This window comes from Campylobacter sp. RM16704, from assembly GCF_000816245.1.
GTDB lineage: Bacteria > Campylobacterota > Campylobacteria > Campylobacterales > Campylobacteraceae > Campylobacter_D.
In genome coordinates, this window is record NZ_CP007769.1 from 571,855 (window position 1) to 629,525 (window position 57,671).

The window sequence follows — 57,671 nt, forward strand, 5'->3', positions numbered from 1 at the left end:
AAGAGTTCATAGTGTATTGGGGTTTTTGCTATAGAATTTAAAAATAAAAATTGTAAATAATATTTAATAGATGGATCAAAACCTATAATTTTTTGAGGATTAAATTCAAGCATTTTAAACATATAATAACCATTATTACATCCAATATCTGCCACTACTTTGTTTTCAATATGGGACATGTGATCTTTTAAAATATTGAATTTGACAAAACTTTGCCATTCTGTATCTATAAATAAATCATTAATTTTAAAAGGTCCTTTACGCCAAGGTTTTAATTCTAAGGCGATATTTTTAATTTCGCTATCTAAATTTTTATTGCAAAAAATATCAAAACTTTCATTTATAGTATAATCTGAGTTTTGAACTTTTGCACTAAGTTTTTGAATTTTTTCATATAAGGGGTGTTTTAAAATTTGCTTTAATAAAGCATTATTTTGCATATTTTTCCTTGAAAAACTCCCTTATTTGGGAGTTTTTATTATTGAAGTAGGCTTGCTAGTTTAGTTTGTAATATTATATTTGAGTGAGCATTTGCAAATAAAAATGCATTTTCTTTGAGATAGTTAGCATTAAAGTCATTAATGTTTTGTGCTATGTCGTTATTTTGTAATTTACTTTCAGCATCTTTAACATTAATACTAGTTTGCATAGATGAATTAATATTAGAGTGGATTGCATTAATTCCAGCACCAATATCTGCACGTAAAGAGCCTATTTGATCTTGAAAATCACGAATTCCATCTTGATTTTCAAGGTTTAAATTTGCTGTACTTGGCTGATTTAAATTGATGTTTTCAACACCAGTACCAACGACAAAATCCATACTTTGAAAAACATTTTTCCCATTAAAAGTAGCATTGGAAAATGCATCATTGATAGAAGTCACAAGTTTATTTGCTTCAGCATTTAGCATACTTTTTTGTCTATCATTTAAGGCAGCATTATTTGAACGTATCGATAGTTCATTAAGTCTATCTGCTGTAGCTGAGATGTTATTTAAAGCTGAATCAGCAATTTGTAAAACACCTATTGCATCATAAGCATTTAAAACACCTTGATCTATAGTGCTATATTGATTTCTTAAAGAATCAGCTATAGCTAAATTTGCCCCATCGGTTCCATCTATAGCACGCATAGCAGCTATATTTTCTAAAGCTTTTTCTTGATTTTTTTGAGCTTGATTTAAATAATGATTTTGTTGAGTTGTTCCTATATCACCTATTTTCATCTTTGACTCCTTTTAAAGACTTTATTAATTATATCATTTTTTTTTGTTTAAAATTTAAAAAAAATAAAATAACTTGTGATAGCATAATAATTTTCATCACAACTTCACTTGCATCATGAATTTTTATAAATTCTTGAGTTTTAGTCGCTTTTTCTCCTAAGTTTTGTGCTTCTAAAACATAAGCAGTGAAGTAAAATACAAAAAGCAAGCTTAATACCAAAATAATTGAAGAAAGCATAAATTTTGAAAAATTTATTTTAAAAGTTAAATTTTTATCTTTAAATGAAAAAATTTCCATTAAAATAGACAAAGTACTCACACCTAGTAAAACATAACCAAATTGCACAAAAATATGTGTCATCAAAAGCCCACTTTGAAAATGGCTTAAAATCCCTTCACCTATAAATTTAGCAGGATAAAATATAGTTGGAGCTAAAAATACACCTATGCTAATTTCAATCCCTACTAAACTTGCTAGCAAAAATAAATATATTGATTTCATTGTCTTCTCCTAATAAAATAATTATAATTTAATTTTTTAAATTCCATGCAATAAAGGCTCTATCAAAACCATTGTAATCCTGATAAAAAGTGACCTTAAAGCCATTTTCTTCTAAAATTTTATTTAAAATCACTTTTTGATCATAGCCAAACTCACATGCTAAGACTTTTGTTTTTTGATTTTTAGCAAAAAGAATAATTTCATGTAAAATTTCCCAGCCATTATTTCCACCAAATAAAGCATTGTGTGGTTCATTTTGTACCCATTTATCTATAGGATAATCATTTTTAATATATGGAGGATTAGAAAAAATAAAGTCAAAATTTCCTTGCATGTTTTTAAAATCACAAAGTTGAAAATGGATTAAATTTGAAACATTATGAAAATCTGCATTTTTTTTAGCAAGTTCTAATGCCTTTGGATTAATATCACAAGCTTGTATAAAAGTTTGTTTTAGCTTTGCTAGACAAATACTTAAAATTCCACTTCCAAAGCCAATTTCAAGTATATTTTTAAAAGAATGATGATCTAAAATTTCTAAGCATTTTTCAAGTAATATCTCACTATCAAAACGCGGTATCAAAACCCCTTTTTCAATAAAAAAATCTAAGCCATAAAATTGTGTTTTTTTAAATAAATATTCAAAAGGCTCACCGTTTAAAAATCTATCTATATAATCAAAAAAAATTTTTTCATCAATTTGAAATTCAGGATTTAAAAAAATCCAAGCCTTATCTTTTTGCAATAACTCACAAAGAATAAAAAGTATATATTCTTTTTGAGCAGGACCTTTTGTATAAGCTTGCTTTAAAGCTTGTTTGATTGAAATCATTGCAAAGCTTTGATTCTATCATAAATACAAGGATGGCTTAGGTGAAAGAAAGTATAAATTTTACTTGTTTTAACAAAGGCTTTATTTTCTTTTGCTAAGGCTATGAGGGCATTTTTCATATCTTCTTTAGAGCTTAGTTTTGCTCCATGTAAATCAGCATTAAATTCATTTTTTTGACTCATTTTATTAAGCAGTGGAGAAATAATAAAAGTAAAAATATTTCCAAAAATCAATAAAAGTGCAAAAACTCCAGCATTCACTCCATCTAAATGACTTTCAGTGTAAAAAAAGCTTGGTAAATGTGCGAAAATAAAAAATAAAGCAAAAAGCATCAAAGCACTAGTAAATAACATTTTTAGCAAATCTTTATGCACAAAATGTCCTAATTCATGACCCAAAACAGCAATGAGTTCTTTTTCTTTTAAGGCATTTAAGAGCGTGTCAAAAAGCACCACTCTTTTGCTTTTAAATAAGCCGCCAAAATAAGCATTTAATCTTTTATCCCTTTTGCTTGCATCAATAACATAAACACCATTTGCACTAAAACCACATTTTTGCATTAAATTAGTAATCTTTTCTAATAAATTTTCATCTTCAAGTTTTTTCATTTTGTTAAACATTGGTGCTATGAGGGTAGGGTAGATGAGGTTTATAATAAGTATGATTATAAAGCTTAGAGCAAAAGCTACCATCCACCAGTATGTGCTAAAAAATTCAAAGCAAAAAACCAAAGCATAGATAATTAAAAAACCAAAAATAAGCATTAGAGCTAAAGATTTGATACTATCTTTAACAAAAAGTGCTAAAGTCATATTTGAAAAGCCGTGTTTTTTATCTTTTACAAAGCTTTCATAATAACTAAGTGGTAAATTTAAAATACTAATAATTAATAAAAATACAAGTAAAAATAAAGTATTTTCCAAGATAGAATTTTCTTTTATAAAAATTTCTTTTAAATATAAAAAGCCAAAGCTAATCCAAGAAATGTTAATTATCAGATTATAAAGATTAGAAAAGATTTTGTATTTTTCATTTTCTATGGCGATATTTGCAGCATTTTTATAATCATGCTCATTTAAAATAATTGCTTGTTTTTCTCTTTCTTTTTTTAAAAAAGAAATTTGCATATAAGATATGAAAATCAAAAAAGCTGTGTATATACATAAAATAGTTATTAAAGTCATAGTTTTTCCATATTTTTTTTAAAAGTATGCAATAAGAAAGTAAATAAGCATAGGTAATTACCTATGCTACTTAAGAAGAATTCTTGATGATATTAATTTTAGAATGAATATTTAACACCAATATTGCCAGTTATATAAGTTTCGTCGGTATTGTCATCTTTGTTATCTAGGATTTGTTTAGCACCTATACTAAGATCAACAGAAGGTTATCTGTTACACTAATGTTACTTCCAATAAGAATTCTACCAAAAGTTTTATCTTTTTCGACACCAGCTACATGATAATTCATATCACTTCCTATAAAGTGGTCTTTAAAATCATTTCCACTTGTAGCAAAGAATTGTTCAATTTTTGGAGTAATATAGAAATAGCTACCACCATCAAATCCTTTTCTAAACTCTGCTCCAATTTCAGCATCTTGCATTGAGCCATCTATATTAAAATACTTTTACATTTATATTTAAGTTATTGATGAGTTAATTTGTTTTACCATCGAAGCTAGATCTGATGACAGAAGAGGTATTGTAAGTAGAACCTGTATCTTTTTCTAATGCAAAAAAGTAGCTTCCGTTTTTATTTGTATCTTTTAGGTCATTATCACTAAATGCAATCTCCCCCCCCCCTATAACAGCATGAGTTGAGTTAGCTACCATAGTAGCAACGCAAGCTGATAGAAAAATTTTTCTTGAATTTTTCATCATTTAACTCCTCAATAAAATTAAGATTTGAGATAATGTTATATCTTTATATATATTAAAAAATAATAAATATTATAATAAATAAATATTTTTTATATGTACTATAAAAATAAACAATATTAAGTAAATTTATTTATAGTACAAACAAAGATTAACTTTTTTAAATATCTTATTCTTCAAATTTTTCAAGAATTTTAAAATACTCTTCTTCCAAGATAATTAATTTTTCTTCTTTTTCTTTTAATTCTTCATAAAGCTTATTAATTCCAATTTTCTGATAAAGCTCAGGATCGGATAGAGAATTTTTAATTTCTTTGATTTCTTCTTCTAATTTGTGAATTTTATCAGGATATGAGTTTAAAATTTCATTTTCCTTGTAGCTTAGTTTTTTGTTTGATTTTTCTTTTGTTTTTACACTTGTTGTAGTGTTTATTTCTAGGTTTTTAGAAAATTCTTCAAAGTCTTTGTATTCTTTTTCATTTTCTAAATATTCGCTATAGGAAAGAACTTCTATATTGATATTTGCATTATCTTCAAAAGCATAAAGTTTAGTTGCTATTTTATCAACAAAATATCTATCATGCGAGACAAGTAAAATTGCACCTTCAAAAGAAAGCAAATATTCTTCTAAGATGTTAATTGTGGCTATGTCTAAATCATTTGTTGGTTCATCTAAAATCAATATATCATATTCTTTAGTAAAAAGCAAGGCTAGGGCAACTCTATTTTTTTCGCCCCCACTTAAAACACTCACACTTTGTTCTAAAAATTCTTTTGGAAATAAAAATTGTTTTAAATACCCATAAACATGCATATTTTTACCACGCACTTGTATATGATCACCACCATTTGGACAAAAAATTTCTAAAAGTTTTTTATCAGTATTGAGCAAGCTTCTGCTTTGATCAAAATAGCCTATTTTAATTTCACCTCTTTTAATCTCTCCGCTATCAAGTGGAATTTTATCAAGTAAAATTTTTAAAAAAGTGGATTTCCCACAGCCATTTTTACCTACTATAGCTATGCGCTCACCTTGTAAAATTCTTGCGTTAAAGTCTTTAAAAAGTGTTTTATCTGCTATGGATTTTGAGATATTTTTAAGCTCAAAAAGCATTTTTTTGCGGTTTTGACTTTGGGTTTGGTTGAAATTTTTACTAGCTCTTTTGATTTCAAGTTGTAAGCGTTTGATAGCTCCTGGATTTTTTTTAGCTTCTTCGCGCATTTTAAAAATTCGCTCTTTACGCCCTTCGTTGCGTTTTAGTCTAGCTTTTACACCTCTTCTTAGCCATTCTTCCTCGCTTTTTAGTTGTTTAAGCAAGGTTTCATGGCTTTTTGCTAAAGAAGCTAAAATGGCTGCTTTTTTTTCTAAATACTGGGTATATCCACCTTCAAAAACACTTAATTTTCCCGCTTCTATTTCTACGCATTTTTGTGCTATAGCATCGATAAAATATCTATCATGAGAGATAAAAATAACACACATCTTAGAAGCTTTTAATCTTTCTTCTAAAAAGCTACTCATATATACATCTAAATGGTTGGTTGGTTCATCAAGTAATAATATATCAGGATTTTTAAGCAAAAGCGTGCAAAGTCCTACGCGTCTTATCTCGCCACCACTTAAAGAGCAAAGTGGTCTGTCTTTGTATTCTAGTAGTTTAAACTCTTCTAATATTCTTTGTATTTTTTGGTCTAAATTCCATGCGTCTTTTGAGTCTATAAATAAACTTAATTCATCTACTTTTTTTAAATATTCTTTGTTTTCTGGATCAAGTGCTAATTTTTCATTATAAATTTCAAATTCTTTTAAGGCTTGATAAATTTCTTCAAGTTCTTTTTTGACGGCTTCGCTTACGCTTAAGGTGCTTTCAAAGCTTACTTGTTGGCTTAGCATACCTATACTAGCGTTATTTTGCTTAATCATCCTACCACTATCTAATTTTAAAGTTCCTACAAGAGCTTTTAAAAAGCTTGATTTTCCTTCGCCATTTTTGCCTATAATGGCAATTTTTTCTCCTAAATTTGCACTAAAATTTGCATTTTCTAAAACTATTTTTGTGTTAAATTTTTTATTTGCATCAATTAAATCTATTAAAGCCAAATTTCTTTCCCAAATATTTTTTTGCGATTTTACTTTAAAAAGTATTAATTTTGCTTAAATAAAATTACGCCATGAGAGTGTTTGTTTTTTTTATTTTGCTAGTTTTATTTTTTGCTTTGGCAAATTGGTATATTTATAAAAGATTTTTAAGTAGAGTTGTTTTTTTAAAGTCTTATAAAAAAATAATATTAATTTTTATTTTTTTAGTTTTAATACTTGAAATTATTTTTTTTATAAATATGCGTGGGGATTTTTTGCATGAAAAATTTTATTATATTTTAGCGATTTTTCCTACTATCACTTGTTTTTTCTTACTTTTTGGATTGATTTTTGAGTTTGGAACTTGGATTTTTTTTAATGAAAATAAAAAAGAACAAATTTTTAGCTCCCAAAGAAGAAAATTTTTAAAATTAATTTTTGATTCTTGGCTTATTATACTTAGTGTTAGTATGGTGTTTAGGGGTTTTGCAAATGCTATTAGTACGCCCAAGGTTAATGAAATAGATATTAAAATTAAAAATTTAAAAAAGAATTTAGATATAGCTTTATTGACAGATGTACATTTGGGTAAAAATTTAGGAGAAGATTTTTTAAAAACCTTAATTGATGAGGTTAATGCTTTAAATGTGGATATGGTTATCATAGCTGGAGATTTAATTGATGCAGATATTGCTAGTATGCCTTATGTTGATTTATTGGAGAATTTTAAGTCAAAATATGGTACTTATTATGTTTATGGAAATCATGAATATTATAATAATATAAATGCAATAGGACAAAAACTCAAAACACTTAAAAATTTTAAAGTTTTAGAAGATGAAAGTATAGATTTTGGAGATTTTACTTTAAGTGGGACTTTGGATTTAAGTGCAAAGCGTTTGGGTTTTAAAGAAAGCAATATAGAAAAAATAAAAACCCAAATCAATCAAGAAAAGGCTAATATTTTAATCACTCATCAGCCAAAATATGTAAAAACTTATGATGTGAGTGGATTTGATTTGATTTTATCAGGACATACGCATGCAGGACAAATTTTCCCTTTTTCTTTGTTGGTATATTTAGAGCAGGGTTTTGTGTATGGACTTTATAAATTAAATAAAGATAGTTTGCTTTATGTAAGTAGTGGGGCTGGATTTTGGGGGCCTGCTGTGAGATTTTTAGCTCCTAGTGAGATAGCTTTGATTAGATTAAAAGGAGAATAAATGGGATTTAGTAATAGTGCATCAAAAATGTTTGGAATCATAGCAAAATATAAATTTCCAAAAATCATACAAAAAAATATTAATAAAGCTTATGTTAATGCTTTTAATATCAATATGAGTGAATTTAAGCCTTTAGAAGAGTATGAGAGTTTAAATGCCTTATTTACAAGAAGCTTATTAAAAGAGCGAGAGCTAGAAGATGGGTTTATAAGTCCAAGTGATGGTAAAATTTTAGAACTCGGAAGTAGTTTTCAAAATGATATAAAAGAAAATTTAGCTTTTAGTATTAAAGGTTCAAGTTATAGTATAGAAGAGCTTTTAAAAAATTCAGCTAGCAAAGAAGAATTGGAAAATGGAATAGACTATGCAAACATTTATTTATCTCCAAAAGATTATCATCACTATCATGCACCTTGTAATATGCAAATTTTAAGTGCTACTTATATGAGTGGTGCTTTATTTAGTGTGAGCGAGGCTAAACTTGCAAAGATTGTAAATCTTTATACTAAAAATGAAAGAGTAGTTTTAAAGTGCTTAGTAAATGGAAAATTTATACTTTGGATTGTATTTGTGGGCGCGTTAAATGTAGGTAAAATGCATTTTATATTTGATACTAGTATACAAACTAATGCTGCAAATTTTGATTTTACTCATACTTATGAAGATCTTTTTGTAGAAAAAGGACAAAGATTAGGCAATTTTGAACTAGGTTCGACTATAGTATTAATCACTCAAAAAGGTTTTTTAAAATTTAGTAAAAATGCCTATGAGCAAGTTGAATTTTCTAAGAAGATTGCGGACTTTGTTTAGTTTCATCTTCATTAGCAACTTTATATAAAAAGGCAAAAATTTCAGCCACTGCTTTATACATATTAGGTGGGATTTCATCACCTAAATCAAGCTTACTAAGTACTTCTACTAAGTCTTTATCTTCTTTTATGGGTATGCCATTTTCTTTAGCCAAAGAGATGATTTTGGTAGCGTTTTCACCTTTTGCATTGGCTAAAATTTTTGGAGCGTTTTGCTCTTCTTTATTGTAGCCTAGAGCTACGGCTTTTTTTGCTTTTTTAGCCATTTTTAAGCCCTTGTATCAAAACCCATGTTAAAATCATTATATTCTTCTTGATTTTGAAATTTACTTTTTACTATATCACTGATGAAAAAATTAGAGCTCAAAAGTCCTACTTTTACTAAAGCTTTTTTTAATTCATGGGATCTTTCATAAAGATTTTTTCTAAAATTTACATTTTCTATCATCATATTTATATCAATATATTTATCATTGCTTAGTGATAAAAATACATTAATTTTTCCTAGTTTTTCAAATTCAAGATTAATTTGTGCGTAGAATTTATCTTTTTTTCCACGTTTAAAAATTACATTAGATTTTTCCAAATCATCCCAAAAAAATGGTAAAAAAGTATGGATGCTGTTATTTGCTAAAGATAAAAGTTGATTAAATTCAAGTTGAACTATAAAACGATTTGCTTGACTTAAAATATTTTCATTATCTAAATTTTTAGCTAAATTAGAAATTTGCAAAAGAGTTGATTTTAAATCTTGTTGCAGATCCGAATTAATTTCATTAATATTCTTTTGGGTGATTTTTCCAATATCTTTTATGGAAAATTCTAGTTTTCTTTCTATATTTTTTATATCATCTAAAGAATTTTTTGCTTCATGGGTTTTAGGATCTAGGATTTTGAGAATTTCATTTAATTTACGTCCAATATTTCCCAATTCTTTGTTGAGATTATTTAATAATTCTTCTTGCATATTTTGACTAAAATTGAGATTTTTACCTATATTTTGTCTAAAAATATCTTCCAATTTTATATTAGGTTGTAAATTTTGTATTTTATTATCATTTTTTTTGGACTCATCTAATATTTTTGATGAATGCTTTTCATCTTTTATATTCTTATTTTGTGATATTGTATCATCTTTTAAATTTTCCGATACTTTATCTTTATGTTGAATTTCTTGTTTGTTTTGATCTTGTTTGGTATTTTCTTGTTTATCTAAAATAGGTTTTTCATCTTTTATATTCTTATTTTGTGATATTGTATCATCTTTTAAATTTTCCGATACTTTATCTTTATGTTGAATTTCTTGTTTGTTTTGATCTTGTTTGGTATTTTCTTGTTTATCTAAAATAGGTTTTTCATCTTTTATATTCTTATTTTGTGATATTGTATCATCTTTTAAATTTTCCGATACTTTATCTTTATGTTGAATTTCTTGTTTGTTTTGATCTTGTTTGGTATTTTCTTGTTTATCTAAAATAGGTTTTTCATCTTTTATATTCTTATTTTGTGATATTGTATCATCTTTTAAATTTTCCGATACTTTATCTTTATGTTGAATTTCTTGTTTGTTTTGATCTTGTATAAAATTATTCGTATTTCCATGTGTAGATTCTGATGTATTTTTATAATTTTTAATATTTTTTAAAAATACAATTAGATCTTTTATATTTTGACTAAGTTCTTTCAATATATGTGTATTTTGTATTTTGATATTTTCAGGTTTGGCTAGTTCTTTATTGATAAGTGTAAGATTTTTATTAAGGTTTTTAATGAAATTGTTTGCAATGTATTGAAGTTTTTCTTGATTTATGATATTAGGATTTTTGTTGATGTAATTTTTAAAATTTTCTATCTTATCAAAAAGCTTAAAAAGTGTTTTATAATTAGTATTTTCTAAAGAATTTTTATTGTTTTTTTTGTGATCTTGTAAAATGTAAATAAGTTCTTTTAAAGTGCTTATAGTATCAAGATTTTTTAAATCTAAATTACTTATATCTTGTTTTAAATTTTTGTTGTTTGCTCCTTTAATAGTACTTAAAAGATTGAAAAAACTTTGCGGTAAATTTTGTTCTTTCAATGAGTGGTTAAGTTTTGCTTCTAAAAACACTCCTGAATTTTTTACCAAAGAAGAGAGGTTTTTATTATTAATTTCTTTGGCGGGTTTGATAAATTCTTCTAAATTTTTGAATAAACCTTCAAAATCTGAGTGTTTAGAAAGTTCAGTTTGGAATTTTTTTAATTCATTAGCAAAATTTGGTGCAAAATTTAAATTTTTGTGATTTTTTAATACTGCAAGATCTGGATTTTTATTTGCTTTGATTTGGTCTAAAAGTTTATTAAGAAGCTCTTGTAGTTTTTGATCAATTTTACTAACATAGTCTTTAGCTAACTTAGCTTCTGTATCTGTTTTAGATAATAAAGGATTTTTTAAAGCTTCGTTGAGTGAAGTTTTTTTATCTGTTTTTTCGTTTTTATTTTCTTTATTAGTTTCGTTTTTTGTAGATTGATTTTGATTATTGGAGATATTAGTTATCATCTAGCATTACCATATTACCAGGTTTTCTTTTGAATTTGGTAAGATTTTTAAATTTCGGTTTATCTATAGCAAAGAGAACCAAAATGCTAAGTAAGCATATGTAAAAATACATAAAGCCATTAGCTTCTAAATAATACATTAAAATTCCGAGTACAGCAGGAGCAAATAAAGCTCCAAAAGAATATGTAAAAAGAACAGCTCTACCAAGTTCTACTCTTTTGCTAGAATCATCGAGCATATCATTAGCCCTTGCCAAAGAAAGGGCATATAAACAGCACATTCCCATACCAAGTAAAAACCCAAAGAAGTATTTTAAATAAATACTATAGTTTAATAATAAAATACAAAGCATAGCACTTAAAGCGGTTAATGCACATAAAATAATTGCAAATTTTCGACTTATTTTGTCTGAAAGCGTACCAATAAAAAGTTGGGATATAAATCCACCAAGCATAGTGCAAAAAATAAAAAATGAAGCCTCTTTTGCACCAAATCCTTGTATGAGTATAAATAAAGATGCCATGGAAAAAAATCCATTCAAAAGCATTCCAGCTATAAAACTTGTTACTAAAGCTAATGGAACTATATCAAAAATTTTAGGGATAGAAATTTTAGTTTTTTGCGGTAGAATTGGCTCTTTGATGCGAATTAAAAATAAAGGAATAGAGGCAAACATAATAAAGCTTGCACTTAGTATAAATAAAGTATTACTTGGAAAATCAAACGACATTAGTAAAATTCCAAAGCCAGATGATGAATAAAATACAACCTCATAAAAGGCTATTACTCTCGAACGAATTGAATTTTTAGCTTTTTCATTAAGCCATGACTCTATAACCATTAATAACGCGTAATAACAAAATCCCAACAAAAATCTCAAAAACATCCAAAAATAAAGATTAAAATTTATACTATGAAGCATAGTAGCAATACCAAAAATAATAGCAAAAATTCCAAAAGATCTTATATGTCCTACTTTTGATACTATTCTATGAGCACTTATTGTACTTATCATAGCACCTAAAAAATAACAACTTCCTATTATTCCTATGTAAAAATTGCTAACATTATTTTGTTTTAATATAATTGCTATAGAATTAACAGTTAATGCACTACCTATAAAAACAAATATCATGCCTAAAAATAACGCTGTTAATGATTTAATTGTTCTTTTTGAGCTTAACATTTTCTTATTAAAAAATTATAAATCAATACCGCTATGGGTGTGACAAACATTGCACAAAACAAGGCAAAAATACTCATTAAGCCTTGAAACTCTAAAAATAAAAACCCTGCTATTAAAAACACATAAGCAAAAATTTTAAATAAAGAAAAAAAAGCTAATGCGTTTTTAAAAATACTTTTAAATTTTGGTTTTAAATCGTCATCTATGTTAATAAATTTTATAATTTTCGGAAAAGAATATTGTTTTTTTACAAAAATTTGCAAAGGTCTTTGTGTAAAGCTATAATTTATACTTGCTTTACGAATAAAATTTTTATAATTAAAAAAAGAAATAAAAATAATTAAATTTTGGGCAAAAAAACCAAATTCAAAACTAAGAAATATTTTAAAATTTATTTCTTTATAAAAAAAAACTCCTGCTAGAAAAAGTAAATTTAACCCTAGTAAGAGTTTTAGTAAAATTTTAGGTTTTAAAATCATTGTTTTAAATCTTTATAACGGTTTTCATCTTTAAATTCTTCATAGCTTTTTACTTGTGCTTTATAGGCTTTGTATACATTTAAAATTGCTGCAGCCACTCCTATAAATACCCCTATCCAAAAAAGCCAAGCTATATCCGTCAAATTTTTTAAAAAATATCCTATACCCACACCGATTAAAACAGCCACAACCATAGATACACCAAGACTTAATCCATCAGCTGCTTCTATACCTTTACGTATGATTTTTTGTCTTTTGCTCATAGGGTTTTAAAGCTTTCTTGTGCTGCTTGTATGGTTTTGTCAATTATCTTTTTATCCATACATTCACATATAAAACCTGTTTCAAATTGAGAAGGTGCTAAGTACACGCCTTTGTTAAGCATCTGTGCGTGAAATTTAGCAAATAACTTGGTATCTGATTTTAATGCATCTTGATAATTATTAACAGGGTTTTCACAAAAGAAAAATCCAAACATAGAGCCTATATAGTTAACTTGTAAAGGAATATTACAATTATTTGCAACTTCTTTAAAACCATCTGTAAGTCTTTTAGCTAGTTTTTCTAATTTTTCATATAAACCTTCATAACTTCTTGCTTTTTTTAAACTTGCATAACCTGCAGCCATAGCAAGAGGATTGCCACTTAGCGTTCCTGCCTGATATACTCCACCTAAAGGACTCAATAAATCCATAATCTCAGCTCTTGCAGCAAAAGCAGCTGCTGGTATACCACCACCTATAACCTTACCAAAAGTTACTATATCAGCTTTTATATGATTGATTCCAAAGGAACCTAAATAAGAAGCTCTAAAGCCACTCATAACTTCATCAAAAATCAAAAGAATTTGATGCTCATCACATAGTTTTCTTAGTTCTTGTAAAAATTCTATTTTAGCAGGTACTAAGCCCATATTTCCTGCTATTGGTTCTATAATGATACATGCTATATTATCATCATTGCTGATTAGATTTTTAACACTATCAATGTCATTATAAATGGCCACTAGGGTATTTTTAGCTACATCGGTTAATACTCCTAGCGAGCTTGGAGTGTTAAAAGTAGCTGCGCCACTTCCAGCACTTACTAATAAAGAATCAGAATGTCCATGATAACATCCTTCAAATTTGATAATTTTATCTTTTTTACTAAAGCCTCGTGCAAGACGAATGGCACTCATAGTAGCTTCAGTTCCACTGCTTACAAAACGAATTTTATCTAAATGTGGCCAATCTTTTAGAATAAATTTGGCTAATTTGGTTTCAGCTAGGGTTGGTGCACCAAAACTTGAGCCATGTTCTAAAGCTTTTTTACAAGCCTTTTCGATATTTTCATCACAATGTCCAAAAAGTAAAGGTCCCCAGCTTTGAACATAATCTATATAAATATTATCTTCTATATCATTGATATAAGCACCTTTTCCTTGCTTTATAAATAAAGGATTGTTTCCTACATTTGCAAATGCACGTACTGGGGAATCCACCCCTCCTGCAATAAATTCACAAGCTTCTTTAAAGGCTTTTTTATTGTTTTTCATATTTACTCCTTTTTATTGTTTGTTACATAATCATACAGTGATTTGATTTCTTGTTCGGTTAAAGAATAAGTTGGCATAATACTTTTTGATTCTTGAGGCTGGAACAAAATTTCTCTAAAGCGTTTATAATTTGTGTTTTTAATACTTGGAATAATAAAAGGAATTTTTTCTCCATTCTTGGTGTAAAAACCAAGTGTTTGTTGATTTCCATTACCATGGCATTTAGCACAACTTATACCTCTTGGATTTTGATAAAGGGATTCTTGGTATTCTTTAGGAGAAATAAAATCTTCAGCCCAAACACCATAAAAAATTAAAAATAAAAATAATATAATTTTCATTTATTACCTTTAACAAAAAAGAAGTTTTATTATGATACAATTTTTTAAGTTAAATAAAGCTATAAATCAAGGAAAGAAATGATACTTTTAGATGGCAAAAAGTTAAGTGATGAGATTAAAAACAACCTAAAACAAGAAGTTCTAGTACTTAAATCTCAAAGTATAGAACCGTGTTTAGCTGTGATTTTAGTAGGTGAAGATTCAGCGAGTAGTACTTATGTAAATTCTAAAGCAAGAGCTTGCGAACAATGTGGAATAAAATCTTTGGTTTATAGATTGGATGTAAATACAACTCAAAATGAACTTTTAGCTTTAATTAATACTTTAAACTATGATGATAGTGTAGATGGAATTTTAGTACAACTTCCTTTGCCATTGCATATTAATAAAGATATAGTTTTAGAAAGTATTAATTTTAATAAAGATGTAGATGGTTTTCATCCTTTTAATGTAGGAATTTTAAATCTGAATTTAAAAGGTGGATTTTTACCTTGTACTCCTTTAGGTGTAATGAAAATTTTAAATCATTATGGTATAGCATTGCAAGGGGCAAATGTAGTTATAATAGGTGCTTCTAATATAGTTGGTCGTCCTATGGCAACTCTTTTACTTAATGCCAATGCTAGTGTAAGTATTTGTCATATTTACACAAGAGATTTAAAAGCCTATACAAAAAATGCGGATATTATTATTGTAGCAGCAGGTTGTCCAAATCTCTTAAAAGAAGATATGGTAAAAGATGGTGTAGTTGTGGTTGATGTGGGGATTAATAGGGTAGATGGTAAGATAGTGGGTGATGTAGATTATGAAAATGTTAGTAAAAAAGCTAGCTTTATCACACCAGTTCCTGGTGGAGTAGGTCCTATGACTATTGCAGTGCTTTTAGAAAATACAATTAAATCAGCTAAAAATAGGATTAAAAAATGAATTTTTTAAAGAAATTTTATAAATTTACGCAATCTTGGACAGGAACTTTAGTTATTGTTCTATTGGTTATATTTTTCTTTATTCAAGCTTTTACTATACCAAGTGGCTCTATGAAAAATACTTTATTAGTAGGTGATTTTTTATTTGTAAAGAAATTTTCTTATGGTATACCAACTCCACATATTCCTTGGGTAGAAATTCCTATTTTACCTGATTTTAATAAAAACGGACATTTAGTAAGCGGAGAAGGTCCAAAAAGAGGGGATATTGTTGTATTTAGATACCCTCATGAGCCAAAAATTCATTATGTAAAAAGATGTGTAGCTAAGGGTGGTGATGAGATAGTTTTTGCAAATAAAACTTTATATGTGCGTATGATTGAAGGTGATGAATATATGAAGGATTATTATCCTAATAAAACAAAAATCATAGGTGGGAAACTTTTTGTAAAAGAACCTTTTGTGGAAAAAGGAATTCATTATGATTCTAGGGTAGATATTGAAAGTGTATTTTTTCGCTACTTGAATTTAGGGCAGTTTGCAATGAAGCCTATTTCTTTTGATGAGCTGGGCATAAATAATATTTATGGATTTAATGCATATTATTATAAAGTACCTGAAAATGAATATTTTATGATGGGTGATAATCGTGATCATTCCAGTGATAGTAGATTTTGGGGAAGTGTAGATTATAAATATATAGTTGGTCAACCTTGGTTTATTTATTTTTCATGGGATGATAATAAAAAAGTAAGATGGGAAAGAGTTGGTCGTTTAGTTGAAACAATAGAAAAAGATGGTCGTTTTATTCACCATAATGAAAGTGATATAGAAGCTTTGGAATAATTACCCAAAGAAACAATATAAAATTTTTTATGTGTAAAAAATGTATATTTTTTACACAAATTTTTAAAAATATATATTCTTAATTTTATTCGTAGAACTTTTTAAGCTCCAAATTGTAACAATAATCAAAAGTAAAATTTGATGAGAATAATAAAAGGATATAAAATGTTAAGCCAAAGATCTCAAAATTTAGGAGAATCCCTAACTTTAGTAATGACTGATATAGCTAAGACATTGAAAGCAAACGGAGAAAAGGTTATTAGTTTTTCAGCAGGAGAGCCTGATTTTGATACTCCAGAAATCATTAAAAAAGCAGCAATTGAGGCTATTGAAAAAGGCTGTGGGGCTTATACACCTGTTGTGGGTATAAAAGAAGTTATAGAAGCCATACAATATAAATTTAAAAATGATAATAATTTAGAATATAAAGCAAGCGAGATTATTACTAATGTTGGTGCTAAGCATTCATTGTTTATGGCAATTGAATGTTTGGTTGAAGAGGGAGATGAAGTCATTATACCAAGCCCTTATTGGGTGAGTTATCCTGAAATGGTAAAATTTGCAGGTGGAACTCCTGTATTTATTGAAGGTAAAGCAAAAAATGGCTTTAAAATCACTCCTGATCAATTAAAACAAGCTATTACTCCAAAAACAAAAGTTTTTATGTTTAATTCTCCATCAAATCCTACAGGAGCTATATATTCTAAAGAAGAAATAACTGCTTTAGCTAGGGTTTTAGAAGGAACTAAAATCGTAGTTTTAAGTGATGAAATTTATGAAAAATTAGTCTATGATGGAGAATTTTGTGCTTTTGCACAAGTTAGTGAAGATGCTTTAAATAAAACTGTAAGTATTAATGGTCTTAGTAAATGTGGTGCTATGCCAGGATGGCGTTTTGGCTATATGGCAAGTAAAATGAGCGAGTTTAATAATGCTGTTAAAAAATTACAAGGCCAAAGTACTTCAAACATTTGCTCAATCATCCAACATGCAGCTTTACCAGCTTTGCTTGGAAAAGCAGATGGTGATATTGAAATGATGAGACAAGCCTTTTTAAAGCGTAGAGAATTAGCTTGTGAAATTTTAGCCAAAAGTGATAAATTAAAATTAGAACAAATTCCACAAGGAGCTTTTTATTTATTTATCTCTTGTAAAGAAGTTGATAGTGATTCTATGAGATTTTGTAAAAGATTATTAGAGGAGCAAAAAGTAGCTTTGGTACCAGGTGTTGGTTTTGGCATGGAAGGGTACTTTAGACTTTCTTATGCAACTAATGAAAAAGATATCATTGAAGGTTGTGAGAAAATCGTTGAATTTGTAAAAAACTACTAATTTTTTAAATCTGCTAAAAACAGGCTTTCTTTCAAAAAACTTATAAGTAAGTCTTTGGTATGATTATGCAAAAAATATAGGAAAATCAATGGAATTTGAAGTTCAATATAAAAGTGCAAATGCTAGGGCTTGCCGTATAAAAACTACACATAGTGAAATTTTAACTCCTATTTTTATGCCAGTTGGAACTTTGGCTGCGATTAAAAGCTTAGATGCTATTGATATGAGTGAAATTTTAAATGCAAAAATCATTTTAGCAAATACTTATCATTTGTATTTAAGACCAGGTTCTAAAGTGGTTAAACAAATGGGTGGCTTGCATGGTTTTAGCAAATTTAATGGTTCTTTTTTGACAGATAGTGGAGGCTTTCAAGCTTTTTCTTTAAGTAAAAATTCAAAACCTGATAAAAAAGGCATACAATTTAAAAGTCATATTGATGGGAGTTTGCATTATTTTACTCCGCAAAGTGTTTTAGATGCACAATATGATTTTAATTCAGATATTATGATGATTTTGGATGATTTAGTGGCCTTACCTGCAAGTAAAGAAAGGATAGAGCTTTCTTTAAAACGCACTATAAAATGGGCAAAAGAAGCCATTGATTATCATAAATTAAAACAAAGTCAAGGAGTGGGAATAGGGCAAAATATTTTTGGTATTATCCAAGGTGGGACTGATTTTGAAGCTAGAAAAATTTGTTCTCAAGCACTTTGCGAGATGGATTTTGATGGACTTGCTATAGGTGGATTAAGCGTAGGAGAAGAAAACAAGGCAATGTATGATACGGTTGAAGCTATGATGCCTTATATAGATAACAATCGTCCTAGATACTTAATGGGGGTTGGTACACCTGAAGATTTAGTGGAAAATGTGGCAAGAGGAGTAGATATGTTTGATTGTGTTATGCCAACTAGAAATGCAAGAAATGGCACTTTATTTACGAGTTTTGGTAAATTTAATATTAAAAAAGCTGAATTTGTAACAGATCATAGTCCTATAGATTTAAAATGTTCTTGCTATACTTGTAGAAATTTTTCAAGAGCTTATTTAAATCACTTGTTTAAAGCTAAGGAACTAACATTTTTTAGATTAGCAAGTATTCATAATTTGCATTATTATTTGAATTTAGTTAAGCAAATACGTAAAGCTATTATTAAAGATGAATTTGAAAATTTTAAAAAAGAATTTTATAGGCAAAGAATATGTTAAGTGATATTTTAAAACAAACTATTAGCAATATTAATATATCAAATGCTTATTATGAATTTGAAGATTTTGATATCTTTATGCTAGATATTACTAAAAGTTCTAAAAATATTTTTGTTTTTAAGAATAATCAAATTTTTGAATATAAAGATGATGAGTTAAAGGTATTTTCTAATACAGAATTTGTAAAAATTTTAAAAGATATTCTACAAGAAGAAAAAGACAAAAATAATACCATAAATTTATCTATAGAAAAAAGAGAAGAGTTGATTTTAGAAAACAAAAAAGTCAAAAATTTTCTTACAAAATATTTTATTTTAAAAGTAAAACTTGTTAAAAGTTATAAAATTATTTCTTCTGTTTTAGAAGCTTGTAAAATTTGTCATAGTAAGCAACATTTTATAAAGAAAAATTTAAAAACGATAATTTTAAATTTAGGGATTTTAGAAAGAAATATTAAAGATAATATATCAAGATTAGAAGGAATTTATACTTATATAAATACAGCAAGAAGTGAAAAAATTAATAAAAATATCTATTTTTTAAGTATTATGTCAGCAATTTTTTTACCTTTAAATCTTATTGTTGGTTTTTTTGGGATGAACACTAAAAATTTATTTTTATCTGAAAATGAATATGGCACTTACTATGTTTTAGGTATAATTATAAGTATATTTTTTGTTCTATTTTTATGGTATCAGTTTAAAGATAAAAAAGAATTGGATTTAGATGAATTTTCTACAAAAAAGAAAAAGTGGTACGCCCAAGAGGATTCGAACCTCTGACCTTTTGAACCGCAATCAAATGCTCTATCCAGCTGAGCTATGGGCGCAAAAAATAATGAAAAGTAATTCTATCAAAAAAATCTTAAATTAAACAAAAAAGCAATTTTATAGAAATTTTATATTTTTATGCTAATCTTCTTTTGTTAATTTAGAACAAGGCAAAGTGATGATTCATAAGATTTTAATAGCTAATAGAGGTGAGATTGCAGTAAGAGTAATTCGTGCTTGTAGAGATTTGCACATAAAAAGTGTCGCTATTTATACTGAGCCTGATTATGAATGTTTACATGTAAAAGTTGCTGATGAGGCATATAGGATAGGAACTGATGCTATAAGAGGTTATTTAGATAGCAAAAGAATAGTTGAAATTGCGAAAGCTTGTGGTGCTGATGCAATACATCCTGGATATGGATTTTTAAGTGAAAATTATGAATTTGCAAAAGAGTGTGAAGAAGCAGGAATTGTTTTTATAGGGCCAAGATCTGATGTAATTCGTAAAATGGGAAATAAAAATATTGCAAGATATTTGATGAAAAAAAATGGAATTCCTGTTGTTCCTGGAACTGAAAAGTTAAATCATTGCACCTTAGAAGAAATTAAACTACAAGCTTTAAAAATAGGCTATCCTGTAATTTTAAAAGCAAGTGGTGGTGGTGGTGGTAGAGGTATACGCGTTGTTCATAAAGAAGAAGATTTAGAAAAATCTTTTGAAGCTTGTAAAAGAGAAGCACTTAGCTTTTTTAAAAATGATGAGGTATTTATGGAAAAATATGTCATTAATCCAAGACATATTGAGTTTCAAATTTTAGCAGATAATTATGGCAATATCATACATCTTTGTGAAAGAGATTGTTCTATTCAAAGAAGACATCAAAAAATTATTGAAATAGCACCTTGTCCAAGTATTTCAGATAAGTTAAGAAAAACCATAGGTGTTACTGCAGTTGCTGCTGCAAAAGCTGTGGGTTATACAAATGTTGGAACGGTTGAATTTTTACTTGATGATTATAATAGATTTTATTTTATGGAGATGAATACAAGAATTCAAGTAGAACATCCGATCACGGAAGAAATCACAGGAATTGATCTTATTACACGACAAATTCGTATAGCAAATGGAGAAATTTTAGATCTTGAGCAAAGTGATATTAAACCTAGAGGTTTTGCAATAGAAGCTAGAATTACAGCAGAAAATGTATGGAAGAATTTTATTCCAAATCCAGGAAAAATTACAGAATATTTTCCAGCATTAGGTCCTTCTGTTAGAGTTGATAGCCATTTGTATAAAGATTATACGGTTCCACCATATTATGATTCTTTGCTTGCAAAGTTAATTGTTAAAGGTTCTAGTTATGATAGTGCGGTTAATAGACTTGAGAGAGCTCTGAAAGAATTTGTGATTGATGATATTAGGACTACCGTGCCATTTTTGATTGCAATTACCAAGATAAGAGAATTTAGAAGAGGATATTTTGATACTTCTTTTATAGAAACACATATGGAAGAGCTTTTAGAAAAAACAGAGGATAGGCACCAAGAAAACAAAGAAGAGGTAATTGCTGCTATAGCTGCAGCTTTACAAAAGATAAAAGAAAGTAGACAATCATGAGTTTTTTAGATGAATTAAAAGATATAAAAAAAGTGCTTCAAAAAGAACAAGGTCAAATAAAAAAAGAAAAGGCTAAAGCAAGTAAAAGTGGAGTCGGTATGAAAAATACTGACTTAGATGCTATGCAAAAAGATTTAGTTAGGCAAAATGAAGATAAAAAACAAGAGCAAGAATTTGAAAATATGTTTTTAAAAGAAGAGCGTTTAGCAAATGAATTTATGGATTATGTAAAAAATAACAATATAAAAAAATCTAATGAATAATATTATTGGTTTTTGTACTTTAGAAGAAGAATGTCCTTATCTTGAAGATAAATTTTGCAGAAATGAATATAATTATATTTCGTATATAAATAAAGCATTAAATCAAGAGTTAGTATCTAGGGGATGGAGGCGTTTTGGTTCATATTTTTCAAGACCAATTTGTAATGGTTGTAATGAATGTCAAAATTTACGTATATTAGTGGAAAAATTCCATTTTAGTAGAAGCTGCCGTAGGGTTTTGAAAAAAAATACTACTACTAAAATTATTTTACAAAAACCATCTTTGAGTGATGAGCATTTACTACTTTATGAAAAATATCACTACTATCAAAAGGATAAAAAAAATTGGAAAATTTATGATTTAAATTTTAGAAAATATTATAATTTGTATGTAGATAATGCGGGAACTTTTGGATATGAGTTGGATTTTTATGTTGATAATAAGCTAGTTTGTGTAGATTTGATTGATATTTTAGAAGATGGAATTTCTAGTGTATATTGTTTTTATGATCCTGATTTTTTGCATTTAAGTTTAGGCAAATATTCACTTCTAACTGAAATTAAACTTGCACAATTAAAAAAACTAAAATATATTTATTTGGGTTATTTTGTAAAGAAGTGTCAATCTTTGTCTTATAAAGCCGATTATAGTCCAAATGAAATTTTAAAACATACTAGTGCTTTAAATGAACAGGCGTTTTTATGGAGTTAACTTTGATAAGAGGGTTTTTATGCAAGTAGTGCAAACTTTGGAATCTGTTAGTGTTAATACTGATGATTTTATAATGTTTAAATATTTTCAAGGTCTTATTCGTAAAAATTTCTCAAAGGTTATAGGAAATAAAAATAAAACTTTATCTTTTTTTGTAGAAAATGAAATTCCTCAAAGAAGATATTTTTTAAAACTTGTAAATCATAAATATAAAAAAGATACAGGAAATCAAATTGATAATCTTGCTTTTGCCCATTACAAAACATTTAAGCTTAATTTAGCTCAAGCTAATACTCTAAAGCCAATTATTTTTGCTAAGATAGGTTTTTCTCAAAAAAATATCTTAGTTACTTTAAGTTCTAATGAAAAATTATTTGCTGTATATTTAGAACAATATTTTAAAGACCACAAAAGCTTTTATGATGAAAAAAATTGTATTTTTTCTGTAGAATATAAGAATGATAATACTTTAAACCTTTTAGAAATTTTAGCTAGTGTAAATGAACATTTGAAATATTGCATAGATTTTACAATTAATGAAGCTCAGCTTTTGGAGTTTAGAAATAAAATGAAGAATAAATCTAAAACGAGTTGGAAATTTAATGCATTAGCAAAGCTTTTTGAAAATTATTTTCAAACTCTAGGATGTAATAATAATGATGATTTTGCCACAATTAGACAAAATTATCTTAACCTAGTAAAAATTTATCATCCTGATCGCCATCAAGAAAAAAGTAAAACCGAACAAGCATATTGTCGTGAAGAATTTGAAAAAATTCAACTTGCATATGAAAGTTTAAAATCTTTATACAAAAATAATGTTTGATAAAATAACATCATTTTAAGTTGCAATTTATTAAAATTAATTTTTCATATGAGCTTTAGGAAAAAAATTGGTTGCTGATAGAAAATTATTTTTTTTATGTTGTATTTTAATTGCTATAGGAATACTTTTTTCTTATTCATTGAGTGCTTTTACTGTACTTTATTTAGAATATAATGAATTTCATTTTTTTATTAGGCAGCTTTTTTTTGGATTAAGTGGTATTGGAATAATATATTTAATTTCAAGACTTGATCCAGATAGCAAGCAAGCCCATTATTTAATGATAAGTGTTTTAATTATTGCATTTTTATGTGTTGTTGTTTTACCCTTTTTACCAACTTTTTTAGCAACAGCTGCAGGTGGTGCACAAAGATGGATAAGACTAGGACCTCTTTCTATATCTCCTGTTGAATTTTTTAAAATAGGATTGATTTATTTTCTTGCATGGTCTTATACAAGAAGAATTGATGATGGTAAGAAAGCCATTAAACATGAAATTTTAATTTTAATTCCATATTTTATACTAGCAGCTATTATAATTGGTTATATTTATATGACACAAAACGATCTAGGACAAAGTGTTATTTCTTTTTTTTTAGTTTTTGCTTTAGCTTTTTTCGCTGGAGCTAGTAAAAGACTTTTTGCTTTTGGAGTAGTTATTGTTGGAATGATAGGTGTGTTGGTTATTTTAAGTAATCAAAGAAGAATTCAACGTATTGCTGCTTGGTGGGGGAATATTCAAGATGCTTTTTTGCCATTATTCCCTGATTGGATAGCTAATGTTTTAAGAGTGAATCACAATTCAGAGCCATATCAAATTTCGCATAGTTTAAATGCTATAGCTCATGGTGGATTTTTTGGAGAAGGTTTGGGACTTGGGACATTTAAATTGGGTTTTTTAAGTGAAGTTCACACAGATTTTGTATTATCTGGTATAACAGAAGAAATTGGTTTGCTTGGTTTAAGTGCAGTTTGTTTTATTTATTTACTCGTGATACTTAGAATTTTCAGAATTGCTGGAAGATGTGAAAATAAAGTTCATTTCTTATTTTGTTCAGGTATTGCTTTATTATTATTATTTTCTTTTTTTATGAATGCTTTCGGTATTATATCATTAACTCCTTTGAAGGGTGTGGCTGTTCCACTTTTGAGTTATGGTGGTAGCTCTATGTGGTCTATTTGTCTTGGTATAGGATATGTTTTAATGATTAGTAAAAAAGTGAAAATATAACTTTAAATTATTAGTATTTTATATATAAAAATACTAAATTATAAGTATTTTACAAAAATTTAAAATATAATTACATTAATTAATTTTTAGTATTTGTAGATGGAGAGTATAAAATGAAGCATTTTTTAACATTGATGGATTATTCTAAAGAAGATATTTTAACTATTATTAATCACGCTAGTGAACTTAAAATAAACCCAAAAAAACTATTACAAGATAAAACATTAGCAATGATTTTTGAAAAAAATTCTACACGCACTAGAATGGCTTTTGAACTTGCAATTACAGAACTTGGTGGAAAAGCTATATTTTTAAATAGTAATGATTTACAACTTGGTAGAGGTGAGCCTATTAAAGACACAGCTAGGGTTATCGGTTCTATGGTTGATTTTGTAATGATGAGAGTAAAAAGTCATGATAGCTTAGTAGAATTTGCTAAATATTCTAAAGCTCCAGTTATTAATGCTTTAAGCGATTTTTATCATCCGACCCAAATTTTAGGAGATCTATTAACTATTAAAGAGTGGGGTAAAGAAAAAGATAATAATGTAAAAATTGCTTTCGTAGGAGATAGTAATAATGTATGCAACTCTTGGCTTATAGCTTCTGCAATTTTAGGTTATGAAATGAGTATAGCTATACCAAAAAATTATAATATTAATACTAAAATTTGGGATTTTGCTGTAAAAAAATCAAAAATTTCAGGAGCAAAAATTTCTTTATTTCATAGTAAATTTGATGCTTTGAAAAATAAAGATGTAGTTATTACTGATACTTGGATTTCTATGGGTGAAGAGAGTGAGAAAGAAAATAAATTAAAAGATTTTAATGGTTTTATTATTGATGATGATGCAATGAAGCAAGCAAATGATGATGCTATTTTACTTCATTGTTTACCTGCCTATAGAGGTTTTGAAATTAGTGATTCAGTTTTTGAAAAACACTCGAAAGTAATTTTTGAAGAAGCTGTAAATCGTCTTTTTGTGGTGAAAGCACTCCTTTGTTTTTTATACAAGTAGATATATTTTTTTAAAACTTCAATGTATTTAATTTAAGAGTAAAAAAGTCTAAAAATATAAAACAAAATTTCAAAAACGAGTTTTTATAATTGCTTGAGTTGTATATATTATAGAAAATATTTTATAATAGTGCTTTTGATAAGAATATTTAGGTATATTTGTTAATTATTATAAAGATTTATTTGTTGATGTGAAAAATGATAAGAAACATTAAGTGGTTTATACTTTATATTGTAATTTTTCATTTGTCTTTAAGTTATAAAAATATATTTTTTTTGATATAATTTGCAAGTAAATTTACCAAAATTAAGGAGTGTCAATGAAAAAGTATAGGCGTTTAAACACATTGTAACTTTTATTAATTTAATCCTTAGGAGATGATAATGAAAAAAATATATGTTGTTTTAGCGTTGTTTAGTTTATTAATATTAGGTGCTTGTTCAAAACAAGTTAATAATCAAAGTGAAATTTTAAAAGTTGGTATAGAAGCGAGTTATCCTCCATATGAATTTATACAAGATGGAAAACTTAGTGGTTTTGATGTGGATATTATTGAAGAACTTGCAAAAAGAGCTAATTTAAAAATAGAGTTTGTTAATATGAGTTATGATGCACTCATTCCAGCTTTAATGGGTAGAAAAATTGATCTTATTATTTCTTCCATGGGAATTACTTCTCAAAGAGCACAAAATGTAGATTTTAGCATTTCTTATTTTAAAGATAAAAATGTATATTTAAAACACAAAGATAATGATTTTTTACAAAAAGATGATTTAAAATCAAAAAATATTTGTGTGTTATTAGGTTCTATTCAAGAAAATGCAGCAAAACAAATCTTAGATGCAAAAGTAGTAGCTAATGAGAATATGTTGAATTGCTTTTTAAATCTAGATAGTAAAAAAATTGATGCAATAGTTACAGATAAAGCTAGTGCAATGAATTTTCTTAAACAATATCCCAATATAAATGTTTTTTATGAAGAAGAAGATGGAAGTGAAGGTTTTGGTATAGCATTTAGAAAAAATGAATTTAAAGATTTAATTTCTAAAGTTAATCAATATTTAGAAGAAATGAAAAATGATGGTACTTTAGAAAAATTCTTGGTTAAATATAATTTAAAGGATTAAAATGAAAAATTTTTTTTATGTATTATTGATGGTATTTAGTGTTTTATGTTTAGGTGCGTGTAGCAATAATAAGCAAAGTAGTGAAGTTATAAAAGTAGGTATTGCAGCTAATTACCCTCCGTTTGATTTTTTAAAGGATGGGAATGTAACAGGCTTTGATGTGGATTTACTAGAAGAAATTGCTAAAAGAGAAAATTTAAAACTTGAGTGGATAAACATGAGTTTTGATGGTTTAATTCCTGCTTTAAAAGCTGGGAAGATTGATATGATAGCTTCTGCTATGAGCTCAACACCACAAAGATTAACAAGTATGGATTTTAGTAATACATATTTTAATACTAAAAATTTATATTTAAAATTAAAAACAGATTCTAGTGTTAGTAATAAACAAAGTTTAGAAGGTAAAAAAATAGGTGTTCAACTTGGAACTATTCAAGAAAGTGCAGCTAAGACTATTCCAAATGCTCAAGTAGTAGCTAGCGAGGAAATGCTAGCAGCAATTTTGGCTTTAAAAGCTGGCAAAATAGATGCGGTTTTAACAGATAAAGATATTGGTAAAGGTTATTTAAAAACTAATGAAGAATTAGAAGCATTTTTAGAAGAAAACGATGGAAGCTCAGGTTTTTGTGTAGCTTTTGATAAAGGAAAACAAGTTGAACTTGTTCAAAAAATTAATGCTGGTTTAGAAAAAGTTAAAGCCGATGGAACTTATCAAAAAATCGTAGAAAAATACGATTTGCAATAACTAACTTAAAGCCTTGATGCTTGCCCTCAAGGCTTTAAAAAAATAATCAATATCTTCTTTTGTATGTATATAGTGAAATCCAACTCTTAACCACCCTGGTTTAAATTTTAATTCTTGATTATCTTTTAAATTTAATAAATCATGTCCATAAGGTCCAGCACAAGCACAACCTGCTCTTGTTTCAATTTTATATGTTTTGCTAAGTTTATAAGCTAGATCAAAAGGAGAAATACCTTCTATATTAAAAGCAAAAATAGGTAATCTATGAGTGATATTTTTTGCGTATAAATTCATTTTTGGAATAATTTTACATTGCTCAAAAAAATATAAACATAATTCCTTTTCTTTTTTTTCTATAATTTTTAAACCTATTTCATTGCGTACTTTAAAAGCCAAGCTTGCTCTAATAAGCTGAATAATTCCTGGTGTTCCACCTTCTTCAAGGTTTTCAATTTCACATAAATATTGCTGAGAAGTTCTTGATACATAGCCAACTGTTCCACCTGCAGCAAAACTAGGAGTGTTTCCGCATAAAGCTTTTTTAATAACAAGTAAGCCACAAGATCCTACACCGCCAAGTAATTTATGAGGACTGATAAATACTGCATCGTAAAATTTAGGATTTAAATTTGCATAAGGAGCCAAAGAAGAAACATCAAAAGCAACTATACCATTGTATTGTTTAATTAAAGAGTAGATTTTTTTATAATCACTTAAAATTCCCGTTACATTTGATGCTGCATTAAAGCTTGCTATAATTTGTCTATTTTTAGATTTTTGTAGTAATTTTTCTAAAAACATAAAATCTATTGTACCATTTATATCCAAAGGAACTCGTATACACTCACATAGTGCTTCTCTAAATGAAAGTTCATTGGAATGGTGTTCGTATGGACCAACAATTACCAAAGGTAATGTTTTTTTATCAATATATTGAAAATATTTTTGTTTAACTAAAGGTGGTATGTATAATCCTAGAAGTTCTTGAAATTTTTTTATTGCCGCTGAAGATCCACTTCCACAAGATATTAAAGCAAAACTATCATCAACTTCTAAATAGTTTTTTAAATTTTTTCTTGCATTTTCATAGTATTGCTGAGTAATAAAAGAATTTAAAGAACTATCTGAATGTGTGTTAGCATAAGTCGTGAGAACTCTTTTAATTTTTTTTTCTATACTTTTTAATGCTAAAGCACTTGCTGTAAAATCAAAATAATATATACCTTTTTTTAAAATAATATCTTTTTTTAACTCTTCAATTTTCAATAAATATCCTCAAAATTTGTTAAAATTATATCATACAATATGTTTAAATAAGGATATGATTATAAATTTTAGTGATTTTTCAAAATATACAAAAAATTTGAGTATTAAAGAGCTTTTTGATTTTTATAGTGTATTTGATAATTTTAGTTTTAATTATGAATTAAGTTTGTATGATAATATTTTAAATGTTTTTATTTTACAAGCTTTTGATATTTTAGATTATTTAAATTTAGATGAAAATGCATTGAAAGCTTTAAGTGTTTTAAGTAAAAATGATAGAAAACGATATTCTATTAATAAATCTATTCCACACTATCAAGCTTTGGGAATTGTTAATAAACTTTTGAAAAAAAATATTTTAATATTAGAAAAAAGTCAAGAAAAACCCATCATAAAAAATAAAAGGCAAAAAGTTAAAAAAGAATTAAGATCTTATAGTATTCAAGATAAATTAATTTTTAAAAATCAAGGTTTAAGATTTTATTTTTATTTTATTTATCCTAATTTAAATTTAATAGTTGAAAAAAAATACGATAAAGTACTAGAAATTATAAAAAATAATTTAGAAAACTATCAGAGTTTTGTTTTTGAGTTATTGTGTAAAGAATTTTTGGCAAAGAAACTTAAAGTAGAGCGAGTATATAGCTTTTGGAATTATTATTGTGAAATAGATCTTTATTATCATAAAGATAAATTTTGTGTTTTAGGAGAAGCTAAATTTAAAGAAAGAAAGATTTGTAAAAATATATTAAACATTTTAAAAAATAAAGCAAAACAGCTTAAAATTCAACCTAATCTATATGTTTTATTTTCAAAAAATGGTTTTAGTAAAGAACTTCTTTTAAAAAAGGAGCATAATTTGCTTTTATATACTTTAGATGATTTTATTTTTTTAATTGAGGCTTAGCAAAATGGATGAAAATATTTTAAAAAGTTTAGATTCTAGTGAAAAAGAAGATTTACAAAGAGGTCTTAAAATTTTAATAGAGCAAACTTATGTTATAGAAAATGAATATAAGCAACTTAGTGAAAATTATATTTCCTTAACGCGTACTATGGATGAAGTTGTAGAAGTATTGCCTATGGCTTTATGGATTTTAGATGCTAATAAAAAAATAACTTTACAAAATAATCTTGCTAAGCAACAGCCAAAGCTTATAGAAAATATTGACCTTGAAAAAACTCATTATGAACTCGAATTTGACCATAAATTTTATTTAATAAAAGTAACTTCACATATTGATAAATTAATAGTTAGTGCTACTGATATTAGTGATGAAAAAAGAAATGAAAGACTTGCTAGCATGGGTACAGTTGCGGCACATTTAGCACATGAAATAAGAAACCCCATAGGTTCAATTTCACTTTTAAGTTCAACTTTGTTTGAAAGAAGTGAATTAAAAAATAAACACATAGTTTTAGAAATTCAAAAAGCAATATCTAGAGTTGAACGTATAGTAAATTCCACCTTATTATTTACAAAAGGCGTGCATATAAATTTAAATAATTTTAATTTGTTAGAGTTGCAAGATGAGTGTGAACAAGCTATTGGTGCATATAATTATACAGCAAACATTGATTTTAATTTTGATTTTTTAGATTTTAAAATTAGTGCTGATAAGTCTTTGTTAGCTTTGGTTTTGCAAAATTTATTATACAATGCTATTGATGCTATCGAAGAAAGCGAAAATGAGCATGGACAAATAAAGATAAAATGCGAACAAGGAGAAGATAAGATTTTTATTAAAGTATATGATAATGGCGTCCAAATTAAAGATAAAAAAATGGTTTTTGAGGCTTTTAAAACAACAAAATTAAAAGGGAATGGTTTAGGGCTTTCTTTATCCAAACAAATTATTGATGCACATAATGGAATTTTGGGTTTTGAAGAAAACCCAAAATGTTTTTTTATAGAGTTAAAAATTTAAGTTTTATAAAATAAATTTTAATTAAAATATCAAAGTTATATTTGTCCTCATAGCTCAGCTGGATAGAGCGCAGAATTCCTAATTCTGAGGCCGCAAGTTCAAACCTTGCTGGGGACACCAAAGGACATTTATGTTTCATATAGTTTTGGTCGAGCCACGCATACCACAAAATACTGGAAGTATAGGCAGAATGTGTTTTAATGCAGGTTTTACTTTACATATTATTAACCCTCTTTTTAGTATTGATGAAAAAGCAGTTAAAAGAGCAGGGCTTGACTATTGGAAAAAACTAAATCCTTTGTTATGGAATAGTCTAGAAGATTTTTTACAAGAAAATGAAAAATTTCAAGATAGATTTTTCTTTGCAACAACTAAAACTAATCAAGCTTATTTTGATGTGAATTATCAAAAAAATGATTTTTTATTTTTTGGAAGCGAGAGTTTTGGTTTACCTATGGATCTTATGCAAAGAAAATGGGAAAATACTATTACTATACCTATGAAAGATTGTGGTAGGAGTTTAAATTTGGCTACTAGTGTAGGTATAGTAAGTTATGAAGCATTAAGGCAAAATTTCTATTCTTTTAAAAAAAACTAATGGTTTAAAACTTGATTTAAAAATTCTTTCAGCCTCTCATTTTTTGGATTTTCAAATGTCATTTTAGGGCATTCATCTACCACTATAATACCTTTATCCATAAAGAAAATTCTGTTTGCTACATTTCTAGCAAAGCCCATTTCATGAGTAACTACAAGCATAGTAATGCCATCTTTTGCAACTTCTTTCATAATATTTAAAACTTCACCTATCATTTCAGGATCTAGTGCTGAAGTTGGCTCATCAAATAAAATTACATCAGGATTCATCATTAAAGATCTTGCTATAGCAATGCGTTGTTTTTGTCCGCCTGAAAGCTTGTGAGGAAAATAATTTTCTTTATCACTTAAACCAACTTTTTTTAGTAATTCCCTTGCTTTTTTTATCGCTTGCTCTTTGCTCATGATTTTAGTTTGTACTGGTGCTAAACATAAATTTTCTAATACATTTTTATTGTTAAAAAGATTAAAATGCTGAAATACCATGCTTACTTTTTGACGAATTTTATTTATATCTGTTTTTTTGTCAAGTATATTTGTATCATTAATATAAATATTGCCACTATCTGGTGTTTCAAGCTTATTTAAACATCGTAAAAAAGTACTTTTTCCGCCACCACTAGGACCTATAATAGCTATTATATCGCCCTTATTTATTTTAACGCTAATGTCTTTTAAAACTTCTAATTCGCCGTATTTTTTAATTAAATTTTCAATTTTAATCATGTTTGTTTAATCTCACTTCTATAAATCTAGCAATAAGTGTTAAAAATTTTACACTCACATAATATACAAGTCCTGTAAAAATAATAGGCTTAGGATTATAGTAAATTGCTTGTAAACTTTTACTTTGCATAGTAATATCCATAACACTAATATAACCAACTATGGAAGTTTCTTTAAACAAAGAAATAAATTCGTTCATTAGTGAAGGTAAGATATTTTTAATAGCTTGCGGAAAAATTATCATTCTCATTGAACTTGAATAGCTAAGTCCCATAGCTCTTGCTGCTTCCATTTGTCCTTTGTCAACACTTTGAATTCCACTTCTTACGATTTCAGCAACATAAGCTGAACTATTAAGCCCAAGAGCAATAATAGCTACATAAAAATTATCACTCCAAGTAGCAAAAATCACTACTGAAAAAATTAAAAGCTGTAAAAGCAAAGGAGTTCCGCGTATAATATCTATATATTCATCTATAATAAAATTTAAACTTTTAATTTCTAAAAATCTTAAAAAAGCTAAGAAAAATCCAAGAATTATGCCTATTGAAATTCCACCTATTGTTAAGCCAAGTGTTGTGAAATAGCTATGTATATAAGATTTAGCTTCTATAGTATAAGCATATTCTCCAGTAGATAGTCCATTTTGATCTTTAACTTGTAAAATTTCGATTGGAAATGAAAAATAAGCCCAAAAAACAATAATAGTAAAAAACATAAAAAACTTCATTGTATTTTGTTTCAATTTAAACACCTTAGTTAAATTTAAAAATCTAAGTGTATAAAAATTAAGTTTTCTTTTTACTTAAAGTATTTGAATATGTTTTTGATGTATTTATTATATATTATAAGTTAAATTTACACATAGCTTTAAAAAATAAAATAAATTTAATATAAAATTATATTTTTTTATGACAAATTCATTTTTTTATGATAAATTTATATTTGAAAATTATAAAAAGGAGATAAATATGGATTTAATATCCCAATTTATTGGCTTTGTAAATAATCAGTATTATTCTATTTTAGTAGTTTTACTTATTATTACGGGATTTTATTATAGTTATTTAACAGGTTTTGTACAGTTTAGAATGCTTCCTTATGTATTTGATATATTAACAGAAAAACAAGAAAAGCATGAAAAACACCATATTACTCCTTTTCAGGCTTTGATGATTTCAACAGCATCAAGAGTAGGTATAGGAAATATTGCAGGTATTGCAGTAGCAGTTGTATTAGGTGGACCTGGAGCTTTATTTTGGATGTGGGCTATGGCATTTTTTGGTGGTGCATCGGCTTTTGCGGAAAGCACTTTAGCACAAGTTTATAAAAGCCGTGATGGTAAAAGTTTTAAGGGTGGTCCTGCATATTATATTAGTAAAGCTTTAAATTTAAAATGGCTTGGAGCTATTTTTGCTGTGATTTTAATCATCACTTATGCTTATGGATTTAATGGGCTTCAAAGCCAGACTATGACTTCAGCTTTTGAGTTTTACTATAAAGGTATGGTTGATACTAGCGAAGTAAGTTTTGCGCAAAGTTGGTGGCCTATTGTAATTGGAGCTATTTTAGCGATTTTTGCTGCCTATATGTTTTTTGGTGATCATACTAAAATAGGTAAGGCAAGTTCTATTATCGTTCCTATTATGGCGATGATTTATATTGGTTTATCCATCATAGCGATGTTTATGAATTTTGAAAAAATTCCTGAAGTTTTTTCTATGGTATTTAAAAGTGCTTTTGATTTTGAAGCTATTTTTGGTGGATTTGCAGGCTCTGCTTTAGTCATAGGTATAAAAAGAGGATTGTTTTCTAATGAAGCTGGTATGGGTTCAGCACCAAATGCAGCAGCTTCAGCTCTTACAACCCACCCTGCAAAACAAGGAGTTATTCAAGCATTTTCTGTATTAATCGATGTGATTATTTGTACAAGTTCAGGATTTTTAGTATTATTTTCTCTTGCTTATGCAAACAACATTGGAGTAGATGGTAAGCCTATTTTAACAGCTCTACCTTTAGTACAAGAATCTATGAAAGAATATTATGGAAATTTAGGAGTACATTTTACCACTGTTAGTATAGTTTTATTTGCTATTACTTCTTTGATTGGAAATTATTATTATGCTCAAGCAAATATTAAATACCTCACTCAAAATCCTATTATTATTAATCTTTTTAAAGCAAGTGCTGTGCTTATGATTTTTATTGGTGCAAATATGGATTTAAAATTTGCATGGGATTTAGCTGATACCACTATGGCGTTTATGGCTACGATTAATATCATTTCTATTTTATTGCTTGGTGGTATAGTGAAAAAGGTATTAAAAGACTTTAGCGAGCAAAAAAGACAAGGTAGAGATCCAGTGTTTAGCGCTTCAAAGCTTGGTATTAAAAACGCAGAGTGTTGGGACTAATGATAGATTATATTATTATTGTCTTATTTATAACTTTTATGGTTTTTCTTGTGTTTGGCTTTAACCGCCAAATGCAAGAAAAAGCCAAACAAAAAGAAGAAAAATTAAAAACAAAGAAAGATTTTAAAAAAAATAGGTAAAATACACTAAAAAATTTTTAAAAAAGAGTGTAAAATGAAATTGTTAATAGAAATAGGCACAGAAGAGCTTCCTGCTATTCCTTTATTAAAAAAACTTCCAAATATTACTAAAAAATGGGAAAAGATTTTACAAGAGTACCATTTAGAATCTGAATTTAAATTTTTCTATACTCCTAGAAGATTGGTTTTTATCCATGAAAATTTTAAAGAAAAACAAGATGATTCTTTTGTGGAATTTATAGGCGCACCTAGGGCGATAGCTTATAAAGATGGAAAACTTACTCAAGCAGGACTTAATTTTTTAGAAAAAAGTGGTTTAAAAGAGGAAGAGCTTGAATTTAAAGAAATTAAGGGTAAGGAGGTATTGTATTGTCAAAAGCAAGTGCAAGGCTTGCAGAGCAAAGCAGTTTTAGCACAAATGATAGAATCATTCTTAAAAAGCTTGAGTTTTGGTAAAACTATGAGATGGGGCGATGGTAGCTTTGAATTTATCAGAGCTATTCGTTCGCTTTGTTGTATTTTAAATGATGAATTAATTGAATTTGAAAGCTATGGTGTTAAAAGTGCAAAAAGTACTTTTGTGCATAGAAGTGTTAGTTATGATTTAATACCTTTTGCAAATATTGATGAGTATTTTAAAATTTTAGAACAAAATTATATTATTTTAGATCAAGCACAAAGAAAAAAACTCATTATAGAGCAATTAAAAACACTTGAAAAAGAAAATGATATTACTATTGCAGAAGATGATGAGCTTTTAGCTGAAGTTGTAGCTATCACAGAGTATCCAAAAGCATTGTTAGGACGTTTTGAAAAAGAGTATTTAGAAATCCCAAGCGAGGTAATCATCACTTCTATGAGAGAAAACCAACGCTATTTTGCAGTATTTAAAAACAATATGTTAAGTAATCATTTTATTGTAGTTTCTAATGCTGTTTGTGAGGATTATTCTAAAATCATTAATGGAAATGAAAGAGTTTTAAGAGCGAGATTAAGTGATGCGATGTTTTTTTGGAAAAATGACTTAGCGCAGGGCTTAAATAATGATAAAATAAGTCATATGGTGTATCTTGAAGGTCTTGGAACCTTAAAAGATAAAATTATTAGAGAACAAAAAATCGCTACTAAGCTTTGTGAGGTTTTTGCTAATACTCAAAAAGATGAAATTTTAAAAGCCATAGAATACTCAAAAGCTGATCTAAGTACTCAAATGGTGTATGAATTTACTGATCTTCAAGGTATTATGGGATCTTATTATGCTAAGGCTATGGGTATGAGCGATGAGCTTGCTTTGGCGATTAAAGAACAATACCTTCCAAATGGTGATAATTCAGCTATGCCAAGTAATGAATTCAGTTCTATTGTAGCTTTAGCTTATAAATTTGATACACTCATGGGGCTTTTTTCAATGGGGAAAATCCCAAGTGGTACAAAAGATCCTTATGCTTTAAGAAGAGCGGCAAATGGTGTTTTAAAAATTATTTTAGCTTTAAATAAAAATTTTGATCTTAAGATATTTTTAGAAGCAATAGCTAGTGAATATAAAAGCTTTGATCTTCAAAATTTATTAAATTTTATTTTAGAGCGTTTATATACTTTTTATGAAGTAAATGCTTCTTTTGTTAAAGCTGTGCTTAGCTCGAAAAATTATGATATTGTTTATATTGATTCTTGTATAAAAGCTTTAATACAAAGTGCAAATAAGGTAGATTTTAATCAAAATTTTGCTACTTTTAAGCGTTTGGCAAATATTGCAGTGTTAAGTAAAACTCAAATTAATGAAAATTTATTTAGCACTCAAGAAGAAAAAGATTTATATCAAGCATTTATGCAGTGCAAAACAAAAGAAAATAATACTCAAGAGCTTTTAGAAAGTCTTTTTGCACTGAAACCACAAATTGATGCTTTTTTTGATAAAGTGATGATTAATGATAAAGATGAAAATATCAAAAATAATCGTCAAGCTTTGGTGTGTGTAATTTATTGTGAGTTTTTAAAAATTGCTGATATTAAAGAGCTTAGTTTATGAGAAAAATTCTTTTTTTTCTATGTTTTTTTATTTTTGTTTTAGAAGCTAGAGAAATTGATCTTGTAAAAGGACAAGTAGTTTTTTTAGAATTTGATAAAGATAAATTTTTACAAATTAGTTCAAATTCTAAAAATCTTCCTTCTTTTGAGTATAAAAATAAAATTATTGTTAGTATAGCTATGCCTTATAAAAATCCTAAAGATAGAAAATTAATAGCTGAGTTTAGAGATAATTCTAAAGAAGAAATCAATATAAAATTTAGCGAAGGAAGTTATCAAAAAGAATTTTTAAAAGTGAGTGCTTCTAAAGTAAATCCACCTAAAGAAGTTCTTGAGCGTATTAGTAAAGAATACAATCAAGCTGTTAAAATTTATAACACTTATACCGATACTGCTTTATTTGATGGAAAATTTATATATCCTTTAGAAAGTAAAATCACTAGTGATTTTGGAAAGGCAAGATTATTTAATGATAGTTTAAAAAGCTATCATAGTGGAACTGATTTTAGAGCGACAACTGGGACAAAGATTTATGCAAGTAACGATGGTATTGTAAGGATTGCTTCAAACCGTTACTATGCTGGAAATTCAGTGGTAATTGATCATGGATATGGAATTTATTCACAATATTATCATCTATCAAAACTTAATGTAATAGTAGGACAAAAAATAAAAAAAGGTGATCTTGTAGGTTTAAGCGGGGCTAGTGGCAGGGTGACTGGGCCACATTTGCATTTTGGAATTTTAATTAATGGCATACAAGTTGATCCACTTGATTTTATAGCTAAATTTAATGCTTTGCAATGATAACTTTTAGTGAGTTCTTTAAAAATTGGACTGATAAATACTACTCACAAGCTGTGAGTGTTGGTAAAAATGGTGATTTTTATACTGTAGTTAGCGTGGGAAATCTTTTTGGAGTGTTATTAGCTAATTATTTTTTAAAACTTATAGATGATAAAAAGCTAACTTTGCCGGTTGAAGTTGTAGAAATAGGGGCAAACGAAGGGCATTTAATGCTTGATTTCATACAAGCTCTATATACACTTAGAGCTGATGTTTTAGGGCAGATTGAGTGTTATATCATAGAGCCACATGAAAAATTAAGAAATATACAAAAAAAACTTTTTGATGAGTATGAATTAGATGTTAAAATTCATAATTCTTTAAAAGAATGTCATTTTAAAAATGCTTTTTTTTACGCTAATGAATTGTTTGACTGTTTTGCGTGTGAGCTTGTAAAAAATAAAACTATGGCATATGTTGATAATGATTTAAATATAGTTTTTAAGCCTATGGGTGAAGATCTTTTAAAAGAATGTGAAAAGTATAATATTTATAATTCTGAATTATGCATAGAATATAAATCTTTTTTAGATGAGTTAAAACAAGCTTGTAAAAAACTAACTTTTGTATGTTTTGATTATGCTAAGAAGGAAGAAAAATTTAGTATCAGAATGTTTAAAAAACATCAAGTATTTGATTTGTTTAAAGAGAATTTAAAAGATTTTTATGCTAAAAGTGATATTACTTATAATGTAAATTTTGAACACTTTATGCAAGTTTTAAAAGAAAAAGGTTTTGAAATTGTAAAACATAAAAACCAAAATCAAGTTTTAATTGATTTTGGTTTAGAAGAGATTATTAAACAAGCTAAAAGCACTCATCCGCAGATTTATAAAAACTTTATTAAGCAAAGTAAAAATTTGATGTTTGGTTTTGGTGATAAATTTAAATTTTTAGAATTTAAACTTTAAAATTATTGCTTATAATATCAAGTCCAAAACCTTTTAAACCTATAAATTCTTTATCAGTATTTTGACTTAGAAGTTTGATTTTTGAGATTTTTAAATACCTTAAAATTTGAGCACCTATGCCATAATTTTTAAATTGAATACTCCCTTGTTTTTCATTTTTCATAAAAATTATTACTCCGCCTTCTTGGCTTAAAAATTTAATTTGATTTAATAGTTCATTAAATTTATTAGAGGTTAAGAGTTCAAAGTCGCTTCCACTAAGATAAAATTTCACATTCTCACATTCTTTTAAGGAACCAAAACTAAATGCTATATGTTCATTATTATTGTGATCTTTAAAAATCATTTTCTTGGCTTCAAAACCTGCTAGAATACTTTTTTCCTCTTTTATAAGAGAAATTAAACTTTCGTTTTTTAAGCGATATTCGATTAAATCTGCAATTGTAATCATATTAATACCATGTTTTTTGCAAAATTCAAGCAGATCACTTCTTCTAGCCATATCTCCATTATCTTTGGTGATTTCACATATTACACAAGCTTCTTTTAATCCTGCCAAACGACATAAATCCACTGTTCCTTCTGTATGTCCTGTTCTTTCTAAAACTCCACCTTTTTTGGCTATAAGAGGATTTATATGTCCAGGACGTACAAAATCTTGTGCATTTGAATTATCATTTGCAAAAATTTGAATTGTCATATTTCTTTCATAAGCGCTAACTCCTGTGGTTGCTTCTTTGGCATCTACAGTTATAGTAAAAGCTGTTTCATGATTAGAAGTATTTTTAGGTACCATTAAAGGAAGCTCAAATTTTTTTGCTAATACTTCGCTTAAAGCCACACACACTACACCTCTTGCATATGTAATAGCAAAATTAACTTTTTCTTTAGTGCTAAATTCTGCTGGAAAAATTAAATCTCCTTCGTTTTCTCTATCTTCAGCATCTACCATAACTAACATCTTACCTTCTTGAAGTTCTTTTATAGCTTGTTCTACACCAATATAACCCATAATAGCCTCCTTATTTTTTATCTTTTATTATATATAATTTTTCTTGACATTATATTAAAAATAATATATAATACGTGTTTTAATTTATAGAAACCATTTTATTGGGGTATCGCCAAGCGGTAAGGCAACAGGTTTTGGTCCTGTCATTCAGGGGTTCGAATCCCTTTACCCCATCCACTTCATATGATGCCGCGAAGTAGAGCAGTGGTTAGCTCGTCGGGCTCATAACCCGAAGGTCGGGAGTTCAAATCTCCCCTTCGCAACCATAATTTCGCTTATTATAATTTGTTTTGCATATTTTGGCAGTAATTACAAAAGATTTTAACTTTCTTTTAAATATATAATCTGATGTAAGTATTAAATGAAAAATTTATTATCAAAATACAAAAAATAAAATCAGATTAATTATTTATAACTTTTGCATTTTTAATATATTTATTTTAAATTGTTTGTATTTTAAAAGAATTAAGTTTTTTCATGTTTTAATATTTGTGTTATTAAAATAATGCTAATAATTAATTTTTTAAGTTTACTTATTGCTTGCAACAATATATTTTCTTAAATATAATTTTAATTGCATTTTTTTATTTACAAAAGATTTTAATTTATGTTAACTGATATTAGTTCATAATAATTTATGATAGTTTGTGAAAGAAGCAATGGTGGATTTAGCAGGACTCGAACCTGCGACCAACCGGTTATGAGCCGGTTGCTCTAACCAACTGAGCTATAAATCCGCCAGAAGTTGAAATGGAAATATTATTATATCTTTATTTCCTTAATTTTATTTTAGAATTTGATTTTTACTGCTTTTTCTATATCTAAATATCTAAAAGTAAGCAAATTTTGCAAAATACCAAAAAAAATCATAAAAGTAACAAAAGAACTTCCGCCATGACTAAAAAATGGCATAGGTATACCGACAACTGGTGCAAAACCTATAGTCATTGATATATTTACTGCTATATATATAAATATAAATAGAGCTATACAATTTGTTATTACTTTTGTAAAATAATCATCTTTGAGTTTATAATTTAAACTTAATAAGTGAAAAATTAATAAAGCATAAAGTAATGTGATTATTACAGCACCTATGAAACCAAATCTTTCTGATAAATAAGCAAAAATAAAATCACTAGTAGAAATGGGTAAAAATTTAAAGTGAGTTTGTGTAGCTTCGTCTATTTTTTTCCCACTCAAACCACCACTTCCTATAGCTATAATGGATTGTTTTACATGGTAACTTGGTTTTTCAGCTAAAAAATCATGAATTCTTTGTTTTTGATAAGGCTTTAAAAAATCATTATAAATAATAGGTGAAGATATAGCTATAACCAAAAAAATACTAAGCCAAATTTTGTAATTAACTCCTATAATAAAAAGTGTACCAAAACCTACTAGTAAAAGCACCAAAGCAGTCCCTAAATCAGGTTCTCCTGCTATGAGTAAAAAAGGAAGTAGGATATAACAACTTAATTTTAAAAATTGTTTTAAGCCATAACCATTTGAAGGAGGAGGATTTTGATAAATTAAATAAGCTAACATTAATATAAAAGAAGGCTTAAAAATTTCAGAAGGTTGTATGGTGAAATGTGTAAAAGGAATTTCAAGCCATCTTCTAGCACCAAGTTTTTCAATGCCAAAAATATCTACACTTAAAAGCAAAGCTATGTTAATCCAATAAAGTGTAGGAATAAGCCATATCAATTTTCTCAAAGGTAAAAAGAAAAAAAATGTGAAACCAGCAAAACCTACTAAGGTATATATAACTTGCTTTTCAGCCAAGTAGGTATTTGCTTCATATATTAAAAAAAAAGATATGGCAATAATAGGCAATATAAGAAGAGGCTGAACAAAGTCAAAATGGGTTAAAATTCTTCTATCAAGTCTTATCAAAAATATTCCTTTGCAAAATATTATGTAATTATATGCTAAAATTACGAATTTTATTATTAAGGAAATATAATATGCTAAAAATTTCATCACTTTGTGAAGAGCGATTAGATGTTTTTTTATCAGATGTATTAAAACAAAGTCGTTCTCAAGTGGTTAGATTAATAAAAGAAAATTGTGTTTGTGTCAATAAAAAAATAGAAAAAAAAAGTTCAAAAAAAATAAAACAAAAAGATGAGATAAGTATCTTATTACCTCAAACAAAAGAAATAAAAGAAAATTATACACCCGAATTTGATATAACAATTTTGCATGAAGATGATGATGTTTTGGTTTTAAATAAAGCTCCTAATGTTGTTGTGCATGGTGCAAGTAGTGTAAAAGAAGCAACTTTGGTGGATTGGCTTTTATATAAAGGTTATATTTTATCAAATTTAAACGGAGATCATAGAGCTGGACTTGTACATAGACTTGACAAAGGGACAAGCGGGGCTATAGTAATAGCAAAAAATAACCAAAGTCATCAGTTTTTAGCAAATCAGCTTTTAGATAAAAGCATGGGGAGATTTTATCTTGCTTTGAGTGATTTGCCTTTAAAAAAAGATAAAATGAGTAATGAAAAAGCTATTATGCGTTGTCCTAGCAATAGGCTTAAAAAAATAACTACAAGTCATTTAAATTCTTTAGCAAAAAGTGCAAAAACAGATTTTATAAATTTATTAAGTGGTAAAGATTGTTCTTTGATTGCTGCTAAATTATACACCGGAAGAACACATCAAATCAGAGTACATTTAGCCGATTTTAATCGTTATATTTTAGGAGATGAATTATATGGATATAAAGGAAAAATAAAGTATAATAGAGTAATGCTTCATGCATATTTGATTTATTTCATTCACCCTAGGACTAAAAAGCTTATGTTTATAAAAGCACCTATGTTTGATGATTTTTATCAAATTTTAAAAGAAAATTTTACACAAGGAGAGATAGATGAAAAAACTTCATTGGATTATCTTAAGTTCAGCTTTAGCTTTTAGTGCTTGTAGTACAACTATGAGTTCGCCTCAAATTGCCCAAGTAAATGATACTTTACCAAAAATTTCAAGTATTAAAAGTATAAGTGATATTACAAGCATAGCTTTTGAATGGGAGCCTTTGTATGATCAAAATATAGCGGGCTATTATATTTATAGAGCAAATGCGGCTGGTGCACCTATGGAGCTTATAGCAAAAATCAAAAATAAATTTCAAACACATTATACTGATACAAATTTAGAACCAAATACAAGATATTATTATTCTATGAAAACTTTTAACGAGCTTGGTCAAGTTTCTCAAGATGGTGTAAGTATAGAAGCTTTCACAAATAGAGTGATTGATCCAGTTCCTTTTGTTCAAGCTATTGTAGGTTTGCCAAATCGTGTAAAGTTGGTTTGGAGGCCACATCCTGATTTAAGAGTAAATTCATACATTATTGAACGTGCTAATATGAAAGATATGAAATTTAAAGAACTTTCAAGAGTAAAAAATCGTTTAAGTGCTGAATACATAGATGACTCATTAAAGCCCGATGAAAGTTTTCAATACAGAATTATAGCTTTAACCTATGATGGTGTAAAAAGCGAACCAAGTAAGATAGTTGAATCAACCACAAAAGCACTTCCTCCAATGGTAAATAATTTACAAGCAAGTAAAGATGCTCCAAGAAAAATCATTTTAACTTGGGATAAAATTGATTATGCAGATTTTGCTTATTATAAAATTTACTCAAGTTCAACTACATTTTTACCTTTTAGCGTAATAGCTAAAACTTCTGAAAACACCTATGAAGATGTGGTAAAGGGTATATCTGAAAAAAGATATTATAAAGTAAGTATGGTTGATAAAGATGGTTTGGAAAGTCCTATAACAAATGAACCAGTGGAAGGTATTACTTTAGGAGCACCTTTAGCACCTAGTATTGTTTTATGTGCTGTTGAAGATGATGGTATTAGGGTTGAATGGGTTGATAATGATGATAGAGCTAAAGAGTATATAGTAAAAAGAAGTGGTGGAGGAAGTAGTGCTGTATTTAAAGAGATTAAATCAAAACAATTAAAAGATATTACAGCAGTTCCTGGAAAAGTATATAGTTATGAAGTTATTGCAATTGATATCAATGGTATAGAATCAAAAGCTTCTAATAAATTTACAGCAGTAAAATAATGCCAAATTTTAAGTGTAAAATTTTAAAAGAAATTCAACTTCCATTTCAAAAGGATGGAGTTGAATTTTTATGGCTTGCTAAAGGTGAGAATGTAAATTTACTTTTTACACATGTCCAACAGGAAAGTTTTTTTTTGCAAATTAAAAAAGATAATAAGAAACAAGAGTGGCTTATAAAGGGTGAAAAACATACAAAACCTTCTCAAATCGGATATTTGCAAAAAGCTTTGCTTATATTTAAAGAAAATTTTACTCAAGATATAGTTTGTGAAGCAGTTGCTCTAAAACATACAAGATTAATTCAAAAAACTCCTTTAATTGTCAATAATATAAAAGAGTTATTAGATAAAATTCAAGATAAGAAGCAAATTTATATTGAAATAGGTTTTGGTAGTGGTAGACATTTACTTTATCAAGCTAAGCAAAATCCTGATATTTTAATTATTGGTATAGAAATTTACACTCCTGCATTAGAACAAGTAGCTAAACTTGCCTTAAGTGAAAACTTAAATAATGTTTTATTGATAGAAACTGATGCAAGGTTGTTGTTAAGTGTGCTTGAATCTAATTTAGTAGATAAAATCTTTTTACATTTTCCTGTTCCTTGGGATAAGAAGCCTCATCGTAGGGTAGTGGGGCTAAATTTTGCAAATGAATGTGCTAGGGTTTTAAAAGACACTGGTCAGTTTGAGCTTAGAACAGATAGTTATATGTATTTTAGTTTTACTTTGGAAACTTTTTTAAATTTTTCACATTTAAAAGCAGAAATTGCAAAAAATAAAAATTTGGAAGTATCAAGTAAATATGAAGATCGATGGAAAAGACAAGAAAAAGATATATATGATTTAGCAATTAGTGGTTTTGGTAAAAGTGAAAATTTAAATAAAAAACAAAAATTTGCTATCGAAATTTTAAAATTTAATTTAGAGGAATTAGATTACATTAAAAATAATTTTAAAAACAATGTTTTTAAAGGTGAAAATTTTTTTTTACATATTGAAAAAATATATGTTAAGGATAAAGAAATTATTATTAAAATAGCTTTTGGTGCTTTTTATAAACCCGAACATATTTACATAAGATTAGGCGAACATAGAACAGATTTTGTCTTCAATGAACCTTTTAAAACAAAAGAAAATTTAAAAGCTATAGAAAAATTAAGAGAAATATTGTATTCTTATATTAAACAATAAAACATTTAACTTTTATATTATTTATGAGGAAAATATAGTGATGATAGAAGCTAAAAAACTTTGTCTTGGATATGATGAGCTTGTTATAGAAAATGCTAGTTTTTCATTAAAAGATAATGATTTTGTTTTTATTACTGGAAAAAGTGGTAGTGGAAAATCAACTTTACTAAAATCTTTCTACGGAGATTTAGAGCCCATGAGTGGAAATTTAAAAGTTTGTGGTAATGATTTGATAAATATTTCTAATGTTGAACTTTTGCAACTTAGACAAAAAATAGGTATTATTTTTCAAGATTATCGTTTGGTTCAAGAATTTAGCGTTGAGAAAAATGTAATGCTTCCTTTGATGATTAAGGGTTATAGTAAAAATGTATGTAAAGAGCAAGCTGCAAAACTTTTAAAACATGTAAATTTAACATTTAAAGCGGATAAAAAGCCTGCACAACTTTCAGGTGGAGAACAACAACGCGTAGCTATGGCTAGAGCTTTGGCGCATAATCCAAAATTACTTTTATGTGATGAGCCAACAGGTAATTTAGATGAATATTCTTCAGATATTATATGGACATTATTAAAATCAGCTAGAGAGATACTTGGAACTTGTGTAGTAGTAGTTACACATAGAATTCCTACTAATTTAAGACTCGATTATCGTCGCTTTAATATAGAAAATGGGAGAATGAATGAAATCGTTTAAAAATCATCTTTCTTTAATATTTGCCTTAATGGTGATGATGTTTGCTTTTGAGTTTTTAATTATTACAAATAAAACTATAGAGCACTATGAAAAACTTTTAAATAAAGATTATAATATTATTTTGGTAGGAAAAACTTATTTAGATAAAAAAAGTATAGAAGATCAAATTGAACATTTTCAATCGTTAGAAGTATTAAATCCTAGTGAGATGGTTGATAGGCTTAAAAATAATATTTCGGCTAAAAATATTGAAGTATTAAAAGCAACTTTGCCTAAATTTTATACTTTAAAGCTTAATAAACTTTTATCAGAAGATGAGTTAAAAATTCTAAAAGAAAAATTGTTGAAAAATCCAAATATTACTAAAATTGAAACATTTGCCAAGACGCATACTAAAATCTATAAACTTCTTGTTTTAGTAAAGTTTTTACTATGGTTTTTCCTATTTATTATTATATTACTCAGTTTTGTGTTATTACTTAAGCAAATGAAAATATGGCTTTTTGAGCATACTCAAAGGGTTGAAATTATGTGTTTGCTTGGAGCACCGTTTTGGTTTAGATCATTTATGCTTTATAAAATTGTTTTCATTGATTGTTTGATTGCATTTTTATTATTGGTGTTATTTTTCACTCAAGTGTATGATCTTGAATCAATTAAATTAGTTTTAGAAAGTGTGGATATTAGTTTACCTAAAATAAGCATATTTACACATCTATCTTTAGTGTTTTTGATAATACTTTGTGTATGTTTTGTTTGTGTGAATTTTGTAATGTTTAAGGTTAGAAAATGAAAAAATGCTTTTGGCTTTTTTTATTTTCCTTTTCTATTTTGTTTGCAAATGAAATCGCACAAAAACAAAAAGATATCAAAGAAAATGAAAGAGTGGTTAAACAACTTTCTAAGAAATTAGAAGATCTGGCTGATGAAATTTTAGAAAATGAAAAAAATCTTAAAAAAATTGCAAATGAAATTAATATTTTAAGTTCTAAAACTTCTAAGTTAGAAAGTTCTGTTAGAAATCAAATTAAATCTTTAGAGCAATTAAATGTGCAAAATAAAGAACTTTTAAAAAATAAAAATAAAATAGAAGGAAAATTAATTGATTTAATAGCTAAAGATTTCGCTTATGACTTAGCTATTCCTAAAAATTATATAGAAAGTGAAGATAGTATTATTGTTCTAGAAATGATTGAAAATTTAGATAAAATTTTTAAAGATAATTTTTATCAAATTTCTAAAGATTATGAAGATATTAGTAAAAAAATCGAAGAAAAACAAACTCAAATTACAATAATTAATACAAATTTAAAAAGCTACAAAAACCAAATTGATGAGCTTAAAAATCTTAGAAAAAAACAAGAACAAGAAATTGCAAAACAAAGAACTGATAAAGAAATATATACAAGAAAATTATCTAATTTACAAGTACAACAACAAGAATTAAGACAAACTTTAAATAAATTAAAAATTATAAAAGAAAAGGAAGAAGAAAAAAAAGTTACACAAAAAATAGATGAAAAAAAACCATCAAATAATATCAAACAAGTAGGTTCAAGCTATCAAACAAGCAGTGTTAAGAGTTATAGTGGTGTTAAAACTATAGCACCTTTAGAGTCATATATAGTAAAACAAAAATTTGGAAATTATATAGATCCTATTTACAATATTAAAATTTATAACGAAAATGTTGTTTTAAAAAGTAATACTGCTAATGCTGCAGTGAGGAATGTTTTAGATGGTAAAGTGGTTTTTGCTAAGGCAACGCCAACTTTAAAAAAAGTAATTATTGTTGAAAATAAAAATGGAATTCATACTATTTATGCGCATTTGGATAAAATAGCACCTGGTGTTAAAGTAGGAAGAAATATAAAAAAGGGATATATCATAGGTAGGGTTGAGAGTGATTTAACTTTTGAAGTAACACAAAAGAATTTTCATATAAATCCTTTAGAAATGATTAGATAAATTAGTTTTTTTTAATGCGAATTTTGGTATAGTTTTATTTCAAAGGAGAATTTTCAATGAATAATAAAAGAAAAAGAGTTTTAGTTAAATTTTCTGGAGAAGCTTTAGCTGGTGAAAATGGCTTTGGTATAGAAAATTCTATTTTAAAATATATAGCATCTGAAATAAAAAGTTTAATTAGTGAAAATGTTGAAGTAGGTATTGTTATAGGTGGTGGAAATATCATTAGAGGTGTATCTGCTGCAAGAGATGGACTTATAAAAAGAACAAGTGGCGATCATATGGGAATGCTTGCTACTGTGATTAATTCTATAGCTATGCAAGAAGCATTAGAAAGTGCCGGTCTTGATGTAAGAGTGCAAAGTGCTATTCAAATGGAAGCATTTTGTGAAACTTTTATTATGAGGAGAGCACATAGGCATCTAGAAAAAGGACGTATAGTAATTTTTGCCTGTGGTACTGGTAACCCTTATTTTACTACAGATACTGCAGCGACTTTAAGAGCAGTAGAAATCCAAGCAGACATGATTATCAAAGCGACTAAAGTAGATGGAATTTATGACAAAGATCCTAAAAAATTTAATGATGCGGTGATGTTAAATGAATTAAGTTACGAAAGAGCTTTACATGATAACATAAAAGTAATGGATGATACTGCTATTGCTTTAGCAAAAGATAATGCTTTGCCTATAGTTGTATGTAATATGTTCAAAGAGGGAAATTTGTTAAAAATTATTCAAGGCGATATGAGTTTATGCTCTATTGTTAAAAATTAATACTAAGGAAAAAAATGAGAGTAGAACAAATAGCTGCAAAAGCTTTAAAAAAAATGAAAGATGATAGGTATAAATTGGCTTTAGTAGTTGCAAAAAGAGCAGAAGAACTTGCTAATGGTGCAGACCCTTTGGTTAATTTAGATAAAAACAAATATAAGTATACTGATATTGCTTTATATGAGATAGCAGAAGATAAAATCGTATTAGAGGGATTTATTGAAGCTAGTAAATGATGAATTATTGCTAGATAGGCTTATTAATGATGTAAAAAACTGTAAAGATTTGCAAAGAGCAAAAGAAATTCTCTTTTTAGTTTTTCCGCATTCTAATATTTTAGAAAGAGCTGTGAATTTTTGCATTCAAAAACATGAAGGGCAATTTAGAAAAAGTGGTGAACCTTATGCAGTTCATCCTATATTAGTTGCTTCTTTTGTCGCTTTTTTAAGTCCTATAGAATCTATGATTATAGCTGCTTTATTACATGATGTATTAGAAGATACAAATTGCAACGAAGAAGAATTGAGTTTAAATTTTGGTGAAGAAGTAACCAAACTAGTTCAGGGTTTAACTAAAATAGTTAGTATTAGAGAAGACCATCTTACACGCTCTAATTCAAATGAAAAATTAGCAAGATCTGCTTTAACTTTTAGGAATATGCTTTTAGCTGGTGTTGAAGATGTTAGTATCCTTGTGATAAAACTTTGTGATAGATTGCATAATATGCTTACACTAAGTTATTTAAGAGAAGATAAAAGAAAAAGAATTAGTGAAGAAACTTTAGTGGTATACGCTCCTATAGCTCATAGACTTGGAATTTCAAGTATAAAAAATTTACTTGAAGATTTAAGTTTTAAGTTTTTATTGCCTGAAGAATATATGCAGATAGATAATTATATTAACGCAAAAGATCAACAAATTCAACTTGAATTTAATGAATTTATTTCCAAAATAGAAATATTGTTTTTAGAAAATGGTTTTAGACAAGGTAGTTTTGTTATACACAAAAGAATTAAACATAATTATTCTATATATTTAAAAATGCAAAGAAAAGGTGTAGGACTTGAAGAAGTTTTAGATCTTTTGGGTGTTAGAATTTTGGTTGAGAAAGTTTATGATTGTTATTTGGCTTTAGGAATTCTACATACTCATTTTAATCCTTTAATTTCAAGATTTAAAGATTATATAGCATTACCAAAACAAAATGGGTATCAAACTTTACATACAACACTTTTTGATGCTAAAAATATCATAGAAGCTCAAATTAGAACTTTTGATATGCATAAAACTGCTGAATTTGGAGTGGCTGCTCATTGGAAATACAAAGAAGGAAATATTGTTACTCCAAATTTAGAGTGGCTTGCAGATATTTCTATGCACGATAAAGAAGGAAATAATGTTCAAGATTATGATGCAATAGAACTCTATGAGTATGCTAAAGATAGTTTATATATAGAAGATATTGCAGTATATTCACCAAAAGGAGAAATTTTTACTTTACCTCGTGGAGCCACAGCTTTAGATTTTGCGTATGAAGTTCATACAAAAGTAGGGCTTCACGCAAAAGCAGCCTTTGTAAATCGTATTAGAGTCCCGCTTTTAACTGTGCTTAAAAATGGTGATATAGTTAGTATCGAGACATCTGAAGAAGAGTATTTTAGATGTTCTTGGATTGATAGTGTTAAAACAGGAAAAGCAAAAGCAAGTATAAGAGATTTCTGTAAACAAAAGAAAAAAGAATTAAATAATAAAATTGCAATCAATCTTCTTTCTACTGTATTTAGTAAAGATTCAAAAATCATAAAAAAATGGCTAGAAAAAGAAAATTTTAGTAAAAAAATCAGACAAATTGCTTTAGATTTTAATTATTTTAAAGATGTAATTAATGCTCTTAGAAAATATATGATTCAAAATCAAACAAGTAAATTTGAGCAAAATGAACAAAAATTTGAAAGTATTATTATAGGTTCTAATTATAAAATTACTAGTATTAATTTTGATTATTGTTGTAGACCAAAAAGAGGAGATGAAATTATTGCTTTTAGGCATTCTACCAGTGCAACAATACATCACAAACTTTGCGAACAAGCAATGAAAATGATTGATGAAAATAAAGAAATGGTTTTTGCTTTGTGGAGTGATAGTTCTATAAAAAGTTATAAAATTATTGTTTCTATTGAAAATAAAAAAGGTTCTTTAGCAGATTTTTTGACTACTTTAGCTAAAATGCAAATTAATATTTTGAGTATTAATTCGACTGATTCAGAGCCTGTTGTAGCAAATTATTTTGAAGTGCAAGTTGAATTACCAAATAATATTGATGCTGAAAATACCAAAGAAAGATTAAAAACAAAGTATAAAATTTTAGACTTTATATCTTTAAATGATGCATATAATAATCACTAAAAAAGGTTTTATTATGAATATTAATGAAATTATTAAAGAAATTAAAAGAGGGATATCGGAAATTATTGATGAAGATAGATTAATTTTTTTAATTAGAAATTATTATGAAAAGGGTGAAAATTTCTTTGTAAAAGCTGGCTTTGATCCTACAGCAGCTGATTTGCATTTAGGGCATACTGTTGTTTTAAATAAAATGTCTTTACTTCAAAAACATGGGGCTATAGTGCAGTTTTTAATAGGTGATTTCACAGCACAAATAGGTGATCCTACGGGCAAAAGTGTTACAAGAAAAAAACTTGATAAAGAAGAAGTTCTTAAAAACGCCAAAACTTATGAAGAGCAAGTTTTCAAAATTTTAGATCCAAGCAAAACTCAAATTCATTTTAATTCTAAATGGCTTAATGAGTTAGGTGCAAGTGGTATAGTGGAATTGACTTCAACTTTTAGTGTTGCTAGAATGCTTGAAAGGGATGATTTTACAAAGCGTTTTAAAGAACAAAGTTCTATATCTATTTGTGAATTTTTATATCCACTTTTACAAGGTTATGATAGTGTTGCTTTAAAAAGTGATATTGAAATGGGTGGAACGGATCAAAAATTTAATCTTTTGATGGGTAGACAACTTCAAAGAATATATAATTGCAAAAAAGAACAAGCCGTTATAATGATGCCATTACTTGAGGGACTTGATGGTGTTAATAAGATGAGCAAAAGTTTGGGTAATTATATAGGAGTAACTGAAAGTGCTAAAGATATGTATGCTAAAGTTTTAAGTATAAGCGATGAATTAATGTTTAGATACTATGAGCTTTTAAGTGAGAAAAATTTAAGCGAAATTTCTCAAATGAAAGATGATATTAAAAATGGTTTATTGCATCCTAAAAAAGCTAAGGAAGATTTAGCTTTAGAAATTACTGTGCGTTTTCACTCAAATGAGTGTGCATTAAAAGCTAAGGAAGAATTTGACAAAGTTCATGGCGCAAAAGAGCTTCCTAGTGATATGCCAAGTTTTACTTTAGAAGGTAGTATTTGGCTTGCAAAAGCTATAGTAGAATGTAAAATGGAAAGCTCTACTTCAGCGTCAAGAAGATTGATTAATTCAAATGCGGTAAGTATTAATGGGGAAAAAGTTCAAGATGAACAATTCCAACTAGAAAGCGGAGAATATATTTTACAAGTTGGAAAAAGAAAATTTGCAAAATTAAAGGTAGTATGATGAGTTTTAAAGCTTTAAAAATTGGAAAGCATGAAATAAAATATCCTATTTTTCAAGGTGGTATGGGTCTTGGTATAAGCTGGGATAAACTTGCTTCTGCAGTTTCTTTAAATGGTGGTTTAGGAATTATTTCCTCAGTGGGAACTGGATATTATGAAAATAGAACACATATAGATAAAGAGCTTAATGCAAAACCTTATGGAAGTGATAATTTTTATTCAAAAGCAGGCTTGAAAGCTTTGATAGATAATGCTAGAAAAGTTTGCGCTGATGCACCTTTGGGTTGTAATATTTTATATGCAAGTAATAATTATGCACAAATTGCACATAATGCTTGTGAAGTTGGTTTTAATGTAATAGTTTCAGGAGCAGGGCTTCCTACAAATTTACCTGAATTTACACAAGATTATCCTGATGTTGCTTTGGTGCCTATTGTATCATCTGCTAAAGCTTTAAAAATTATTTGTAAAAGATGGCAAAGTAGATATAATCGTTTGCCTGATGCAGTTATAGTTGAAGGGCCTAAGAGTGGAGGACATCAAGGTTTTACTTATGAACAATGTTTGATGGATGAGTATCAATTAGAAAATGTAGTTCCACAAGTTGCACAAGAAATTAAAAATTGGGGGGATATACCACTAATTGCTGCAGGTGGAATTTGGGATAAGCAAGATATAGAAAAAATGATGTCTTTAGGGGCAAGTGGCGTTCAAATGGGAACTCGTTTCATAGGAACTTTTGAATGTGATGCAAGTGATGATTTTAAACAGGTATTGCTTGAATGTAAAAAAGAAGATATTGAACTTTTAAAATCTCCAGTTGGCTATCCTGCAAGAGGAATAAGAACTAACCTTTTAAATTTAGTTGATAAAAGAATGGGGCCAAAAATTTCTTGTGTGAGCAATTGCGTTGCACCATGTGGCAGAGGCAAGGAAGCTACTAAAGTGGGTTATTGTATAGCAGATAGATTATATGATGCATGGAGCGGCAAAAAAGAAACAGGCTTATTTTTTACAGGTATTAATGGATATAAACTAGATAAGCTTATTAGTGTAGAAGAGCTAATGAAAAAATTAGTTAATGGTGAAAATGCTTAGAATAGTCTTTATTTTTTTATTATTTTGTCTTAGTGCTTTTGCTAATGCAGAAGTTAAGAAATTTGATCAATTTTTTTTAATTTCTAATTCAGATGAGAAACTACAACTACATCAACAACTAAAATCTTTGTATATACAAAGTGTAATTAATGATAATTCTGAAGAAAAGAATGAAATTTTAAAAAGATTAATTATAAGTTCTAATTCTTTAGGTTTTGATGATAAAGCTTATGTGCAAGAGCTCAAAGAAAGCGGAGTAAGTGAAGAAGAAATTTCACGTTTAAAAAATGCTTTAAAAGTTATACAAGATCAAAAAATAAAAAAAGAACAAGCAAAAATTGAAACTAACGCTACAACATCTATTAATAAAAAAGAAGATAAAAAAGAAGATAAAAAAGAAGATAAAAAAGAAGATAAAAAAGAAGATAAAAAAGAAGATAAAAAAGAAGATAAAAAAGAAGATAAAAAAGAAGATAAAAAAGCCCCAGTGCAAAAAGAGCTTTTTGTGCTTGATGTAAAAAAAATAGATAATGGTGTCTTGCTTGATTTGAGTGAAAAAATCAGCCAAAAAGACATCAAAAATTTTACTCTCAAAGGTGATAAGAATTTTCGTTATGTTGCGGATTTTGATGGAATTTTAAAAGGATCTAAGAGAAATTTTGAATTTAAAGATTTTGATATTGTTGTTTCGCAGTTTGATCCGACTACTATGCGTTTAGTATTAACCTCTAAAAAAGAATTGAAAGTAAAAATAGAACTTAAAAACCAAAGTTTTTTTATGGGACTTGAAGAAATAGAAAAAAAAGAAAATCCAAAACCTAAACCTATAACTAAAGCTCAAAATGAAGTAAAAAAATTAGCAGTAAAAAAAGAAATTGATAAAAAAAATGAGCCGTTGTATATATTAAAATCAATCAAAGAAAAAAATGGTGTAAATTTAGAATTAAATAATGATATTGATATAGAAGATATTAAAATTAGTTCTTTTAAAGATGGTAAATTTTATCGTTCTATTGTAAGTTTTGAGGCAATATTGGAAGGTGATAGAAAAAAAATAAATATTAATAAAAATCAATCTATAACTCTGACTCAATATAATAAAACAACTGTTAGGCTTGTTTTAAGTTCAACAAGTAATTTTAAAACAAGTATTGATTTAGATGATAATGAGTTGTTTATAGGTTTTGAAAAAAATATCAAAAATACAAACCAAAAAACTAAGTTAACAGAAAAGAAATCTTCAGTTAAAAAAGCAGGAAAAATTATAGTAATTGATCCAGGCCATGGTGGTAAAGATCCAGGTACTTTAGGTACTAAGGGTGTTAAAGAAAAGGATATAGTTTTAAATGTTGGATTAAAACTTGGTAATGAATTAAAAAAAAGAGGGTATAAAATCTATTATACTAGAAGTACAGATAAATTTATAAATCTTAGAGATAGAACTTCTATGGCAAATGAAAAAATGGCCGATTTGTTTATTTCTATTCATGCAAATGCAGCACCAAACAAGCAAAAAGCAAAAACTCTTGAAGGAATTGAAACTTTCTTTTTATCACCTGCAAGAAGTGAAAGAAGTAAAAAAGCTGCAGAGTTGGAAAACCAATCGGATTTTGAAGAAATGAATTATTTTTCTAAGCAAACTTTTTTAAATTTTTTAAATCGTGAAAAAATAGTTGCTTCTAATAAATTGGCTATTGATGTGCAAAAAAGTATTTTAAGTAATGTGCGTAAAAAATACAAAGTAGTAGATGGCGGGGTTAGGGAGGCTCCGTTTTGGGTTTTAGTAGGAGCTCAAATGCCTGCAATTTTGATTGAGACAGGTTATATAAGTCATCCCAGCGAAAGAAATAGGCTCATAAATAATAATTTTCAAGAATTATTAGCTATTGGCATAGCTAATGGCATAGAAAGTTATTTTTATAAAAATCAATGAAAAAAGCAAATATTATTATTAAAAACAACACACCTTTTTCTTTGGATTTTGATGATTATTATTTTAATTGTGATGATGGTCTAGGTGAAAGTGCTTTTATTTATAGCAATGCCTTTGAATTTAATGAAAAACAAACTATTATTGCAGAACTTGGTTTTGGTATAGGTTTAAATTTTTTTCTTACACTAAAGCGCTTTTTAAAAGAAAAAAAAGATAGTCAAAGACTTTTTTATCTTAGTTTTGAAAATTTTTATATAGAAAAAGAAAAATTAAGAGAAATTTATAAAAATCTTGGTTTTTATGAGGAATTTAAAGAACTCTTGGAGCAATTTTTGCAATTTTATCCTATATGCAAAGATGGCGTTTATAGGTTTTATTTTCAAAATTGTTTTTTAGATTTGGTTTTTGGAGATGCTAAAGAAAAACTGCAAAATTTAGATTTTAAAGCTGATATTTGGTATTTAGATGGTTTTTCACCTGCTAAAAATCAAGATATGTTTAATGAAGATATTATAAAATATATAGCTAAAAATTCTAAAATAAAAGCTAAAATTTTGACTTTTTCTGCTGCTAGTTTACTCCAAAAAGCATTGCTTGCTAATAATTTTAGTGTAATCAAGATTAAAGGTTATAAAAAGAGAGAAATGATACAAGCTATTTTTAATGGCTTAGAATTTAAAAATAAGTTTGCATATTTTAATACCCCATCATTAAGAAAAGATGTCAAAAAAATAGCCATTATTGGTGGAGGTATAGCAGGAGCCAGTTTAGCTTATGAACTTTCCTTAAGAAATTGCAATATAGATGTTTTTGAAAAAGAAAATTCTTTAGGTAAAGGTGCTTCTGGAAATATTAATGGAATTTTAAGTTCTTTAATTTTAAAACCTGATGTTTTGCTTGGTGAATTTTCACAATATGCATTTTTAGAAGCAAGTAGATTTTATAGGCAAATTTTAAATTTAAATCCACAAGGTGTTTATGAATATGCACATAATGAACTTATGCAAGAACGTTTTAAGAGTCAAAAAAATAATATCTTATTTAAGATTATAAATAAACAAGCTTTTTTGAAAGATGGAATGTGTATAAAGCCTCAAGAAGTAGTCAAGACACTTTTAGAAAAAAGTAGAGCAAGATTATTTTTTGAGTATGATTTTTTAAACTATTCTTATGAAAAAGAAAAATTTATTTTAAAATTTAGCAATAAAAAATCTTTAAAAGATTATGATGTTTTAATTTATGCACAAGGTGCTGATGTTAAAAATGTTTTAAACTATAAATATATGAAGTTAAGTAGTGTAAGAGGTCAATGTACTCATTTAAAACCATTTTTAAATAATTTGCATGCATTATCTTCCAAAGGCTATGTTTGTCCTATTAATAAAGAGTTAAATTTGCAACTTATTGGTGCAAGTTATGATAGAATAAATCAAGATAATGTTCTTTTGGAAAAGGATGACTATCAAAATATTGAAAATATAAAAGAATTTTTAAAAGATACAAAATTAGAAATTTTAGGTGGTAAAGTTGGTTTTAGATCTTATTCTAGTGATAGATTTGCTATAGCAGGTCAAGCTTATGATGAAAAATTCTATCTTCAAAATTATAAAGCACTTTTATGGCATAAAGATAAAGCTCAAATAAGTCCTAATGGTTTTATTCCTTTATATTTTTCAATAGCACATGGTTCTAGAGCATTTGCTAGTGCTATTATTTGTGCTAGAGTAATAAGTTCTTTGATTTTTGATGAACCAAGAATTGAAAAAGATTATTTATATGCTTTACATCCTTCTAGGTTTTTAATTCGCCAATTAAAAAAAGGAAATCTTTAAAATTTATTCTATTTTTTCATATTTTTTAGAGGATTAAATGTAAAAATTCAACTTATAAATAAAAAATTCTAAAAGATAATTAATTTTTATTTTAAAAAATTGATATGTTTAAAAATTATAACCGCAATAAGATTTTATTTTTAGAATTAAACAATTAGAATTTTTATAAATAAATTTTTATTAAAATATTGGAAATATAATTGATTAATTTCATAAGATTAGAACATATCAGTTATATTGCAAAGCAAATTATTAAAGATGCAAATTATGTTCGTATTAAGCAAATTTGAGATATAAATAAATTATATAGCAAATATTAAGAGAGATAACAAGTGAGAAAATTCTTTTTTGTAAGTTGTATTTGTTTAAAAGTTTTTGCTTTAAATTTAGAAGAAAGTTTAAGTAAAAATGATGAAAACTTAACCAAAAAACAAAAAGATGTAAAAAATAATATTTCAAAACAAGTTTTTTTTCAAAAACCTAAAGAATATCAAGTTCAAAACATAGATTTTAATTCTTATGCCAGTAAATCACTAGGACAAATTTTAAATCTGAGTTCTAAAGATAAAACAGAAGCTAATATTGATTTTAATGCCATAAATGTTAATATTAAAAATATTAATTCTATATTTGATTATGAAAATATTTCACTGCTTTTAGAAAAACAAGCTAGAATAGGACAATTGGAACAATTTTATTCTATAGGAGTTATTAACCGCTATGAATTTGATGAATTTAATCTAGGTTTTAATTATTTTAACGATCAATATAAGAAAATCTATACTAAAAATAGCTTTGGCATGGAATTACAATTTAGTCAATATTTTAAAGCCTATGCAAATCATTGCAATGTTAAAGATAGTGATTTAGATGATAATATTGAAGTTGGAATTGTTTTCGATTTGCCATATTTGAATACTTTAAATATTAATTCCAATATAAAAGAATTGCAAAATCAATATAATATTACTTATTCTCCTATTTCAATTTTGGATTTATCACTTAATTATCAAGATGAAAAGAATAATACAAAAGATCAAACTGCTATGTGGGTAAGATTTAGACTAAATTACGAGCAAAGTATAAGTAAACAATTTTATAATAGTTTTTATCGAAAGAGTAATATAGGTAAATTTAATCGTTATGATTTTGCAACAAGGACTTATTGATTGCTCATAAAACGAGCAATATCATTATAAGTTACAAACACCATTAAACTTAAAAGTAAAGCCATGCCAAAATAACTAAGATATTCAAAACATACTTTTGGCACTTCTTTTTTAAAGACTAACTCATAAAGGTTAAAAAGTATATGTCCTCCATC

General features: G+C 27.2%; 56 protein-coding genes, 5 tRNA genes and 1 pseudogene (2 of these 62 only partly in view). 39 read left to right on the plus strand and 23 right to left on the minus strand.

The features are described 5' to 3' along the window. From cmoB to abc-f, 8 genes are all read right to left on the minus strand, one after another. Nucleotides 1–440, minus strand: partial view of a tRNA 5-methoxyuridine(34)/uridine 5-oxyacetic acid(34) synthase CmoB gene (cmoB, locus tag CAQ16704_RS03005; protein ID WP_039666814.1) — the 5' portion only. Its footprint begins 436 nt before the window's first position; the window shows 440 of its 876 coding nt (coding positions 1–440); the start codon lies at nucleotides 438–440; the stop codon falls past the left edge of the window. 38 nt (nucleotides 441–478) lie between these two features. After that, nucleotides 479–1,228 (minus strand): flagellin, encoded by a 750-nt coding sequence (locus tag CAQ16704_RS03010; protein ID WP_039666815.1) that lies wholly within the window; start codon nucleotides 1,226–1,228, stop codon nucleotides 479–481. 28 nt (nucleotides 1,229–1,256) lie between these two features. Further along, nucleotides 1,257–1,730, minus strand: coding sequence for a DUF4149 domain-containing membrane protein (locus CAQ16704_RS03015; RefSeq protein ID WP_039666816.1), 474 nt, complete (start codon nucleotides 1,728–1,730; stop codon nucleotides 1,257–1,259). Between the two features lie 28 nt (nucleotides 1,731–1,758). Beyond that, nucleotides 1,759–2,559: a HemK/PrmC family methyltransferase gene (locus CAQ16704_RS03020; RefSeq protein WP_039667707.1), complete on the minus strand. Its 801-nt coding sequence runs from the start codon at nucleotides 2,557–2,559 to the stop codon at nucleotides 1,759–1,761. Next, nucleotides 2,559–3,746, minus strand: coding sequence for a M48 family metallopeptidase (locus CAQ16704_RS03025; protein ID WP_039666817.1), 1,188 nt, complete (start codon nucleotides 3,744–3,746; stop codon nucleotides 2,559–2,561). Before CAQ16704_RS03025 ends, CAQ16704_RS03020 begins: the two co-directional genes overlap by 1 nt. A 184-nt stretch (nucleotides 3,747–3,930) precedes the next feature. Next, entirely contained in the window at nucleotides 3,931–4,170 is a 240-nt protein-coding gene (locus CAQ16704_RS03030; protein WP_052244981.1) for a hypothetical protein, read from the minus strand. Between the two features lie 52 nt (nucleotides 4,171–4,222). After that, nucleotides 4,223–4,447: a hypothetical protein gene (locus CAQ16704_RS03035; RefSeq protein ID WP_039666818.1), complete on the minus strand. Its 225-nt coding sequence runs from the start codon at nucleotides 4,445–4,447 to the stop codon at nucleotides 4,223–4,225. A gap of 166 nt (nucleotides 4,448–4,613) precedes the next feature. Further along, nucleotides 4,614–6,545 (minus strand): ribosomal protection-like ABC-F family protein, encoded by a 1,932-nt coding sequence (abc-f, locus tag CAQ16704_RS03040; protein ID WP_039666819.1) that lies wholly within the window; start codon nucleotides 6,543–6,545, stop codon nucleotides 4,614–4,616. Between the two features lie 548 nt (nucleotides 6,546–7,093). Between abc-f and CAQ16704_RS03045 the strand changes: the two are divergent. Together CAQ16704_RS03045 and CAQ16704_RS03050 are read left to right on the plus strand one after the other, a co-directional pair. Next, nucleotides 7,094–7,747: pseudogene (locus CAQ16704_RS03045) on the plus strand (metallophosphoesterase); the annotation flags it as partial. Beyond that, entirely contained in the window at nucleotides 7,748–8,557 is an 810-nt protein-coding gene (locus tag CAQ16704_RS03050) for a phosphatidylserine decarboxylase (protein ID WP_039666821.1), read from the plus strand. Here CAQ16704_RS03050 and CAQ16704_RS03055 read toward each other — a convergent pair. From CAQ16704_RS03055 to CAQ16704_RS03085, 7 genes are read right to left on the minus strand one after another with little or no spacing between them, the layout of a single operon-like run. Then, nucleotides 8,532–8,822: a FlhB-like flagellar biosynthesis protein gene (locus tag CAQ16704_RS03055; protein WP_039666822.1), complete on the minus strand. Its 291-nt coding sequence runs from the start codon at nucleotides 8,820–8,822 to the stop codon at nucleotides 8,532–8,534. The genes CAQ16704_RS03050 and CAQ16704_RS03055 overlap by 26 nt on opposite strands. Before the next feature lie 2 nt (nucleotides 8,823–8,824). Continuing rightward, nucleotides 8,825–11,092, minus strand: coding sequence for a flagellar hook-length control protein FliK (locus CAQ16704_RS03060; RefSeq protein WP_039666823.1), 2,268 nt, complete (start codon nucleotides 11,090–11,092; stop codon nucleotides 8,825–8,827). After that, nucleotides 11,082–12,278 (minus strand): MFS transporter, encoded by a 1,197-nt coding sequence (locus CAQ16704_RS03065; RefSeq protein WP_039666824.1) that lies wholly within the window; start codon nucleotides 12,276–12,278, stop codon nucleotides 11,082–11,084. The genes CAQ16704_RS03060 and CAQ16704_RS03065 overlap by 11 nt, the downstream gene beginning before the upstream one ends. After that, on the minus strand, nucleotides 12,272–12,757 hold the full coding sequence (locus CAQ16704_RS03070; protein WP_052244982.1) for a hypothetical protein: 486 nt from the start codon (nucleotides 12,755–12,757) through the stop codon (nucleotides 12,272–12,274). Before CAQ16704_RS03070 ends, CAQ16704_RS03065 begins: the two co-directional genes overlap by 7 nt. Next, entirely contained in the window at nucleotides 12,754–13,020 is a 267-nt protein-coding gene (locus CAQ16704_RS03075) for an AtpZ/AtpI family protein (RefSeq protein WP_039666825.1), read from the minus strand. The genes CAQ16704_RS03070 and CAQ16704_RS03075 overlap by 4 nt, the downstream gene beginning before the upstream one ends. Then, the gene (gene hemL / locus CAQ16704_RS03080) at nucleotides 13,017–14,294 is read right to left on the minus strand and encodes a glutamate-1-semialdehyde 2,1-aminomutase (RefSeq protein WP_039666826.1); all 1,278 of its coding nucleotides are present in this window, start codon (nucleotides 14,292–14,294) and stop codon (nucleotides 13,017–13,019) included. Before hemL ends, CAQ16704_RS03075 begins: the two co-directional genes overlap by 4 nt. A gap of 2 nt (nucleotides 14,295–14,296) precedes the next feature. Further along, on the minus strand, nucleotides 14,297–14,635 hold the full coding sequence (locus CAQ16704_RS03085; protein WP_039666827.1) for a hypothetical protein: 339 nt from the start codon (nucleotides 14,633–14,635) through the stop codon (nucleotides 14,297–14,299). Between the two features lie 78 nt (nucleotides 14,636–14,713). On the opposite strand from CAQ16704_RS03085, the gene folD reads away from it, so the two are divergent. The 5 genes from folD to CAQ16704_RS08145 all read left to right on the plus strand — a co-directional run bounded on the left by folD (nucleotide 14,714) and on the right by CAQ16704_RS08145 (nucleotide 19,731). Beyond that, nucleotides 14,714–15,562, plus strand: coding sequence for a bifunctional methylenetetrahydrofolate dehydrogenase/methenyltetrahydrofolate cyclohydrolase FolD (folD, locus tag CAQ16704_RS03090; RefSeq protein WP_039666828.1), 849 nt, complete (start codon nucleotides 14,714–14,716; stop codon nucleotides 15,560–15,562). After that, the gene (gene lepB, locus CAQ16704_RS03095; RefSeq protein ID WP_039666829.1) at nucleotides 15,559–16,407 is read left to right on the plus strand and encodes a signal peptidase I; all 849 of its coding nucleotides are present in this window, start codon (nucleotides 15,559–15,561) and stop codon (nucleotides 16,405–16,407) included. The genes folD and lepB overlap by 4 nt, the downstream gene beginning before the upstream one ends. A gap of 165 nt (nucleotides 16,408–16,572) precedes the next feature. Beyond that, nucleotides 16,573–17,739, plus strand: a complete 1,167-nt coding sequence (locus tag CAQ16704_RS03100) for a pyridoxal phosphate-dependent aminotransferase (protein WP_039666830.1) — start codon at nucleotides 16,573–16,575, stop codon at nucleotides 17,737–17,739. An 88-nt stretch (nucleotides 17,740–17,827) separates the two neighbouring features. Beyond that, on the plus strand, nucleotides 17,828–18,949 hold the full coding sequence (gene tgt, locus CAQ16704_RS03105) for a tRNA guanosine(34) transglycosylase Tgt (protein WP_039666831.1): 1,122 nt from the start codon (nucleotides 17,828–17,830) through the stop codon (nucleotides 18,947–18,949). Next, nucleotides 18,943–19,731, plus strand: a complete 789-nt coding sequence (locus tag CAQ16704_RS08145; RefSeq protein WP_082020049.1) for a CorA family divalent cation transporter — start codon at nucleotides 18,943–18,945, stop codon at nucleotides 19,729–19,731. Before tgt ends, CAQ16704_RS08145 begins: the two co-directional genes overlap by 7 nt. On the opposite strand, the gene CAQ16704_RS03110 is transcribed toward CAQ16704_RS08145, so the two are convergent. Then, nucleotides 19,702–19,778 (minus strand) — tRNA-Arg (locus tag CAQ16704_RS03110). The genes CAQ16704_RS08145 and CAQ16704_RS03110 overlap by 30 nt on opposite strands. Before the next feature lie 119 nt (nucleotides 19,779–19,897). Here CAQ16704_RS03110 and CAQ16704_RS03115 point away from each other — a divergent pair. The 8 genes from CAQ16704_RS03115 (at nucleotide 19,898) to CAQ16704_RS03150 (ending at nucleotide 27,263) form a co-directional block, all read left to right on the plus strand. Next, a complete protein-coding gene (locus CAQ16704_RS03115) occupies nucleotides 19,898–21,340 on the plus strand; it encodes an acetyl-CoA carboxylase subunit A (RefSeq protein ID WP_039666832.1) in 1,443 nt (480 codons plus the stop codon). Then, nucleotides 21,337–21,603, plus strand: coding sequence for a hypothetical protein (locus CAQ16704_RS03120; protein WP_039666833.1), 267 nt, complete (start codon nucleotides 21,337–21,339; stop codon nucleotides 21,601–21,603). Before CAQ16704_RS03115 ends, CAQ16704_RS03120 begins: the two co-directional genes overlap by 4 nt. Next, nucleotides 21,596–22,315: an arginyltransferase gene (locus tag CAQ16704_RS03125; RefSeq protein ID WP_039666834.1), complete on the plus strand. Its 720-nt coding sequence runs from the start codon at nucleotides 21,596–21,598 to the stop codon at nucleotides 22,313–22,315. Before CAQ16704_RS03120 ends, CAQ16704_RS03125 begins: the two co-directional genes overlap by 8 nt. Before the next feature lie 19 nt (nucleotides 22,316–22,334). Beyond that, nucleotides 22,335–23,141 (plus strand): adenylosuccinate lyase, encoded by an 807-nt coding sequence (locus tag CAQ16704_RS03130; RefSeq protein WP_039666835.1) that lies wholly within the window; start codon nucleotides 22,335–22,337, stop codon nucleotides 23,139–23,141. A 67-nt stretch (nucleotides 23,142–23,208) separates the two neighbouring features. Beyond that, on the plus strand, nucleotides 23,209–24,372 hold the full coding sequence (ftsW, locus tag CAQ16704_RS03135) for a putative lipid II flippase FtsW (protein ID WP_039666836.1): 1,164 nt from the start codon (nucleotides 23,209–23,211) through the stop codon (nucleotides 24,370–24,372). A 113-nt stretch (nucleotides 24,373–24,485) separates the two neighbouring features. After that, nucleotides 24,486–25,391 (plus strand): ornithine carbamoyltransferase, encoded by a 906-nt coding sequence (argF, locus tag CAQ16704_RS03140; RefSeq protein WP_039666837.1) that lies wholly within the window; start codon nucleotides 24,486–24,488, stop codon nucleotides 25,389–25,391. A gap of 383 nt (nucleotides 25,392–25,774) precedes the next feature. Then, nucleotides 25,775–26,518 carry a transporter substrate-binding domain-containing protein gene (locus CAQ16704_RS03145; RefSeq protein WP_039666838.1) on the plus strand — a complete coding sequence of 248 codons (744 nt, stop codon included), beginning with the start codon at nucleotides 25,775–25,777 and terminating at the stop codon, nucleotides 26,516–26,518. A gap of 1 nt (nucleotide 26,519) precedes the next feature. Continuing rightward, the gene (locus CAQ16704_RS03150) at nucleotides 26,520–27,263 is read left to right on the plus strand and encodes an amino acid ABC transporter, permease/substrate-binding lipoprotein (RefSeq protein ID WP_039666839.1); all 744 of its coding nucleotides are present in this window, start codon (nucleotides 26,520–26,522) and stop codon (nucleotides 27,261–27,263) included. On the opposite strand, the gene CAQ16704_RS03155 is transcribed toward CAQ16704_RS03150, so the two are convergent. Continuing rightward, a complete protein-coding gene (locus tag CAQ16704_RS03155) occupies nucleotides 27,264–28,529 on the minus strand; it encodes a cysteine sulfinate desulfinase (RefSeq protein WP_039666840.1) in 1,266 nt (421 codons plus the stop codon). Nucleotides 28,530–28,584: 55 nt separating this feature from the next. Between CAQ16704_RS03155 and CAQ16704_RS03160 the strand changes: the two genes are divergently transcribed. From CAQ16704_RS03160 to CAQ16704_RS03175, 4 genes are all read left to right on the plus strand, one after another. Continuing rightward, nucleotides 28,585–29,436 carry a DUF234 domain-containing protein gene (locus CAQ16704_RS03160; RefSeq protein WP_082020050.1) on the plus strand — a complete coding sequence of 284 codons (852 nt, stop codon included), beginning with the start codon at nucleotides 28,585–28,587 and terminating at the stop codon, nucleotides 29,434–29,436. Between the two features lie 4 nt (nucleotides 29,437–29,440). Further along, nucleotides 29,441–30,457, plus strand: a complete 1,017-nt coding sequence (locus tag CAQ16704_RS03165; RefSeq protein WP_039666841.1) for a fla regulon two-component system sensor histidine kinase FlgS — start codon at nucleotides 29,441–29,443, stop codon at nucleotides 30,455–30,457. Between the two features lie 43 nt (nucleotides 30,458–30,500). Next, nucleotides 30,501–30,577 (plus strand) — tRNA-Arg (locus CAQ16704_RS03170). A 10-nt stretch (nucleotides 30,578–30,587) separates the two neighbouring features. Further along, entirely contained in the window at nucleotides 30,588–31,055 is a 468-nt protein-coding gene (locus CAQ16704_RS03175) for a tRNA (cytidine(34)-2'-O)-methyltransferase (protein ID WP_039666842.1), read from the plus strand. On the opposite strand, the gene CAQ16704_RS03180 is transcribed toward CAQ16704_RS03175, so the two are convergent. Both CAQ16704_RS03180 and CAQ16704_RS03185 read right to left on the minus strand, forming a co-directional pair. Next, the gene (locus tag CAQ16704_RS03180; protein WP_039666843.1) at nucleotides 31,052–31,780 is read right to left on the minus strand and encodes an amino acid ABC transporter ATP-binding protein; all 729 of its coding nucleotides are present in this window, start codon (nucleotides 31,778–31,780) and stop codon (nucleotides 31,052–31,054) included. The two genes, CAQ16704_RS03175 and CAQ16704_RS03180, sit on opposite strands and share 4 nt — an antisense overlap. Beyond that, a complete protein-coding gene (locus tag CAQ16704_RS03185) occupies nucleotides 31,773–32,510 on the minus strand; it encodes an amino acid ABC transporter permease (RefSeq protein WP_039667710.1) in 738 nt (245 codons plus the stop codon). Before CAQ16704_RS03185 ends, CAQ16704_RS03180 begins: the two co-directional genes overlap by 8 nt. A 241-nt stretch (nucleotides 32,511–32,751) precedes the next feature. On the opposite strand from CAQ16704_RS03185, the gene CAQ16704_RS03190 reads away from it, so the two are divergent. From CAQ16704_RS03190 to CAQ16704_RS03205, 4 genes are all read left to right on the plus strand, one after another. Further along, the gene (locus CAQ16704_RS03190; RefSeq protein ID WP_039666844.1) at nucleotides 32,752–34,194 is read left to right on the plus strand and encodes an alanine/glycine:cation symporter family protein; all 1,443 of its coding nucleotides are present in this window, start codon (nucleotides 32,752–32,754) and stop codon (nucleotides 34,192–34,194) included. 174 nt (nucleotides 34,195–34,368) lie between these two features. Next, nucleotides 34,369–36,363, plus strand: a complete 1,995-nt coding sequence (gene glyS, locus CAQ16704_RS03195; protein ID WP_039666845.1) for a glycine--tRNA ligase subunit beta — start codon at nucleotides 34,369–34,371, stop codon at nucleotides 36,361–36,363. Continuing rightward, nucleotides 36,360–37,169, plus strand: coding sequence for a M23 family metallopeptidase (locus CAQ16704_RS03200; protein ID WP_039666846.1), 810 nt, complete (start codon nucleotides 36,360–36,362; stop codon nucleotides 37,167–37,169). The genes glyS and CAQ16704_RS03200 overlap by 4 nt, the downstream gene beginning before the upstream one ends. After that, the gene (locus CAQ16704_RS03205) at nucleotides 37,169–38,119 is read left to right on the plus strand and encodes an SAM-dependent methyltransferase (RefSeq protein WP_039667711.1); all 951 of its coding nucleotides are present in this window, start codon (nucleotides 37,169–37,171) and stop codon (nucleotides 38,117–38,119) included. The genes CAQ16704_RS03200 and CAQ16704_RS03205 overlap by 1 nt, the downstream gene beginning before the upstream one ends. Here CAQ16704_RS03205 and CAQ16704_RS03210 read toward each other — a convergent pair. Next, nucleotides 38,109–39,131, minus strand: a complete 1,023-nt coding sequence (locus CAQ16704_RS03210; RefSeq protein ID WP_039666847.1) for a bifunctional 3,4-dihydroxy-2-butanone 4-phosphate synthase/GTP cyclohydrolase II — start codon at nucleotides 39,129–39,131, stop codon at nucleotides 38,109–38,111. The two genes, CAQ16704_RS03205 and CAQ16704_RS03210, sit on opposite strands and share 11 nt — an antisense overlap. A 102-nt stretch (nucleotides 39,132–39,233) precedes the next feature. On the opposite strand from CAQ16704_RS03210, the gene CAQ16704_RS03215 reads away from it, so the two are divergent. Further along, nucleotides 39,234–39,308: transfer RNA gene (locus tag CAQ16704_RS03215), tRNA-Gln, on the plus strand. A 13-nt stretch (nucleotides 39,309–39,321) separates the two neighbouring features. After that, nucleotides 39,322–39,397, plus strand: a tRNA-Met gene (locus tag CAQ16704_RS03220). Between the two features lie 394 nt (nucleotides 39,398–39,791). Here CAQ16704_RS03220 and CAQ16704_RS03225 read toward each other — a convergent pair. Further along, nucleotides 39,792–39,868: transfer RNA gene (locus tag CAQ16704_RS03225), tRNA-Ile, on the minus strand. A 52-nt stretch (nucleotides 39,869–39,920) separates the two neighbouring features. Further along, nucleotides 39,921–41,030, minus strand: a complete 1,110-nt coding sequence (locus CAQ16704_RS03230; RefSeq protein ID WP_039666848.1) for an FtsW/RodA/SpoVE family cell cycle protein — start codon at nucleotides 41,028–41,030, stop codon at nucleotides 39,921–39,923. A 71-nt stretch (nucleotides 41,031–41,101) separates the two neighbouring features. Between CAQ16704_RS03230 and CAQ16704_RS03235 the strand changes: the two genes are divergently transcribed. The 14 genes from CAQ16704_RS03235 to CAQ16704_RS03300 all read left to right on the plus strand — a co-directional run bounded on the left by CAQ16704_RS03235 (nucleotide 41,102) and on the right by CAQ16704_RS03300 (nucleotide 57,516). Then, nucleotides 41,102–42,064 (plus strand): RluA family pseudouridine synthase, encoded by a 963-nt coding sequence (locus CAQ16704_RS03235; RefSeq protein ID WP_039666849.1) that lies wholly within the window; start codon nucleotides 41,102–41,104, stop codon nucleotides 42,062–42,064. Beyond that, nucleotides 42,018–43,232, plus strand: coding sequence for a fibronectin type III domain-containing protein (locus CAQ16704_RS03240; RefSeq protein WP_039666850.1), 1,215 nt, complete (start codon nucleotides 42,018–42,020; stop codon nucleotides 43,230–43,232). Before CAQ16704_RS03235 ends, CAQ16704_RS03240 begins: the two co-directional genes overlap by 47 nt. Continuing rightward, the gene (trmB, locus tag CAQ16704_RS03245) at nucleotides 43,232–44,425 is read left to right on the plus strand and encodes a tRNA (guanosine(46)-N7)-methyltransferase TrmB (protein ID WP_039666851.1); all 1,194 of its coding nucleotides are present in this window, start codon (nucleotides 43,232–43,234) and stop codon (nucleotides 44,423–44,425) included. Before CAQ16704_RS03240 ends, trmB begins: the two co-directional genes overlap by 1 nt. A 40-nt stretch (nucleotides 44,426–44,465) precedes the next feature. Then, nucleotides 44,466–45,122: a cell division ATP-binding protein FtsE gene (locus CAQ16704_RS03250; RefSeq protein WP_039667712.1), complete on the plus strand. Its 657-nt coding sequence runs from the start codon at nucleotides 44,466–44,468 to the stop codon at nucleotides 45,120–45,122. Further along, nucleotides 45,109–45,915 (plus strand): ABC transporter permease, encoded by an 807-nt coding sequence (locus CAQ16704_RS03255; RefSeq protein ID WP_039666852.1) that lies wholly within the window; start codon nucleotides 45,109–45,111, stop codon nucleotides 45,913–45,915. The genes CAQ16704_RS03250 and CAQ16704_RS03255 overlap by 14 nt, the downstream gene beginning before the upstream one ends. Beyond that, entirely contained in the window at nucleotides 45,912–47,090 is a 1,179-nt protein-coding gene (locus CAQ16704_RS03260; RefSeq protein ID WP_039666853.1) for a murein hydrolase activator EnvC family protein, read from the plus strand. Before CAQ16704_RS03255 ends, CAQ16704_RS03260 begins: the two co-directional genes overlap by 4 nt. Nucleotides 47,091–47,146: 56 nt before the next feature. Next, nucleotides 47,147–47,866 (plus strand): UMP kinase, encoded by a 720-nt coding sequence (gene pyrH, locus CAQ16704_RS03265; RefSeq protein ID WP_039666854.1) that lies wholly within the window; start codon nucleotides 47,147–47,149, stop codon nucleotides 47,864–47,866. Between the two features lie 14 nt (nucleotides 47,867–47,880). Then, the gene (locus CAQ16704_RS03270; protein WP_039666855.1) at nucleotides 47,881–48,099 is read left to right on the plus strand and encodes a DNA-directed RNA polymerase subunit omega; all 219 of its coding nucleotides are present in this window, start codon (nucleotides 47,881–47,883) and stop codon (nucleotides 48,097–48,099) included. After that, nucleotides 48,083–50,269 (plus strand): RelA/SpoT family protein, encoded by a 2,187-nt coding sequence (locus tag CAQ16704_RS03275; protein ID WP_039666856.1) that lies wholly within the window; start codon nucleotides 48,083–48,085, stop codon nucleotides 50,267–50,269. The genes CAQ16704_RS03270 and CAQ16704_RS03275 overlap by 17 nt, the downstream gene beginning before the upstream one ends. 13 nt (nucleotides 50,270–50,282) lie before the next feature. After that, nucleotides 50,283–51,485: a tyrosine--tRNA ligase gene (gene tyrS / locus CAQ16704_RS03280; RefSeq protein ID WP_039666857.1), complete on the plus strand. Its 1,203-nt coding sequence runs from the start codon at nucleotides 50,283–50,285 to the stop codon at nucleotides 51,483–51,485. Continuing rightward, entirely contained in the window at nucleotides 51,485–52,582 is a 1,098-nt protein-coding gene (locus CAQ16704_RS03285) for a nitronate monooxygenase (protein WP_039666858.1), read from the plus strand. The genes tyrS and CAQ16704_RS03285 overlap by 1 nt, the downstream gene beginning before the upstream one ends. Continuing rightward, nucleotides 52,575–54,515 (plus strand): N-acetylmuramoyl-L-alanine amidase family protein, encoded by a 1,941-nt coding sequence (locus CAQ16704_RS03290; protein WP_039666859.1) that lies wholly within the window; start codon nucleotides 52,575–52,577, stop codon nucleotides 54,513–54,515. The genes CAQ16704_RS03285 and CAQ16704_RS03290 overlap by 8 nt, the downstream gene beginning before the upstream one ends. Continuing rightward, nucleotides 54,512–56,347 carry a bifunctional tRNA (5-methylaminomethyl-2-thiouridine)(34)-methyltransferase MnmD/FAD-dependent 5-carboxymethylaminomethyl-2-thiouridine(34) oxidoreductase MnmC gene (mnmC, locus tag CAQ16704_RS03295; protein ID WP_039666860.1) on the plus strand — a complete coding sequence of 612 codons (1,836 nt, stop codon included), beginning with the start codon at nucleotides 54,512–54,514 and terminating at the stop codon, nucleotides 56,345–56,347. Before CAQ16704_RS03290 ends, mnmC begins: the two co-directional genes overlap by 4 nt. 332 nt (nucleotides 56,348–56,679) lie before the next feature. Then, nucleotides 56,680–57,516, plus strand: coding sequence for an inverse autotransporter beta-barrel domain-containing protein (locus CAQ16704_RS03300; RefSeq protein WP_039666861.1), 837 nt, complete (start codon nucleotides 56,680–56,682; stop codon nucleotides 57,514–57,516). On the opposite strand, the gene rseP is transcribed toward CAQ16704_RS03300, so the two are convergent. Beyond that, on the minus strand, nucleotides 57,510–57,671 hold the final stretch of the coding sequence (gene rseP, locus CAQ16704_RS03305) for an RIP metalloprotease RseP (RefSeq protein WP_039666862.1). The gene runs 948 nt beyond the window's last position; 162 of the gene's 1,110 nt are visible here — the last part of the coding sequence; its start codon lies off the right edge, out of view; it ends in the stop codon at nucleotides 57,510–57,512. The genes CAQ16704_RS03300 and rseP overlap by 7 nt on opposite strands.

Coding starts and splice junctions, on each gene's coding strand:
- CAQ16704_RS03235 (WP_039666849.1), top strand. CDS start 41,102: ATGCTAAAAATTTCATCACTTTGTGAAGAGCGATTAGATGTTTTTTTA.
- CAQ16704_RS03160 (WP_082020050.1), top strand. CDS start 28,585: ATGATTATAAATTTTAGTGATTTTTCAAAATATACAAAAAATTTGAGT.
- folD (WP_039666828.1), top strand. CDS start 14,714: ATGATACTTTTAGATGGCAAAAAGTTAAGTGATGAGATTAAAAACAAC.
- CAQ16704_RS03065 (WP_039666824.1), bottom strand. CDS start 12,278: ATGTTAAGCTCAAAAAGAACAATTAAATCATTAACAGCGTTATTTTTA.
- CAQ16704_RS03210 (WP_039666847.1), bottom strand. CDS start 39,131: ATGGGTTATATTGGTGTAGAACAAGCTATAAAAGAACTTCAAGAAGGT.
- CAQ16704_RS03185 (WP_039667710.1), bottom strand. CDS start 32,510: ATGAAGTTTTTTATGTTTTTTACTATTATTGTTTTTTGGGCTTATTTT.
- CAQ16704_RS03285 (WP_039666858.1), top strand. CDS start 51,485: ATGAGTTTTAAAGCTTTAAAAATTGGAAAGCATGAAATAAAATATCCT.
- CAQ16704_RS03085 (WP_039666827.1), bottom strand. CDS start 14,635: ATGAAAATTATATTATTTTTATTTTTAATTTTTTATGGTGTTTGGGCT.
- CAQ16704_RS03055 (WP_039666822.1), bottom strand. CDS start 8,822: ATGGCTAAAAAAGCAAAAAAAGCCGTAGCTCTAGGCTACAATAAAGAA.
- CAQ16704_RS03180 (WP_039666843.1), bottom strand. CDS start 31,780: ATGATTAAAATTGAAAATTTAATTAAAAAATACGGCGAATTAGAAGTT.
- CAQ16704_RS03190 (WP_039666844.1), top strand. CDS start 32,752: ATGGATTTAATATCCCAATTTATTGGCTTTGTAAATAATCAGTATTAT.
- CAQ16704_RS03030 (WP_052244981.1), bottom strand. CDS start 4,170: ATGCAAGATGCTGAAATTGGAGCAGAGTTTAGAAAAGGATTTGATGGT.
- CAQ16704_RS03115 (WP_039666832.1), top strand. CDS start 19,898: ATGATTCATAAGATTTTAATAGCTAATAGAGGTGAGATTGCAGTAAGA.
- tyrS (WP_039666857.1), top strand. CDS start 50,283: ATGAATATTAATGAAATTATTAAAGAAATTAAAAGAGGGATATCGGAA.
- CAQ16704_RS03260 (WP_039666853.1), top strand. CDS start 45,912: ATGAAAAAATGCTTTTGGCTTTTTTTATTTTCCTTTTCTATTTTGTTT.
- CAQ16704_RS03125 (WP_039666834.1), top strand. CDS start 21,596: ATGAATAATATTATTGGTTTTTGTACTTTAGAAGAAGAATGTCCTTAT.
- CAQ16704_RS03015 (WP_039666816.1), bottom strand. CDS start 1,730: ATGAAATCAATATATTTATTTTTGCTAGCAAGTTTAGTAGGGATTGAA.
- CAQ16704_RS03165 (WP_039666841.1), top strand. CDS start 29,441: ATGGATGAAAATATTTTAAAAAGTTTAGATTCTAGTGAAAAAGAAGAT.
- CAQ16704_RS03035 (WP_039666818.1), bottom strand. CDS start 4,447: ATGATGAAAAATTCAAGAAAAATTTTTCTATCAGCTTGCGTTGCTACT.
- CAQ16704_RS03150 (WP_039666839.1), top strand. CDS start 26,520: ATGAAAAATTTTTTTTATGTATTATTGATGGTATTTAGTGTTTTATGT.
- lepB (WP_039666829.1), top strand. CDS start 15,559: ATGAATTTTTTAAAGAAATTTTATAAATTTACGCAATCTTGGACAGGA.
- CAQ16704_RS03130 (WP_039666835.1), top strand. CDS start 22,335: ATGCAAGTAGTGCAAACTTTGGAATCTGTTAGTGTTAATACTGATGAT.
- CAQ16704_RS03120 (WP_039666833.1), top strand. CDS start 21,337: ATGAGTTTTTTAGATGAATTAAAAGATATAAAAAAAGTGCTTCAAAAA.
- glyS (WP_039666845.1), top strand. CDS start 34,369: ATGAAATTGTTAATAGAAATAGGCACAGAAGAGCTTCCTGCTATTCCT.
- CAQ16704_RS03100 (WP_039666830.1), top strand. CDS start 16,573: ATGTTAAGCCAAAGATCTCAAAATTTAGGAGAATCCCTAACTTTAGTA.
- CAQ16704_RS03175 (WP_039666842.1), top strand. CDS start 30,588: ATGTTTCATATAGTTTTGGTCGAGCCACGCATACCACAAAATACTGGA.
- CAQ16704_RS03270 (WP_039666855.1), top strand. CDS start 47,881: ATGAGAGTAGAACAAATAGCTGCAAAAGCTTTAAAAAAAATGAAAGAT.
- CAQ16704_RS03290 (WP_039666859.1), top strand. CDS start 52,575: ATGCTTAGAATAGTCTTTATTTTTTTATTATTTTGTCTTAGTGCTTTT.
- CAQ16704_RS03010 (WP_039666815.1), bottom strand. CDS start 1,228: ATGAAAATAGGTGATATAGGAACAACTCAACAAAATCATTATTTAAAT.
- CAQ16704_RS03200 (WP_039666846.1), top strand. CDS start 36,360: ATGAGAAAAATTCTTTTTTTTCTATGTTTTTTTATTTTTGTTTTAGAA.
- CAQ16704_RS08145 (WP_082020049.1), top strand. CDS start 18,943: ATGTTAAGTGATATTTTAAAACAAACTATTAGCAATATTAATATATCA.
- CAQ16704_RS03145 (WP_039666838.1), top strand. CDS start 25,775: ATGAAAAAAATATATGTTGTTTTAGCGTTGTTTAGTTTATTAATATTA.
- CAQ16704_RS03255 (WP_039666852.1), top strand. CDS start 45,109: ATGAAATCGTTTAAAAATCATCTTTCTTTAATATTTGCCTTAATGGTG.
- mnmC (WP_039666860.1), top strand. CDS start 54,512: ATGAAAAAAGCAAATATTATTATTAAAAACAACACACCTTTTTCTTTG.
- pyrH (WP_039666854.1), top strand. CDS start 47,147: ATGAATAATAAAAGAAAAAGAGTTTTAGTTAAATTTTCTGGAGAAGCT.
- CAQ16704_RS03240 (WP_039666850.1), top strand. CDS start 42,018: ATGAAAAAACTTCATTGGATTATCTTAAGTTCAGCTTTAGCTTTTAGT.
- CAQ16704_RS03060 (WP_039666823.1), bottom strand. CDS start 11,092: ATGATAACTAATATCTCCAATAATCAAAATCAATCTACAAAAAACGAA.
- argF (WP_039666837.1), top strand. CDS start 24,486: ATGAAGCATTTTTTAACATTGATGGATTATTCTAAAGAAGATATTTTA.
- tgt (WP_039666831.1), top strand. CDS start 17,828: ATGGAATTTGAAGTTCAATATAAAAGTGCAAATGCTAGGGCTTGCCGT.
- CAQ16704_RS03050 (WP_039666821.1), top strand. CDS start 7,748: ATGGGATTTAGTAATAGTGCATCAAAAATGTTTGGAATCATAGCAAAA.
- hemL (WP_039666826.1), bottom strand. CDS start 14,294: ATGAAAAACAATAAAAAAGCCTTTAAAGAAGCTTGTGAATTTATTGCA.
- CAQ16704_RS03025 (WP_039666817.1), bottom strand. CDS start 3,746: ATGACTTTAATAACTATTTTATGTATATACACAGCTTTTTTGATTTTC.
- CAQ16704_RS03250 (WP_039667712.1), top strand. CDS start 44,466: ATGATAGAAGCTAAAAAACTTTGTCTTGGATATGATGAGCTTGTTATA.
- trmB (WP_039666851.1), top strand. CDS start 43,232: ATGCCAAATTTTAAGTGTAAAATTTTAAAAGAAATTCAACTTCCATTT.
- CAQ16704_RS03075 (WP_039666825.1), bottom strand. CDS start 13,020: ATGAGCAAAAGACAAAAAATCATACGTAAAGGTATAGAAGCAGCTGAT.
- CAQ16704_RS03070 (WP_052244982.1), bottom strand. CDS start 12,757: ATGATTTTAAAACCTAAAATTTTACTAAAACTCTTACTAGGGTTAAAT.